Genomic DNA, 56623 nt, shown 5'->3' on the forward strand with positions numbered 1-56623 from the left:
TGCAGCGGGTGGGCCTGCCGGCGGACCGGTTCCCCCTCACGCGCTATCCGCATGAACTGTCGGGCGGCCAGCGGCAGCGGGTGGTGATCGCCATGGCCATCGCCCTGCGCCCCAAGCTGCTGATTGCGGATGAGCCGACCACCGCGCTGGATGTCACCACCCAGGCGCAGATCCTCGACCTGCTGAAGGATCTTGTGCAGGACTATGGCATGGGGCTGCTGATCATCACCCATGATCTGGCCGTCGTTGCGGATCTGGCCGACCGGATCGTCGTCATGCGCCACGGCGAGGTGGTGGAGACCGGCCGCACCAGCTGGCTTTTGCGCAACATGCGCCATCCCTACACGCGGATGCTGTTTGCCGCTTCAAACCATCAGGTGGCGCTGCCGGACCCGCCTGCCCCGGCGCCGCTGCTGGAGGTCAGGAATGCAGTCCGCGACTACAAAACCCCGCGCGAATCGCTGTTTGCCAGGCCCGGCACATTCCGGGCGGTGAACGATGTCTCCTTTACCCTGAACCGGGGGGAGAGGCTGGGGCTGGTGGGTGAGTCGGGCTGCGGAAAATCGACCCTGACACGGGCGATTCTGGGGCTGGAACCATTGCAGGACGGGGAGATTCGCCTTGATGGAGAACTCGTCGCGACTCACCCCGGTCCAACGGTCCGGCGCAAGATGCAGGTGGTGTTCCAGGACCCCTATGGCAGCTTCAACCCGCGCCATAAGGTGGAGCGGCTGATCACCGAACCTTTTTACGCGCTGTCCGATCCGCCGACCGGGGCGGCGCGCGCCGGGCTTATTTCCGAAACCCTCTCCGCCGTCGGGCTAAAGCCTGAAGATGGCGGCAAATACATCCACCAGTTCTCCGGCGGCCAGCGCCAGCGCATCGCCATTGCCCGCGCGCTGATCACACGGCCGGAGCTGATCATCTTTGACGAAGCTGTCTCGGCGCTGGATGTTTCAGTCCGCGCCCGCATCCTCGACCTGCTGGCGGAGCTTTGCGAGGCCTACAGCCTCACCTATCTGTTCATCAGCCACGACCTGAGCGTGGTGCGGACGATCACCGACCGCTGCCTGGTGATGCAGCAGGGAGAGATCGTCGAACAAGGCAGGACCGAGGATGTGTTCTCCAATCCGCAGCATCCCTATACCCGGCAGCTGATTGCCGCAGCCCCGGTGCTGCCGGAGCTGACCGATACCGAAAGGAGCCCGCAGCATGTCTGACCCTCTCTGGTTTGATCCCGCACACTGCCTCATCGGTGGGAAGTGGCGGCCTGCCGCCAGCGGCGGGACCCTGCCGTTGGCAAACCCGTCGGATGGCAGCGAAATCTGCAGGATTGCCCGGGGCAGAGAGGCCGACATAAATGCCGCCGTGCAAGCGGCAGAGGCGGCGCTGGACGGTGAATGGGGCCGCATGACCGCTTTGGAGCGGGGCCGCATCCTGACCCGGATCGGCCGGTTTGTGCTGGAGCGGGTGGAACTGCTGGCCGCGCTGGAGGCGATGGATGTGGGCAAGCCGCTGGCCCAGGCCCGTGCCGATGCGGTGGCATTGGCGCGCTACTGCGAGTTCTACGGCGGCGCGGCGGACAAGGTGACGGGGGAGACCATTCCCTATCTCGACGGCTACACCGTTTATACCCTGCGCGAGCCGCATGGGGTGACCGGCCATATCGTGCCCTGGAATTACCCGATGCAGATCATCGGACGTTCGGTCGGGGCGGCGCTGGCGATGGGCAATGCCTGCGTGCTGAAACCCGCCGAAGAGGCCTGCCTCACGGCGCTGGCTTTTGCTCATATCGCGATGGAGGCCGGGCTGCCCGCCGGGGCGCTGAATGTGGTGCCGGGTCTGGGACGGGACGCCGGCGCAGCGCTGGCGGGGCATCCCGCTGTGCAGCACATCTCCTTTACCGGCTCGGTCAGGACCGGGGCGCTGGTGCAGCAGGCGGCGGGCGCCAATGTGGTTCCGGTGACGCTGGAACTGGGCGGGAAATCCCCGCAGCTGGTGTTTGACGATGCCGATCTGGATGCGGCGCTGCCATTTCTGGTGAACGCGGGCATTCAGAATGCGGGCCAGACCTGTTCGGCCTCCTCCCGCATTCTGGTGCAGCGCGGGGTCTATGACGAGGTGAAGGCGCGGATGGCAGCGGCCTATGGCGCGCTGACCGTGGGGCCGGCAGTCGCGGACTTGCGGCTAGGACCGCTGATCTCTGCCCGGCAAAAGCAGATTGTCGAGGGTTATCTGGAGCAGGGCGCAGACCTGCTGGTGGCGGCGCAAGGCAGCATCGTTCCGCAGGCGCCAAAGACCGGCGCCTATGTGCGCCCCACCCTGTTTGCCGACGTGCCGGAAGACCATGTGCTGGCACGGGAGGAGATCTTTGGCCCGGTTCAGGTGCTGATCCCCTTTGACACGGAGGAAGACGCGCTGCGGATCGCCAACGCGACCGATTACGGGCTGGTCGCCAGCGTCTGGACCCGTGACGGTGCGCGGCAGATGCGGCTGGCGAAACGCCTGCGCGCGGGGCAGGTATTCCTCAACAATTACGGCGCCGGCGGCGGCGTGGAACTGCCTTTCGGCGGGGTCGGAAAATCCGGCCACGGGCGGGAAAAGGGGTTTGAGGCGCTGTACGGATTTTCGCAGCTTAAAACCGTTGCGGCGCATCACGGCTAGGGCCGGCATTCAGGTCAGCAACTATTACCCAATGTTTCGCGCGCGAAACATTGGGGCAGAGGTTCTGCCACTAATTGTACCGCCTTGCCTGAAACCCGCCGCAAGACTGGCAAAGTCTTATCAAACGATTACCGCCTGCCGCTCTTGATCGCCAACGCCGAACACCCGCTTGTAGCGCGCGATTTCTGCCGCCGGTCCCATCGCTTTTTCCGGGTTGTCGGAGAGTTTCACCGTGGGGCGGCCATTGGCGGCAACCGCCTTGCAGACCAGCGAGAACGGCGCCAGCGCGTCGCCGGGGACAAGGCCGCGGAAATCATTGGTCAGCAGCGTCCCCCAGCCGAAGGAGACCTTGGTGCGGGAGGAAAACCGGGCGTGCAGGTCGGCGATCTGCTGCACATCGAGGCCATCCGAGAAAATCACCCGTTTGTCCGCCGGATCCTCGCCCCGCTGCTGCCACCAGTTGATCGCCACCTCCGCGCCCTTGGCCGGGTCGCCGCTGTCGATGCGGATGCCGGTCCAGCCGGCCAGCCAGTCCGGGGCGCGGTCCAGGAAACCTTGGGTGCCATAGGTATCCGGCAGGATGATGCGCAGGTTGCCCTCGTGCTCGTCATGCCAGTCGGACAGCACGTCATAGGGCGCCCGGGCCAGCGCCGCGTCGCTGTCTGCCAGTGCCGAATAGACCATCGGCAGCTCATGCGCGTTGGTGCCGATCGCCTCCACCTCGCGGTGCATGGCGATCAGGCAGTTGGAGGTGCCGGTGAACTTGCCCCCCAGCCCCTCGTGCATCGCCTGCACGCACCAGTCCTGCCACAGGAAGGAATGGCGGCGGCGGGTGCCGAAATCGGCAATCGTCAGCCCGCCGATGCCGCGCAGGCGTTCGATTTTTTCCCAGACCTTGGTCATGGCGCGGGCATAGAGCACCTGAAGTTCAAACCGGCCCATGCTGTTGATCACCGCACGGCTGCGCAGTTCCATCAGCACTGCCAGCGCCGGGATTTCCCACAGCATCACCTCGTGCCATTTGCCCTCGAAGGTCAGCTCATACTGGTCGCCCTTCCGTTCCAGATGGTAGGGCGGCAGGCGCAGCCCCTCGAACCATTCCATGAAATCGGGGCGGAACATCTGCCGCTTGCCATAAAACGTATTGCCGCGCAGCCAGGTGCTTTCGCCGCGGCTGAGCGACAGCGAGCGGATGTGATCCAGCTGCTCGCGCAGCTCGCCCTCGTCGATCAGCCGGGCCAGCGGCACATGGGCGGAGCGATTGATCAGCGAGAATGTCACCGTGGTGTCCGGCTTGTTGCGGAACACTGACTGGCACATCAGAAGCTTGTAGAAGTCGGTATCAATCAGAGACCGGACGATCGGATCGATCTTCCATTTGTGATTGTAAACGCGGGTTGCAATATCCACCGGCAGCCTCGATCATAAGGGTCACTGATTGATAGATTAGCCCGACTGCAGGGGCAAGGAAATCAACCCGCGCGGCGGGCTTGCGCCTGCTGGGCCACCTGGCCCAGCACGTCCAGAAGCGCACTCCGGCTGATCGGCTTGCTCATAAAGTCATCCATGCCGGCATCCAGGCAGGCCTTGCGGTCGGACTCGAATGCGTTGGCGGTCAGGGCCACGATGGCCGGCTGCGGCAGGGCCCCGGCACGGATCGCCCGGGTGGCTTCCAGCCCGTCCATCTGCGGCATCGACATATCCATCAGAATGACATCCGGCGCAAAGTCTTCAAAACGCGCCACGGCCTCGCGGCCATCCTTGGCAAAGGCCAGCGCCACCGGGGTGGATTGCAGGAACTTTTCTATCAGCACCCGGTTCACCGCGTTGTCCTCGGCCACCAGAACCCGCAGCCCCTCCAGTGCCGCGGACCCATCCGGACAGGCCGGTGCAGCGGGCGTTTTTACAGGTTCCGCCAGAGGCGTTTGCAACCCCAGCCGCACCGTGAAACAGGATCCCAGGCCCGGTTCCGACGCGGCCGCGATGCTGCCGTCCATTGCTTCCGCCAAGCGGCGGGAAATGGCCAGCCCAAGCCCGGTGCCGCCAAAGCGGCGGCTGATCGCGGCATCCGCCTGGGAAAACCGCTCAAACACCTTGCCAAGCTTTTCTGCGGCGATGCCAATTCCGGTATCTGCCACCGAGAACACCAGATCGTAGCCGGCCCCCGATGCCGCCGGTTCGGCATCCAGCGTCACCACCACACGGCCCTGTTCCGTGAACTTGATCGCATTGCCGGTGAGGTTCATCAGAATCTGCCGGATCCGCCGGTCATCCCCGCATAGCCGGCAGGGCACGCGGCCCGTGATTTTCAGAACCAGCTCCAGCCCCTTGGCGTCTGCCTGGGCCTGCAGCAGGCGGATCGTTTCTTCAAAGCAGGCGTGCGGATCAAAGTTGACCTGGCTGAGGTTCAGCTCCCCGGCATCCATTTGCGAAAAATCGAGGACATCATTGATCAGCGCCAGCAGGGTATCCGCCGAACTGAGGATGGTGTCGGCGTACAGGGCCTGCTCTTCGGTCAGGCTGCTCTCGCGCAACAGCTGCGCCATGCCGATCACCCCGTTCATCGGGGTGCGGATTTCGTGACTCATCGTGGCCAGGAAGTCGGCCTTGGCGCGGGCGCCTTCCTCGGCAGCGGCACGGGCCTGCTCCAATTGCTGAGCATGCTCCTTGGCCGCGGTGATGTCGCGCTCCACCGCGATCTGGGTTTCCAGATCGCCGGCCGCATTCAGCATCGGCACCTGGTTGGTCTCGATCCAGACCCGCCGCCCGTCCTTGCAGCGGTTGCGGACCTCCACCCGCACAGGCCGCGCATGACGCAGGCTGTCTTGCAGCAGCTGGACCGTCGCAGGATCGGTCTCATCGCATTTCAGCAGATCGCCGGGAAACTGGCCCCGCGCCTCGTCAAAGCTGTAACCGGAGATGCGGGTGAAACTGTCGTTCACCCAGGTGATGCGCCCGTCGCGGTCCATCAGCATCACGCTGTCGTTGGCATTTTTGGCGACCAGCGCCAGGCGCTTGGCCTCCATTTTCTGATCGGAAAGCCGGACATAGGCGGCTTCCAGTTCCTCCTGCTGGAGGGCCTGGGCCAGCAGGACGCTGCGGTTCCGGCTGAAATTGCGCATGACATGGGTCAGAAACCAGATAAACGAGGCAATAAGCGCAAGCAGCCCGGCCAGATGCAGCGAATACACTGGCGCCATGACCGGGGTTTCAACGATCTCCACTGCCAGAAAGACAACCGGCAGCACAGCATAGGTGACAAGTCTGGCAGTGACCGCAAGCGGGTGATACGGCAGCACCAGCCCGGCATTGATCGCCATCCCGGTCAGCAGGCAGATAGTATACAGCGGTTCATAGTGCGCGTGCGACAGCGGTGCCTGCGTTTCGCCCCAGAACGGAACCGACGCCGCCGCGCCAAGCGCCAAGGCGTGCAAAAAGGCGGTCAGCGCTGTCAGCCGCCGCAGCCCCCCTCGCCCATCCCGCGGCGGACCAGATGATCCGCCCGGCGCAGCAGGAGGCAGTCGGCAACATCCCCGGCAACGGCAAGCGCAAAAGCCAGCAATGCGTAAACCGGCGGCACGGCCAGGCCAAGAACGGCGAAGGCAAAGGTCATGAACAGCAGACGGGCCCGGAACGCCCGGACATGGCCGCGGCAATAGCGCAGCAGCAGCTCAAGCGAACCGTATCGCCTGTTGAAGTTGGCCAGCGGTCCATTGCCGGCCCAGTCCGAAGTGTCCATCAATCAGCCTTGGCGTCTGTCCGGGTGCCCGGGCAGCATAGCAACACGTTTGTTAATATTTTTCCACTCCCCTCAAGGCTGCAGGTTCACACCTTCACTCGCCATTCCCTCCAGTGCTGTCTGCAGCGATCCATCCAGATCGATGGCGCGGCAGGCCGCCAGTTCAACCGTGACGGAAAAGCCAAGCCGCGCCGCATCCAGGGCAGTGAAGGCAACGCAAAAATCTGTGGCCAGCCCGGCCAGGGTCAGCGCCGTGATGCCACGGCTGCGCAAGTACCCCTCCAGCCCGGTCGGGGTGGTCTGGTCGTTCTCGAAGAACCCCGAGTAGCTGTCGATTCCCGGCCGGAAGCCCTTGCGGATGATCAGGTCGCCGCCGGTGCGCAGATCCTGGTGAAATTCCGACCCCTTGCTGCCCTGCACGCAGTGATCCGGCCACAGAACCTGTGGGCCATAGGGCATCTCCACCGTGTCGAACGGGGCCTTTCCCGGATGCGACGAGGCAAAGGAGGAATGCCCCGCCGGGTGCCAGTCCTGGGTCAGGATCACGGCGTCGAACCGGTCCATCATCGCATTGATGGGGGCCGTTACCTCGTCCCCGCCGGGCACCGCCAGTGCGCCTCCGGGGCAGAAATCATTCTGCACATCGACAACGATCAGGGCCTCGGTCATCGGCAACTCCTTTGCTGGCTTGCACAATTTGTAGCGATACAGCTGCGTCTTGGGAACTCCTGCTGGCCGACGGCCGCCCGGTGCCGCGGAAAACATATATCCAAAGCCCTTATTTTATTGGCGCCGCGGAGGGGGTTCTTTCTCTTGAAAACCGCGCGCCATGGTTCTAAGGCCGGGGCATGTACACGATTGCTGCCCTCTATCACTTCACCCGTTTCCCCGATCCCGCCGCGATCCGCCCGGCGCTTTTGGAGCTGTGCCAGGCTCAGGACGTCAAAGGCTCGCTGCTGCTGGCGCAGGAAGGGATCAATGGCACCATTGCCGGCCCGCGGGCCGGAATCGATGCGGCGCTGGCGCATATCAGGTCGCTGCCCGGCTGTGCGGATCTGGAGTGGAAAGAAGCCACCGCCGCCGAGCCGCCGTTCGGCAGGATGAAGGTGCGGCTGAAGAAAGAGATCGTGACCATGGGTCAGCCGGACGTGAACCCGCGGGCCTCCGTCGGGCATTACGTCGAGCCGGAGGAGTGGAACGATCTGATCCGGCAGGATGATGTGGTCCTGATCGACACCCGCAATGACTACGAAGTGGCGATCGGCACCTTCGAGGGCGCGATCGACCCCAAGACCGAAAGCTTCCGCGAATTCCCGGCCTGGTGGGAAGAAAACAAGGCGCGTTTTCATAACAAACGCGTGGCCATGTTCTGCACCGGCGGCATCCGCTGCGAGAAATCGACCAATTACCTGCTGGGCCAAGGGGTGGAGGATGTCTACCACCTGAAGGGCGGCATCCTGCGCTATCTGGAGGAAGTGCCGGCGGAGAACAGCACCTGGGACGGCGAATGCTTTGTCTTCGACAACCGGGTGTCGGTCGGCCACGGGCTGGTGGAAGGCCCGCATGAGCTGTGCCACGGCTGCCGCCGCCCGATCCTGCCGGAAGACAAGGCCCGCCCCGGGTTTGAACAGGGCGTGTCCTGCCACCTGTGCATCGATCGGACCTCGGACGAGGACAAGGCACGGTTCCGCGAGCGGCAGAAGCAGATGAAGCTGGCCCGCGCGCGCGGTGCGGATCATCTGGGCAGCATCCCGCTGTAAGCCTGCGGCGCGAAATCAGCCCTTCGAAACGGCCGCGCGGGCGCGGCCGTGCGGTGTGCGGCTGCCCGCCCCGCCAGCGGCGGCCACGCGCCTGCGTGGTCTTTGCCTTCGGCTGCGGCCATGCCAGGCAGCTGGTGGGCGATGCCCTTGTGGCAGTTTATGCAGGTCTTTTCACCGGTGAACAGGAACCGCTCATGGGCATCTGCCGCGCTTGGACTGGCGGGTGATGATCCACCAGGCGCGTTTGATGAAACTCTACATCAGTCAGCCCCGTCCTGTTTCGAATGCACGTAGTCCAGCAGCATGTCGACATCGACAAACTCATTTTCGACCAGCGGCCGCGCATTGGTCTGCACCACATGGCACTGGGTGCAGAAATAGCGCCGCGGGCTGACCGCGCCGAGTGTCCGGCCCTCGCGGTTCATGAAATGGGTGACCGGGATCATCGGCGTATGGCTGTCCTCCCCCGTGGTGCGGCTGTGGCAGGTCAGGCATTTGTTGGAGTTGCGATCGACCTTGTAGTTGTCGGTCTTGTGCGGGATCAGCGGCGGCTAAGCATTCGGCACCACGATGAAGTTGTCGGGATTGCGGGAACCCGGCGGCCCTTCCTGTATCATGTTGGGGGCGGCCTGCATATTGTTGTTCACCTGCCCCCAGCAGCAGTGGATTTTGCCGTCCTTCGGAGCGCGGCTCTGATTCACCGCATGGGAGCCGGCCCAGCCGGGAACGGTGCCTGCAGGAAGTTTCCAGATCTTTTCGGCGGTTGCGCCGTGTTCGGGCATGTTCGCCACCATGTCTGAGCGCTGCCTTGGCGCGTAGAGTAATCCCGTAATCCACCCAGCCGAACGCCAGGTGTTTTCTTCCGGAAAACGTAGTTACCTACCGACTGCAGCCACCGTGGCAACGAGGCTCAATGTGGCCCTCGGCAGTTAAAAATTACAGCAGCGTCAGCGAGAGAAGCCGAGAACGCTGTTCACAGGGAAATACCCGTGCTGATGGTGGTTGGCCCCATCAATGATGGGCATCGGGGCACAACAACTCAAAATTCAGCAGGTAGCAATGCACCGCAGATCTCAAGCGAAGCGTCTGTAGGTGTCCGCTTATTTTTTCGTCTGTGGTGTTACCGGGCAATGACTTGCGCGTACTTTGCGCGCAATTTTTTTCACCACTCCGCGCCATTGCCCTGGAGCCTCCAGAAGTCACCGCCAATGGTGCTGTTCGACCGCAGCACTGCATACTCGCGGTCGAAGCGGTAACATACAAGCCTACAAGCCACGGCTCAATACGCTGAAAGAATGTCAACACCTGAGCCCGCGGTTGAACGCAGTGTCTCCGTCCTCCGTGACACCGTGCACATGAAAGATGGACTTGGCCAAATCCAAACCGCGGTGGAAACTTTCATGGGCTGACTCCTCTCTATCGCAGATTCTGACACCTGCTTTATGGCGCATTGCTACGCCGGGAGCGGGAGTCGTCCACCCCATCTGCTCTCCGCCGTTTTCGTTGTCCTCTCTCTCCCCCCCGCATCGAGCGTTGGAGTTTTGCTGGAACCGTCTTCCGTTGCCCTTCATGGGCAATGGCAAAATTGAGAATAATCAGGGCGCAAGCACGAAGTTCCAAGACCTAACTAAAACACTGACGCGGGGTAATCCTGCCCGACACGGTGCTGGAGAGCATTTTTCTCTACAATCTACTAATAATAAACAATTATTTTAGATTTTGGGCCTCTCGCAGCGCGAAAAACTATGCGCGCCGCGAAGAAATATCCGCTTCCCTACAAGCGATCAGAAATCCAGGTTTTCGACGCTGAGCGCGTTCTTCTGGATAAACTCGCGGCGGGGTTCGACGACATCGCCCATCAGTTTGGTGAACAGGTCATCCGCCTCGACCATATCGTCGATCCGCACCTGCAGCAGGGTGCGGGCATCAGGATCCAGCGTAGTTTCCCACAGCTGGTCCGGGTTCATTTCGCCGAGACCTTTGTAGCGCTGAAGCGAAAGACCCTTTTCGCCTTCCTCCAGGATCGCTTTCAGAAGCTCCAGCGGCCCGTGGATAATCTGGCTGCGGTCGCGGCGGTGCAGCTGGGCAGTGGTGCCGTAGACTTCCTGCAGGCTTTGGGTGAAGCTGCCGGTCTTGCGCGCCTCGCCGGAGCGCAGCATCGGGCCGTCCAGGGTGCGCACTTCCTCGACGCCGCGCAGGATGCGGGCCAGGCGGATGCCGTGATCCTGGGTGATCCGGCCCTGCCAGCCGCGCTCATATTCCAGCGCAATGGCGTCCAGCCGCGCCGCAACCTTGTCGGCGACGCCCTGCAGATCGGAATCCACCGCACCGGGGACAAAGGCGCCTGCCACGGCGGCCTGCTCCAGAATGTGGCGCGGGTAATGGGTCGGGAAGGCATCCAGAACCCGTTTCAGCTGGCGCGCCTCGTCAACCACGCGTTTCAGATCCTGGCCGGTCAGCTCTTCGCCCGTTCCCAGCTTGAGCACCGCGCCCTCGACCCCCTGGTTGACCAGGTAGTCATCCATAGCGGCCTGATCCTTCAGATAGACCTCGGATTTGCCGCGGCTGACCTTATAGAGCGGCGGCTGCGCAATATAGAGGTAGCCGCCTTCGATCAGCTCCGGCATCTGCCGGTAGAAGAAGGTCAGCAGCAGGGTGCGGATATGGGCGCCGTCGACGTCCGCATCGGTCATGATGACAATCTTGTGGTAGCGCAGTTTTTCGATATTGAACTCGTCGCGGCCGATGCCGGTGCCCAGCGCCATCACCAGGTTGCCGATCTCCTGACTGCCCAGCATCCGGTCAAAGCGGGCGCGCTCCACGTTCAGGATCTTGCCTTTCAGCGGCAGGATCGCCTGCGTCTGCCGGTCCCGGCCGGTCTGGGCCGAGCCGCCGGCCGAATCCCCCTCGACGAGGAAGACTTCGGTCTTGGAGGGGTCTTTCTCGGAACAGTCTTTCAGCTTGCCGGCCAGATAATTCACATCCATCGCGGTCTTACGGCGGGTCAGTTCGCGGGCTTTGCGGGCGGCCTCGCGGGCCAGCGCGGCCTCGACGATCTTGCCGACGATCTGCTTGGCCTGGCCGGGGTTTTCCTCAAACCACTCTGACAGTTTTTCCCCGACCAGGCTTTCGACCACCGGGCGCACCTCGGACGACACCAGTTTGTCCTTGGTCTGGCTGGAGAATTTCGGATCCGGCACTTTCACCGACAGCACGCAAGTCAGCCCTTCGCGGGCGTCGTCGCCGGTGAAGCTGACTTTTTCCTTCTTTGCGATGCCCGAGGTCTGCGCGTAATTGTTGATGGTCCGGGTCAGCGCGCCGCGGAAGCCCGCCACATGGGTGCCGCCATCGCGCTGCGGGATGTTGTTGGTGAAGGGCAGCACCGTTTCATGATAGCTGTCATTCCACCACATGGCGATCTCGACGACAATCTCGTCCCGTTCGCCGATGATGTAAACCGGGGTTTCCATCACCGGAGTCTTGTGGCGGTCCAGATATTTGACGAATTCCTTGACCCCGCCCTCATAGAACAGCTCTATCTCCAGCCGCTCGGCCGGGCGCTCGTCAATCAGGATGATCCGCACGCCGGAGTTCAGGAAGGCCAGTTCCCGCAGGCGCTTTTCCAGTGTCTCGAAGATGTACTCGAGGTTGGAAAACGTGTCAGTCGAGGCCAGGAAACGCACCTCGGTGCCGGTCCGGTCGCCGCAATCGCCGACCACTTCCAGATGTTTGGCGGTCTCGCCGCGTTCAAACCGGGCGATATGCTCCTTGCCGTCGCGCCAGATGCGCAGTTCCAGCCAATCGGAGAGTGCGTTCACCACCGAAACACCCACGCCGTGCAGGCCGCCCGAGACCTTGTAGGAGTTGCTGTCGAACTTGCCGCCCGCATGCAGCTGGGTCATGATGACCTCGGCCGCCGAGACGCCTTCCTCCTCGTGGATGCCGACCGGAATGCCGCGGCCGTTGTCGCTGACAGAGACGCTGGAATCGGCGTGGATTTTCACCGTCACGTGGTCGGCGTGGCCCGCCAGCGCCTCGTCGATGCCGTTGTCCACGACTTCATAGACCATGTGGTGCAGGCCCGAGCCATCGTCGGTGTCCCCGATATACATGCCGGGGCGTTTGCGAACCGCCTCCAACCCTTTGAGAACCTTGATGGAATCCGCGCCATATTCTGCGGGGGCCTGCTCGTTTCCGGACATTCGCATCTTCCTGTCTTTGCTTCGGGATTTTATACGAAACCTGGCCGGGATTGTCACGCGCAAGCCCTTTTTTTTCTGGGCAGAATCAGGCCGCCTTGGCCCCCAGCCCGCCAGCCGCCGCAAGCCAGGATTTCACCTTGGTTTCCGGCGCGTCTGTTGCCGGGGCAAAAGTGGTGAAGCGGGTGGGCTTAATGCCCACAAAGCCGAGGATCTGGCGGCTGATGAATGTCTTCACTGCGTTACCGTAGAACAGCCGCAGCAGCAGCGCCGGGGTGTCCGACGTCAGCAGAACCCGGGCCGTCTTTCCTGTCAGCATCGGCGCTGGCAGGCCCATGAAATTGGCGTTGCGGGTGTCAAAGGCCCGCCCGGGCAGCAATGCGCGGTCAAAGACTGCCTTCAGCTTGGCAGGAATCGCACCCCACCACAGGGGCGCGGCCATGACCACATGCTCTGCCCACTCCAGATCCTCCAGAAAGGCTGCCAGATCCGGTTCCAGCGGCTTGGGATCCTTATACCCGCTTTGGCCATAATCCATGTCGAACTGCATCTGCGAGATGTCATGGCTGCGTATTTTATGGCCGTTTTCCTCTGCGGCGGCTTGATAGGCGGCGCACAGCGATTTCGACAGGGATGCTTGGCCGGGGTGGCCGTTCAGGATCAGGATTTTCCGGGCAGACATTTCGGGCTCCACGCATTAAGTTGACCTTGGTCACTTTATTGAATCAAAAGTGACCGCGGTCAATTGCAAAAGTGACCGCGGTCAATAACGAACCCGTGAGGCTCAGACATGACACGCGCACCCCAGAAGCGGCGGCTGGAAACCCGGGCAAAACTGCTAAGTGTGGCGGCAGCCATCGTGCAGGAGCAGGGCTACAGCGGTTTGCGGGTCGAAGATGTGGTTGCCCGGGCCGGCGTCGCCAAGGGCACCCTGTTTTCCCATTTCAAGGACAAGGACGGGCTGCTGGCAGTCCTGATCGGGGAGGAGGTGACGCGGCTGCTCGACGGGATGGAATCCGCCGGGGCCCCTTCGGATATTCCCGGCCTGACCGCCCGCCTCGCACCGCATCTAGACTATGTCGCGCAGGACCGGGTCATTTTCGATCTTCTGCTGCGCTACTCAGGCACCACAGCGGCGGAACCGGATGAGGTGGTTACCGCAAGCTTCACCCGGCAGGTCGCGCTGCTGGCCCGCTGGCTGCAGTACATGCAGGCCGCCGGCAGCATTCGCCAAAGCCCGCCGCCGCAGCTATTGGCAGAAGGCATTCAGGCCTTCCTGAACCATGTGCTGGGCGTCTGGTTCTGCATGGAGCATAACAACGAGGCACCGCCTGCCCGGACGCTGGAGCCTTACCTGAAGGCCTGGCTGCAGCCGCCTGCCTAGAATACCGGAATCAAAAGCCCCACCGCGATCAGCAGGCCGCCGGAGACCAGGTTGATGCGCCGCCGGATCCGCGTCGAGGTCACCGCACGCCGCACCCGGTGCACCATGCCGGCCAATGCAAGATTGCCCGCCAGCGGAACCACGAAAGACAACGTCACGATCGCGGCAACATCCGTCCAGGACGTGGACGTCAGGTCAAAAAAACCGGGCAGAACGCCCATGTAGAACAGAATGGCTTTGGGATTGCCCAGGATCGCCGCTATGCCGGCCATGAACCCCGCCCAAATGCCAGGGCGGGTGAGTGCCCGGTTTTCTTCAACCGCCTCGCCGGCATGGCGGATCAGCAAATAACCCATGCCGAGGAACATAAGGCAGGCCAGCCAGCGCAGCGCGGTCATGATGCCGGTGAATTCCGACACCACCCAGGACATGCCGGCCACGGCGATCAGCGGCCACAGGATGTCGCCGCAAGCCACCCCCGCCGCCAATGGCCAGGCCGCCTGGAACCCGCCCGACACCGAACGTGCCATCAGCGCCAGCCACACCGGGCCGGGAGTCAGGAACAAGATCAGCAGCGCCCCCGCATAGAGGGTCAGATCCCAGGGAGAAACGGTCATTTCTGCAGAACCTCCGAAGTGCCGCCGCTGTCGGACACCTCCAGCACCTGCGCCCGCCCGTCCAATTCGGCAAACAGCTCCGGCCCGGTTCCGGTCATCCAGGCCTGGGTGCCGAGCGTGCAGATCTCGTCATAGAGCGCGGCGCGGCGGGCGGCATCCAGATGCGCGGCGACCTCATCCAGCAGCAGGATCGGCGGCGCGCCTTCCCGCTGCGCCAGCGCCCGCGCGTTGGCCAGGATCAGCGACACCAGCAGCGCCTTCTGCTCGCCGGTTGAGCACTCTTTGGCCGGGATCCCTTTTGCCTGGTAGGTGCCGATCAGATCGGTTCTGTGCGGCCCGACAAGGGTCCGGCCCGCCGCGAGATCCCGGAACCGGCTTTCCTCCAGGGCTTCTTTGAAATCCGCCTCAGACGACGGCATGCTGCCTTCGGACTGCAGCAACTCCAGCTCCGCCGCTGGAAAGGCCGTTTCCGCCTCCGCCTGCGCCAGCTGCAGCAAATCCACTGCCTGCACCCGTGCCGCATGGATCCGGTGCCCGGCGGCGGCCATCCGGTCTTCCAGCACCCGGTACCAGGCGGCGTCGCGCACCTGCTCCTTCAGCAGCCGGTTGCGCTCGCGCATCGCCTTTTCATAGGCCAGCGAGACCTCGGCATGAGACGGCTCGAAACTCAGCGCAATCCGGTCGAGAAAGCGCCGCCGCCCTTCGGCCGCCTCGATCCACAGCCGGTCCATCGCCGGGATCAGCCAGACCACCCGGGCCACCTGCCCCAGCGCAATCTGGCTAGCGGATTTATTGTCGATCTTCACCTGCCGGGCATTGCCGCCCTCGGACCAGGTTTCCACCTCATAGGCCTGCGAGGGCGCCCGCAATTCCCCCTTCAGCTTCCACCCCAGCGCCTCCGGCTGGCGCGCCATCTCCGCCGCGCTGGCCCGGCGCAACCCGCGGCCGGGCGAAAACAGAGACACCGCTTCCAGGATATTGGTCTTGCCCGCGCCGTTGTCCCCGTGAATGGCCACGGGACGCCCGTCCAAACGCAGTTCCGCCCGCAAATGCGAGCGGAAATGGGACAAGGTCAGGGCTGTCAGGGCCAGCACGCGGCGCGCTCCCGTTTCATCTTTCCAAAAATACTCGCGTCCCGCCGCCCGGCAGGGCAGTCAGCACCGTCAGCCGCGTCAGACCCGCATCGGCATCACGACGTAAACGGCGCTTTCGTCGCTGCCTTCGCGCATCAGGGTCGGGTCGCCGGAGGAATTGAACATGAACACGGCGTTTTCCCGGTCCACCTGATTGGCGATCTCCAGCAAGTACTTGGCATTAAATCCGATTTCCAGCCGCTCGTCGTTATAGGCCACTGCCAGCTCTTCTTCCGCGGCACCGCTGTCCGGCGCATTCACCGACAGGATCAGGCGGTCTTCTTCCAGCTGCAGCTTCACCGCGCGGGAGCGTTCGGAGGACACAGTTGCGACCCGGTCCACCGCCTGGGCAAACTCGGCGGCGTCCACTTCCAGACGGCGGGTGTTACCGGCCGGGATCACCCGGGTGTAGTCGGGGAAGGTGCCGTCGATCACCTTGGAGGTCAGGGTGATGTTCGGGGTGGCAAAGCGCACCTTGGTTTCCGAAACCGACACGGCGATGTCCATGTCATCGTCGTCCAGGAGCTTGCGCAGCTCGCCCACGGTCTTGCGCGGCACGATCACGCCCGGCATGTCCTCGGCGCCCAGCGGCAGTTCGGCGTCAATCCGGGCCAGACGGTGACCGTCGGTGGCCACGGCCCGCAGCGCCTTGCCGCCTTCCGTCGCGGTGGAGACATGCAAATAGACACCGTTCAGATAGTACCGGGTCTCCTCGGTTGAGATCGCAAATTTCGACTTGTCGAACAGACGGCGCAGCACCGCGGCCTTGGCGGCGAAGTTCGAGTGGTATTCCGACGAGGCCATCACCGGGAAATCCTCCCGCGGCAGGGTCGCCAGCGAGAAGTTCGACCGGCCCGCCTCCACCGTCAGACGGCCGGTTGCGGCGTCCGCACTCAAGGTGACAAGCGCACCGTCGGGCAGCTTGCGGACAATCTCGTGCAGGGTGGTGGCGGCCACGGTGGTGGCACCGGCGCGCTCCACCTGGGCGGGCGCCTTGTCGACCACTTCGATATCCAGGTCGGTTGCGCGGAACTGGACGCTGTCGCTCTCGGCTTCGATCAGCACATTCGCCAGGATTGGAATGGTATTGCGGCGCTCAACCACAGACTGTGCCTGAGCCACAGCCTTGAGAAGCGTGCCGCGTTCGATGCTGATCTTCATGTCCCAAATCCTCTTCGTCATGCCCGTGTCAGTGGCCGGGACAAGCAACCTACCGGTTTACCCCTGCCGCACAAGGCTTTTATGGATTTCTCCAAGGGTTTCCCGGCGGGGTCAAGAGGCGGCAGGCGGCATTAGGGCCAAACCGTGGAAAACGTTGCCGCAGAACCCGTCGCTGTCCCTGCGGGGACAGGGTTGGATAATCTGGTCGTATCCCCGCGGGGACAGTACCGGAAAACGCCCCGGCGTTGCGGCCGGGGCGTGATACGGGGCGGGCAAAACACTGGAGAGGTGCTTAGGCCTTCACCCGCTCGGATTTCGGATCATACATCGGCTTCAAGGAGGCTTCGGCTTTGACCTTCACACCGCAGACGTCGATCTCGTAAGATGAACCCAGAACATCTGCTGCGCTTTCGCCTTCGCAGGGCACATAGCCCATGCCGATGGCAGCGCCCAGCGTGTGGCCGTAGTTTCCGGAGCTGAGGTAGCCCACATATTTGCCGTCGCGGATGATCGGCTCGTTGTGGAACAACAGCGGCTCGGCGTCAGTCAGCTTGAACTGAACCATGCGGTTCTTGGGACCGGTTTCCTTGCGTGCCAGCACCGCCGCCTTGCCGATGAAATCGTCCTTGCCGGTGGCAACCGCAAAGCCGAGGCCTGCGTCGATGACATTGTCCTCGCAGGTGATGTCATGGCCGAAGTGGCGGAAGCCCTTTTCGATCCGGCAGCTGTCCATCATGTGCATGCCGCAGAGTTTCAGCCCCATGTCCTGGCCGGCTTCCCACAGGGTTTCGAACGCATGGCCGGACATTTCCGCCGGGATATAAATCTCCCAGCCGAGTTCGCCGACATAGGTCACCCGGTGCACACGGGCGAGACCCATGCCCAGCTCGATCTCCTGCGCGGTGCCAAAAGGGTTCACCTCGTTGGAGAAATCGTTGGGCGACACTTTCTGCAGCAGTTTTCGGGCGTTCGGCCCCATTACTGCCAGCACGCCCTCGCCCGCCGTCACATCGGTGAGCACGACGTTGAAATCGCCCTTGTGCCGCATCATCCAGGTCTGGTCGGCCAGACGGGTCACTGCCGGGGTGACCACCAGATAGACGGTCTCCGACAGGCGGGTGACGGTGACGTCAGCCTCGATGCCGCCGCGCGGGTTGAGGAACTGGGTGTAAACGATCTTGCCCGCAGGCACCGAGACATTGGCGCCGCAGATGTAGTTCAGGAAGGCTTCGGCATCCGGGCCTTCGACGCGGATCTTGCCGAAGGAAGACATGTCGTACATGCCGGCGTTTTCACGCAACGCCTTGTGTTCGGCAGCCGAGTTTTCGAACCAGTTCTGCCGCTTCCAGCTGTACTGGTATTCGCGTTCCTGGCCTTCGCCCGCAAACCAGTTGGCGCGTTCCCAGCCGCCGATTTCACCCATCACCGCGCCCTGCTGCAGCAAATGGTGATGGAAGGGAGTGCGGCGCACGCCGCGGGCGGTGGCCTTTTGGCGGTAGGGGAAATGGTCGGCGTACAAGAGGCCCAGGGTCTCTTTCGAACGTTCGAACAGGTAGTGTTTGTTGCCTTGGAACGGGTGCATGCGGGAGATGTCCACATCGCCCAGATCAAACGGTTTCTGGCCGTCTTCCATCCACTGCGCCAGAGCCATGCCAGCGCCGCCGGCCGACTGGATGCCGATCGAGTTGAAGCCCGCAGCAACCCAGAAGTTGTCCATCTCCGGTGCCAGGCCCAGGTGGTAGGCGTCGTCGGGAGTGAAGGATTCAGGCCCGTTGAAGAAGGTATGGATACCGGCCTCGGCCAGCATCGGCATCCGGTTGCAGGCGGCCTCGAGAATGGGCTCGAAGTGGTCGAAATCCTCGGGCAGCTGGTCGAATTCGAATGTGTCGGGGATGCCGTTCATCGCCCAGGGCTTGGCGTTCGGTTCAAAGGCGCCCAGCAGGATCTTTCCGGCGTCTTCCTTGTAGTAGGCGCATTCGTCCGGCACTCGCAGCACCGGCATCTGGGTGAGGCCCGCGATGCCTTCGGTCACGATGTAGAAATGCTCGCAGGCGTGCAGCGGCACGTTGACGCCTGCCATGCGGCCAACCTCTTGTCCCCACATGCCGGCGCAGTTCACCACCATGTCGGCCTCGATATGGCCCTGGGACTGGCCGTCGTCGCTGATCCAATCCACCCCGGTGACGCGGCGGCCGTCCTTGGAGATGCCGGTGACCTTGATGCGTTCCTTGACCAGCGCGCCGCGCTGGCGGGCGCCCTTGGCCAGGGCCAGGGCGATGTTGGCCGGGTCGCCCTGCCCGTCCTTGGGCAACCACACGCCAGCGGTCACGTCGCCGACATTCAGGTGTTCGTAGCGGGCTTTGACTTCCTCGGGCGAGATTTCCTCTACCTCGACGCCGAATGCCCGCGCCATGGCAGCCTGGCGAAAGATCTCTTCCTTGCGTTCTTCGGTCAGGGCAACGGTGATCGAGCCGCAGCGCTTGAAGCCGGTGGCAACGCCGGTTTCCTCTTCCAGCGCGCCGTACAGCTCCTGGCTGTACTTTGCCAGCTTGGTCATGTTGGCAGTGGCGCGCAGCTGGGCGATCAGGCCGGCGGCGTGCCAGGTGGTGCCGGAGGTCAGCTGCTTGCGCTCCAGCAGCACAACATCCTTCCAGCCGAGCTTGGTCAGGTGATAGGCCACCGAGCAGCCGATCACGCCGCCGCCGATAATGACCACGCGGGCCTTGTTGGGAAGATCGCTCATCTCATCGCTCCACAGTCAGTGTTTGCATGTGATTACCATGAGCAGGCGGCGGAAAATGTATCAAAAACGCCAGGCTTCCCCGGCTATTCTCCGGTCTGGAGGATATTCTCCGAACCGTCCTGTCCCAGCCGGCGGCGTTTGCGCAAGGTGAAAGGCGTGATGCCGAAAAAGCTTTTGTAAAGGGAAGAGAACCCGTTCGGGAATCCGCAGGCGAGGCCGATTTCGCGGACGCTCATCGTGGTGTTGAGCAGCAGGTTATTGGCTTTGGAGAGCCGCATTTCACGGTAGAAACCGTTGGGGGTGGTGCCCAGGAAGGTCTTGAACTTGCGTTCAAGGGAGCGGGTCGAGATGCCGAGTTCATCCACGATTTCGCTGATCGGCGCCGGTTCCTCGATATTGTCCTGCATGATGCGGATGCAATGGTCCAGGTCGCTGTCGCCGGTGATCGTCGGTTTGGCGCCGGCAAAGGGCTGCAGTGAGGAGAAATCGCGCACCTGTTCGTGCAGCATGATGTTGCCCACGGTCATCTGCACCGCGGCAGAGGTGAGCCGCCCGACCAGAGCCAGTGCGATGTCGATTGTGGAGCCCATGCCAGCGCAGGTCACCACCAGCCCGTCCTCGCTGGCCAGCGCATGGCTGGAATCGTTCAGCCCCATGCGCTCGCGCAGCAGGGCAGAGTTTTCCCAATGGGTGGTCAGCCGTCCGGCCGTACCGCCCTGGTCGCGGATATAGCGGGCGGCGGCCTCGGCCAGCAGATAGACCTTGATGCCGCGGCAGGTGTAGCTGGAGATCACCCGCCCCAAGCTGAGGCCCGGATGATCCGGATCCGAGTTACCCAGGAAGAAGGCGAAATCCGCGTCCGGTTTTGCTGCAAAGGGTTCGGTATCCAGGCTGAGGCCTGCCCGACAGCCGACCCGGCCGCCCTGCAGCGAGCGCACCGTCCACTTGAACGGCGGCTGTGCCAGCACCCGGTTGGCAATGCGCAGCACTTCGAGAAGCGCCGACATCTCGATCAGCACAAATCCTTCGGTGACGATGATGTCGATATTCCAGACCCGGGCCGGGGCCGGGGCGGCGGGTTTGAGTTTTTCCGGAGTAGCCATGCAGATCCCCCTGCCAGACGATGTCATACGATCCGGTGCCCGGCCGCGCGCAGCCGACGGGCCAGTTCGGAAATATGATGCGGGCCGACTTCGCAGCAGCCGCCCACGATTGCGGCGCCCTGGGCAACCCAGGCCATCGCAAAATCCGCATAGGCCGCCGGCCCCAGATCCTGGCGTTGCTCCAGCGCATCCACGGTGGCGGCGTCCTGCAGGAAACCCTCGGATATCCGGGTGAACCCGTTTGCGAAGGCCCCAAACGGCTTACCGAATCCTCTCACGATATTCAGTCCTTCGCCGATGACCTCGGGCCGGGAACAGTTGAGCAGAACCGCATCGGGCTGGAACTCCTCGATTATCTGGGCAAGCGATGAAAGCGGCTCTCCGGAACGCAGCAGGGTGCCATCCTCGTCCTTGACGGAGGCGGCCAGCCAGACCGGCTTATCCGTGCCCAAACAGCCCATCAGCGCGCCTTTGGCATGCTCTATTGAGGAGACCGTCTCGATCAGGAAGAGGTCGGCTGAAGGCTCCAGCAGCGAGACCAGCTCGGCGTAGATATGTTTCGCTTCGTCCTGCGGCGGACAGATGTCCGGGCGGTAAGAGGCGATCAGCGGGCCAAGCGCTGCAGCGACCCGGCCGGAGCCATGGGTGTTCCGTGCGGCGGCCGCTTGAACAGCTGCCGTTTCCAGTAGTTCTTCGAAGCGGCCTTCCAGCCCGGCGCGCTGCAGCCGGTCGCGCAGAACCGCATAGGTGTTTGTGGTGGCAATCGTGGCGCCTGCGGCGAAGTAATCGGCATGGATGCCGCCGACCACTTCGGGCCTGTCAAGCATCACTGCGGTGGACCATAGGGGGGTTGCCCGGTCGCCGGACCGTTTGACAACCTCCTGCCCGATCGAGCCGTCAAGAAGCGTGATCTCAGCCATACCGGACTGTCCTTTCCGTGGAGCGCCTGCGCCGCCAGGATACATGAAACGATCCGGCGGCGCAGGCTGTCTTTCTTTGCGGCGTCAACCCGGACCGCTACAGCCCGGACTCATGGCCGTTATCAGGCGCGCAGGCGCTCGTTGACCGGATCCCACAGCGGTTCGTCTTTCTGGACCACCGCTCGGCATTTCTGGCCGTAAATTTCGACCTCCAGCTCGGTGCCCGGCACCGCAAGGTCGCTGCGCACCATGCCCAGCGCAATCGAGGCGTTGACCCGGTAGCCCCAGTCGCCCGAGGTGGTCTCGCCCACGATCCCGCCATCTTTCCAGATGCAGGACATATAGGGTGCATCCGCATCGCCAGCCTCGACGATCAGGGTCACAAAGGTCTTTTTCGGACCTTGCTGCTTTTCCCTTTGAATAGCGGCCTTGCCCGGGAAGCCCTGCGGCTTGTCCAGTTTGATAAACCGCTCCAGCCCGCCTTCGAGCAGGGAGAAATCGGTGGACAGATCGCCCTTCCAGCTGCGGTAGCCTTTTTCAATGCGCAGAGAGTTCAGCGCATACATGCCAAACGGTTTGGCGCCGCCTTCGATCAGGGCCGCATAGATCTCTGCCTGATGCTCGTTGGCACAGTGGACTTCCCAGCCCAGTTCGCCGGCATAGGAAACCCGCGCCAGGAAGGCGGGCTTGCCTGCGACGGTGGCTTCCTGGTGGGTCAGCCAGCCCAGGGACAAGTCGGCGTCAGAGAGGCCCGCAAACAGCTCACGCGATTTCGGACCGGTGACAATCATGGTCGCAAAATCGGTGGTGCGATCAGTCAGGGTCAGGCCTGCGGGCAGTGCCTTGCGCAGGATCTCGAAGTCGTGCCACTGGGCCGAGCCTGCGGTGATCATGGTGAAGTGGTCTTCGCCATGGCGGATGCAGGACATCTCGGTCAGGATGCGGCCGCGCTCGTCCGCAATGTAGACCAGGTTCATCCGGCCCGCTTTCGGCAGGCCGCCGGTGACCAGGCCGCGCAGGAATTCCGCGGCGCCTTCACCCTCCAGGTTGAAGCGGGAGAAACCCGGCAGATCCAGCACGCCGACGCTGTCGCGGACCGCCTCGCATTCTTCCTTGATCCGCTGCTGCCACGGGCCGGAGCGGCCCCAGGTATGGGTAGCCTCTTCAGAGGTGTCGTCACCGGGTTTGGCAAACCAGTTGGCGCGTTCCCAGCCGTTATAGGCCCCCATCTGGCCGCCCAGTTCCTTGATCTTGTCATGGACCTGGCTGACCTTCTTGCCGCGCGCGGCCGGCCATTCGTGGTGCGGGAAGTGCATGGCGTATTCGTTGCCGTAGACCTCCATGCCTTTCTTGTCGCAGTAATCCTGGTCGGTGTAGTCGGTGTAGCGGCGCGGATCGACTGCCCACATGTCCCACTCGGTCTGTCCATCGACGATCCATTCCGCCAGCACCTTGCCCGCGCCGCCGCCCTGAGCGATGCCGAAGGTGAATACACAGGCCTCGAACGCATTGTCGACACCCGGCATAGGGCCAATCAGCGGCAGACCGTCGGGGGCATAGGGGATCGGCCCGTTGATCACGCTGGAGACGCCCGAGGCAGCCATCAGCGGCACCCGCTCCATCGCATCGGTCACGATGTCCTCGATCCGGTCCAGATCGTCCGACCACAGCTGGAACGAGAAATCGTCCGGCATCCGGTCGTCGTCGGTCATCCAGTGGCCTTTGCAGTTCGGCTCGTAAGGGCCGAGATTGTAGCCGTTCTTTTCCTGACGCAGATAATAGGACACGTCCACGTCGCGGATCAGCGGCAGTTTTTTGCCGTGTTCCTTGCTCCAGGCTTCCACCTCATCGATCTGCTCGGTCAGCAGATACTGATGGGACATCACCATCATCGGTACGGTGCGGCCGCCAAAGGGTTTGAACCATTCCCCGACACGCTGGGCATAATACCCAGCCGCGTTGACCACGTAATCACACTCGATGTCACCCTTTTCGGTGTGCACGACCCAGGTCTTGTCTTCCTTTTGGGTCACACCGGTGGCCGGGCAAAAGCGAATGATCTTCTGCCCCATGTCGCGCGCGCCCTTGGCCAGCGCCTGGGTCAGCTGCGCCGGGTCGATGTCGCCGTCCGACGGGTCCCACAGAACGCCTTCCAGGTCGTGGGTTTCCAGGAACGGGTAGTTCGCCTTGGCCTGTTCCGGAGTCCACATCTCCATCCCGATGCCCTGGTAGCGGCCCATTGAACAGGCGCGCTCGAACTCCTGGATCCGCTCCTTGGTATGCGCCAGCCGGATCGAGCCGGTCTGGTGGTAGTTCATCGGATAGTCGACCTCTTCGCCAAGTCGCGCATACAGCTCGGTCGAATAGCGCTGCATGTTCATGATCGCCCAGGAGGTCGAGAAGGTCGGCACATTGCCGGCCGCGTGCCAGGTCGAACCGGCGGTCAGCTCGTTCTTTTCCAAGAGCACGCAATCGGTCCAGCCTTTCTTGGCCAGATGATAAAGCGACGAGGCGCCGATGACGCCGCCGCCGATGATGACCACGCGGGCCTTGGTTGGAAAATCAGACATTGTCGCTCCCTAGTCTCAGTCCTTTTGCGGCACGCCGTCCGCAATCTCGTAAAAATCGCCTTTACTGGCGGTGAAGATGTGCTTTTCGATCTTCATCCCCGTGGCGCCGTCGACTGCGCCAAGCGCAAAGCTGGTGGTGTCCTCGTCATGCGCCTTCCAGAACAGGAAGGAGCCGCAGCGCGGGCAGCTGCCGCGTTTGGCCAGCGGGCTGGACGCAAACCAGCTGACAGGGCCGGTGATAGTCAATTCGTCATCCTTGACATAAGCCGAGGACCAGATGCCGCCGGATTGCTTGCGGCACTGGCTGCAATGGCACATCGAGGCGCCTTGCGGCCGGGCCACTGTTTCAAAGCGGATGTCGCCGCAGAGGCAGGATCCCTTGATCATTGAACTTCTCCTAATACACCGGCGGCGCGATCACCCAGACCGCCACGGCAGGCTCGTCATAGGGGTTCGACCACTGATAGGGTTCATGCTTGATCCGGAAGCTGTCGCCAGGACCAACGGTAAAGGCGCGGCCGCCGATCAGCAGATCCAGCTTGCCCGATATCATGTAGCCGACCTCCTGCGTCGGCCTGTGCGCCGGTTTCTGCATCTTTGAGTGCGCGCGGAAGGTGGAATGCACCATCTCGAAATCGTCGGTCAGGTCGGGCGACAGCAGCTCTTCGATCAACCCTTCCTCGCCCGAGCCCATCGGGCGGCGGCTGCCGGCCCGCACCACATAGCCATGCTCCTCGGCCGGCGCCTCGGAATGGGCGAACAGCATCGACATCGGCACGCCCAGCGCCTGCGCCAGCTCGCGCAGATCGGAAATCGAGGGGTCCGACTTGTCCCGCTCAACCTGGCTCAGCCAGCCGACAGACCGGTTCAGCACCGCCGCGAGATCCGCCAGCGTCAGCCCGCGCGCCTTGCGCAATGCCCTGATGTCCGCCCCCAGTGTGGCCGCTGCCAGCGCCTGATCGTTCACCAGCCTTCTCCCCGTCCGTGAAAATTTCCTCTCGTTTTTCACGATGCCCCGGAATCGTGAAATTTCCAAGCATTTTTTCACGCCGCCTGTAACCGGCAAGGAAAAACCCAGCGCCATCAGGCGCCGGGCTGCTTCTTTCTGGTCAAAAACACTCTGGGGTGAGGCCGCAGGCCGAGGGGCAAAGCCCCTGAATGCGCGAATCAGATGCGGCGGAACACCTGCTGCAGGATTGCGGCCAGGTGATCCGCATCTTCCGCCGTGAAAGCGTCCGGCTGGTCGCTGTCGATGTCGAACACCCCGATCAACTCCCCCTGCCCGTTCCAGACCGGCAGCACCAGTTCCGAACGGGTTGAGGAGGCACAGGCGATATGGCCGGGGAACGCCTCCACATCCGCCACCAGCTGCACCTCGCCGGTGCGCGCCGCGGCACCGCAGACACCACGGGAAAACGGGATCTGCAGGCAGCCGTGGCCGCCCTGATACGGGCCTATCTTCAGCAACTCCGGAGCAACAGCGCGGTAGAAGCCGGTCCAGTCGAACCGGTCGTCGGCATGATGCACTTCGCAGGTGACAGTGGCCATCAGAGCGACCTCATCCGTCTCGCCTTCGGTCAGCGACGCGATTGTCTTGGCCAGGGTTTCATAGTCGGCCCGCATGTCCTGTTCTCCTTCAACGCATTGAGGGGGCTCAATGCCCCCTCTTGACCTAACGGTCAATTCACCCCTTGAGTATTTTACAAAGGTGAAGGTCAGACCCGCTCAATTGCAATCGCCGTGCCCTCGCCGCCGCCGATGCAGATGGCGGCCACGCCGCGCTTGAGACCGCGTTTTTCCAATGCGTTCAGCAGGGTCACCATGATCCGCGCGCCGGAGGCCCCGATCGGGTGGCCCAGCGCACAGGCGCCGCCGTTTACATTCACCTTGCCGCGGGAAATGCCCATCTCATGCATGAAGGCCATCGGCACCACAGCAAAAGCTTCGTTCACTTCCCACAGGTCGACGTCTTCAACCTGCCAGCCAATGTTTTTCAGCAGCTTTTGCGCCGCCGGGACCGGTGCGGTGGTGAACAAGCCCGGTGCCTGCGCATGGCTGGCATGGCCGAGGATACGGGCGCGGACCTGCAATCCCTGTGCCGCGGCAGCCTCGGCTGAGGCGAGAACCAGTGCAGCCGCGCCGTCGGAAATGGAGGAGGCATTCGCCGCCGTTACAGTGCCGTCCTTGCGGAACGCCGGTTTCAGGGTCGGGATTTTTTCCGGGCGCGCCGATTTCGGCTGCTCATCCGCGTCGGTCACCACCTCCCCTTTGCGGGTTTTTACGGTAACGGCCGCAATTTCCCCGTCAAATGCGCCGCTGTCCTGGGCTTCCAGCGCGTTGGCGAGCGATTTCAGCGCGTATTCGTCCTGAGCTTCGCGGGTGAACTGGTATTTTTCAGCGCAATCCTCGGCAAAGGTGCCCATCAGGCGGCCCTTGTCGTAGGCATCTTCCAGCCCGTCGAGGAACATGTGGTCGATCACCTGGCCATGGCCGAGACGGGCGCCGCCGCGCATCTTGGGCAGCATATAGGGCGCGTTGGTCATGCTTTCCATGCCGCCGGCCACCATTGTCCCGGCATGGCCCAGCGCGATCTGGTCAAAGGCGATCATCGCCGCCTTCATGCCCGAGCCGCACATTTTGTTAACGGTCGTGGCCGGAACCTCCTCACCCAGGCCCGCGGCGAAACCCGCCTGACGCGCCGGCGCCTGGCCCTGGCCGGCAGGCAGAACGCAGCCCATCAGCACCTCATCGACAGTGGCAGCACCGGCGCCTTCAAGGGCCGCCCGGATGGCCGCGCCGCCCAGCTCCGAAGCCGTCACCCCGTCGTACATTCCCTGGAACCCGCCCATAGGGGTCCGGGCCGCCCCGGCGATAACAACATCTTTCATGCAATTTTCCTCCAATCGTCAAAATAATACCTACAGAATAGTAATCTTTGCGGTCTAGAGTGCTGGCAAATGACGTTACATCCCGGGGGACTGAAATGAGCCTGACCACTACCATGACGGACGATGCACAAATCGTCAAAGTCAATGCCGATCGCATTGATGCCGCCATGGCCATCCAGTTCAAGGAGGACATGCGCGCGGAAACAGAATCCGGTGCCGATCGTGTCATCCTGGATCTCTCCGAAGTGCAGTTTATCGACTCCAGCGGGCTTGGCGCGATCGTCGCCGCGATGAAACAGCTTGGCGGCACCCGGAAACTGGACCTCGCCGGACTGACCCCGATGGTCGAAAAAGTGTTCCGGCTGACCCGCATGGATACGATCTTTGACCTTTATGGTTCGCTTAGCGACGCAATCGCTCCGGCAGAAGCAAGCTCCTGACGACAACTGCGCTGTCAGCGTAAAGCGAGAAATCGATGGTAAAAACCTTTGCCTGCTCGTTCACGGCGACGAACTTGGATGCCCGTTCCGGCATTTCCTCGATTGTGGCCCGGCTTCGGTCCCTGGGAGTACCGGGAGCCCGTGTGGATGAGGTGCAAATTGCTCTGACGGAGGCCGTGAACAACATCGTTGAACACGCCTATGAAAGTGCGTCGCCGGGGAAGGTGCGGATTCGGGGCGAGGTTTATCCTGAACACTTGTGGATCAGCATTCAGGACGCAGGCGCCCCCTATCCTAAAGGTGAGTTGCCGGAGGGCAAACCCGCGGATATCAACGTTCCGGCCGAAAATCTGCCCGAAGGCGGGTTCGGCTGGTTTCTGATCCGCGAATTGGCAAGCCAAGTCCAATATGAGCGTTCGGAAGGAAGCAACAAACTGTCGCTCTGCTTTGAATTCAAAGTGACCAGCCCTTCAGCCGAAGTCTGAACCGGGCTCCGGTTCGCCGGGGACACGGCCGCCGGTTTGCTGCATTTTAACGCAGCGCCATAATCCCGCCGCAAACCCGGCCCACCTCGGCCAGATAGATATGCGACGTCTGAGCTGTAGCTGAAATGAGCTTCCCCCGGTGCCGCGTGTTCTAGCCCCCACCAGTGCGCGGCACCGGGGATAATTCATCTGGCCAGCTTTCCTGCTTCACGATAACGTTCCGTTCCTTCGGACCCGCGGTGGATTTAGGTTGCGTTCCCGCCGCTTGCGCCTAGCCTTTGGCAAGTGACAGCAGGAGCAGGAAAATGCGCGACTTCCATCTTCCGGGGCGATCAGCGGTCTTGGCCCAAAACGGCCTGTGCGCAACCTCGCATCCTCTGGCCGCCAGTGTCGCCATCGACATCCTGAAACGCGGCGGCAATGCAATGGACGCCGCTTTGGCCGGGGCGGTCTTGCTGGGGATCTGCGAACCGCAAATGACGGGAATCGGCGGGGATTGCTTTGTTCTTTATTCCCGCCCGGGACAGGGCATTGAGGCACTGAACGGATCGGGCCGCGCCCCTGCCGGGGCCAGCGCTGCAGCACTCCGGGCAAAGGGGCTGGAAACCGTGCCGCTGGACAGCCCCGATGCGGTGACGATCCCCTGCGCGATTGACGCGTTCTGCCGCCTGGCCGAAAGCGAAGGGCGGCTTGGGATGGATGCACTGCTGCAACCGGCAATCCACTATGCCGAAGAGGGCGTTCCCGTGGCACCGCGCACCGCCTTTGACTGGCAAAACAATGCGAAGGCTTTGCAGGGCGCGGCCCGGCGCCACTATTTAAAAGACGGCCAGCCGTTAAGAACCGGCGATGTGTTCCGCGCGCCCGGACAAGCCGAGGTACTGCGCCGCATCGCGAAGGACGGGCGGGATGCCTTTTATTGCGGGGAAGTGGCCGAAGATATGGCCGCCGCACTGACGGAGCTTGGAGGCGTCCACACGTTGGAGGATTTCGCCGCGGCTGGCAGCTTTGCAACGCAGCCGGTTGACGGCTGCTACAAAGGCCTGAGTCTATCCGAGCATCCGCCCAACGGCCAGGGTGCAACAGCCATTTTGCTGCTGAACATCCTCAAGCATTTCGACATCGCCGGGATGGATCCCTTTGGCGCAGACCGTGCGCATATCGAGGTGGAGGCCGCCAAACTTGCCTATGATGCGCGCAACCGTTTCCTCGCAGATCCCGGCCACACCACCCGGCTGGCGCATATGCTGGCGCCTGAAACGGCTGCCCGGCTTGCCACGCTGATTGACCGCAAGCACGCCCTGCCGGCAGCGCAGCCGCTAACGGAGGCGGTGCACAGGGACACGGTCTATATAACCGTGGTGGACAAGGACCGCATGGCGGTCTCCCTGATTTATTCTATCTTCCACGGCTTCGGCTCTGGCATTGCGTCGGAAAAATTCGGCATCCTGCTGCAGAACCGCGGCGCTGGCTTTACCCTGAAGGCGGGTCACCCGAATGAATTCGGCCCCGGAAAACAGCCGATGCATACGATCATCCCCGCCCTGCTGCAGCAGGACGGGGAGGTGATCATGCCCTTTGGGGTGATGGGCGGCGGTTATCAGCCGACCGGGCACGCCCGGCTGGTCTCAAACCTCGCTGATTTTGGCATGGACCTGCAATCCGCTGTCGATGCGCCCCGCTGCTTTGCCGATGGCAGCGTGCTGAAACTGGAGCGCGGCTATGCTGCTGAGGTTCACCGGAAGCTTGCAGATGCGGGGCACCGTGTGGTGGTGCCGGACACACCGCTGGGCGGCGCGCAGGCAATACGGATGCACGCCTCAGGCGTATTGGAAGGCGCCAGTGATCCGCGCAAGGACGGCTGCGCGCTGGGATATTGATATCCGGGTATTCCTGCCCGCCTGAAACAGCGGAGTTCAGTTCAGCTGATAGTGCAACGCATAGGCACCGCCATCGAAATTGCCAAACATTTCAGGGACATCCGGGTGCCCTACAGGTTCCCCGGAATAGTCCGCAACTAGGTTCTGCTCCGACACGTACGCCACGTAATAGCTTTGGTCGTTTTCCGCCAGCAGGTGGTAGAAAGGCTGGTCCTTTACCGGGCGGTTGTCTTCCGGAATCGCCTCATACCATTCATCGGTATTGGAGAACTCAGGATCAACATCAAAGACCACCCCGCGGAAAGGATGCTTCCGGTGGCGGACGACTTGGCCAAGGTTGTATTTTGCACGTGTTCTCATCATGATCATATTCGCCCCCGTACATTGTAAATAGCGCGCCCATCAAGCAATTGTCCAACTCTTGACGTAAATTTTCAGGGAAACAGACTGTGAACCTCGCTTTGACAGTGCTTGAAATAACCGCCCCGGTGTTCCTGCTGGCCATGGCCGGGTTCATCTGGGTGAAACTGGGGTTTGAGTACCGGACGCAGTTTGTAATCCGGCTGGCGATGACGCTCGCCGTACCCTGCCTGATCTTCACCGCACTGATGAAATCGGAGCTGGACAAGGGGGCGCTCAGCGCATTCATGCTGGCCGCGCTGGCCGGCCATGCGGTGCTGGCCGGCGCAGGCGAAATTGCCTGCCGCATGGCGCATCTGGACCGCCGGACCTATCTGGCGCCCTTCATTTTTGGCAACACCGGCAACCTGGGCATCCCGCTGTCGATGTTTGCCTTTGGCGAGGCCGGGCTTGGCTATGCCGTTGTCATGCTTGCCGTTTCGGCCATCCTATCCTTCACTTACGGCATCTATCTGGTCGCAGGCCGCAGTGCCGGCAGCAAAGTAATCCGCGAGCCGATGGTCTGGGCAACCCTGCTGGGAGGGCTGTTCCTGTGGCAGGGTTGGGAAACACCGCGTTTCCTGACCAATGCGCTGGAGTTGACCGGGCAGATGGCGGTGCCGCTGATGCTGATCACCCTAGGCACAGCGGTCGCACGGCTGACCCCGGGCAAAACCGGAACCGCCGTTGCATTTTCGCTGGTGAAATTCCTGATCAGCGCCACGGCAGGCTGGGCGCTGGCGTTTGCTTTCGGGCTGGATCCGACAGCCTCCGGGGTGCTGATTCTGCAGTTCGCGACACCTGTTGCCGTGACCGCCTATCTGCTGGCAGAGAAATATGAAGCCGATTCCAGCGCTGTGGCCGGGCTTGTGGTGGTTTCAACCCTGATGTCAGCGGCCTTGCTGCCACTGCTTCTGTCGCGGCTTCTGTAAATGTGATTTCCTCGCCTGCCGCAATCCGCTAAACTTGCTGCAGAATAACCCAAAAAAATATGGGCAGAGGCAATGAGCAGACTCTTCAGCGCCCTCGTTCTCCTCATGGCGGTTGCGTCTTGCGGAGGCGGGCACAAAGCGCCGCCGCGCAATCTGGATAATGCGTGCAGCATCATTCAGCAGCGGCCCGAATACCTGAAAGCCTTCCGCGCAACCCAGCGCCGCTGGGGTGTGCCGGTGCATGTGCAGATGGCAACGATCTATCACGAAAGCCGGTTCCGCGGCGATGCCCGCACCCCGCATCAGTATCTGCTGGGCGTGATCCCGGTCGGGCGGCAATCCAGTGCTTACGGCTACAGCCAGGCGCTGGACGGAACCTGGGACGATTACCGGCGCGATACCGGGCGGCGGCGGGCCAAGCGCGACCGGATCAGCGATGCGGCTGATTTCATGGGCTGGTACATGCGCCAGAGCCGCGAAAAGAACGGCATCCAGCTTTATGACGCGCGCAATCAATACCTCGCCTACCACGAAGGGCATTATGGCTATTCGCGCGGCAGCTACCGGTCCAAACCGTGGCTGCAGCGTGTTGCAGGACAAGTCGAATCCCGCGCCCAGACCTATCAGGCCCAGCTCGCGACCTGCCGTAAGTTCCGCTGAGATACCAAAGGGGCGGTCTCCCGCCCGTTCCTGACAGCTGAAATTGAGGTGGCTATGCGCCCCGGGCGCCAGCCCGGCACCGGGCCCAAGGCCGCCAGACGGTTCCGGCAAAGCCGGAGCCGCCGCAGGCGCGGGAGCCGCTGCCCTAGCGGGATCTGCCGCTGTTGGTGAACAGGCTGGAGGACAGTTTTTGACCGGTTTCCATTGCGCCCAGGATCACGGTTGTCTGGCCGCCCGCGCTGTCGTGAATGACCCATTTGCGCAGTTCTACCGGAGCGCTGGTGAACATCATTTCGATACTGCCATAGTCCGGGTGTTCAGGGTCTTGCGCCCGCACGATGGTGGAGGTTCCATCAAAACTATGGCCGACCACCATATTGGCCCGCCCCAAATTCACGTTGCGGTCCAGTATGATCGACAGCGGCGTCCGTTTGAGCGGGTAGGTCTCGGGTGGCTGGTTTGATTTGGGATCGTGGATCACCACCGCGCCGCCGCCGGCAACCACAGTGCCGCCGCCCTTGCCGTCATATTCAAATCGCATCCGGCCCGGGCGGTGCATGTAAAGCTTGCCGGTCGACAGGCTGCCGTCGTCATTGATCTGAGTGAAGGGCGAAGCCGCGGTGGAAATCCCGTTCAGGTAGCTGGAGATCTCATTGAGGCTCAGCTGTTCAGCCGCCCAGGCGGCCGGGGCTGCAAAGGTCAGCGCAAGGGCAAGTACAATCCGTTTCATGGCCTCAACATAGGCACGCTGCGGCAGAAGTGAAGATGCCGGGCCCCTACGGGCCCGGCATCGGCAGATTTTTGTCAGGCTATTGCTCTGGCACCAGAATTTCCCGCTTGCCCACGTGGTTGGCAGCCGAAACGACGCCCTCGTCCTCCATCTGTTCAACCAGCCGTGCGGCCTTGTTGTAACCGATCGCCAGCTTGCGCTGGATGTAGGAGGTGGAGCATTTGCGGTCCTTGATCACGATCGCAACCGCGGTGTCATACAAAGCATCCTCGGTATCTGTGTTGCCGCCGGTGTTCAGCCCCAGAACCGCATCGATGTTATCAGCCTTGTCGTCAGCCGGACCATCCAGAACGCTGCCGACATAGTCCGGCGGGCCGAACTGCTTGAGGTGGTTGACCACTTCCTCGACCTCTTCGTCCGAACAGAACGGGCCGTGGCAGCGGGTGATCTTGGCGCCGCCGGCCATGTACAGCATGTCGCCCATGCCCAAGAGCTGTTCGGCCCCCATTTCGCCCAGAATGGTGCGACTGTCGATCTTGGAGGTGACCTGGAAGGAAATCCGGGTCGGGAAGTTGGCCTTGATGGTGCCGGTGATCACGTCAACCGAGGGGCGCTGGGTCGCCATGATAAGATGGATGCCCGAAGCCCGCGCCATCTGCGCCAGTCGCTGGATACAGGCTTCGATCTCTTTGCCCGCAACCATCATCAGGTCTGCCATCTCGTCAACAATCACAACGATATAGGGCAGCACAACGGGTTGGAACTCTTCAGTCTCGAACACCGGCTCACCAGTGTCATCATCAAAGCCGGTCTGAACGGTACGCGAGAACATCTCGCCCTTGGCCAGCGCTTCCTTCACGCGGCCATTGTAGCCTGCGATGTTGCGCACACCCATCTTGGACATTTTGCGGTAGCGGTCTTCCATCTCGCCCACCACCCATTTCAGGGCCACCACGGCCTTCTTCGGGTCGGTCACAACAGGTGAGAGCAGATGCGGGATGCCGTCATAGACGGAAAGTTCCAGCATCTTGGGGTCGATCATGATCAGGCGGCATTCATCCGGCGTCAGCTTATACAGCAGCGACAGGATCATGGTGTTAATGGCCACCGATTTACCGGAGCCGGTGGTGCCTGCAATCAGCAGGTGGGGCATCTTGGCGAGGTTGGCGACCATGGAATCGCCGCCGATATCCTTGCCCAGCGCCAGCGGCAGCGCGTGGTTGCCGTCGCCGAAATCCCGGGACGACAGGATCTCGCGCAGGACCACCTTTTCGCGTTTCTCATTCGGCAGTTCGATGCCAATCACCGTCCGGCCCGGCACGGTTGATACCCGTGCCGAAAGCGCCGACATCGAGCGGGCGATGTCATCGGATAGCCCAATCACCCGGGATGCCTTGAGGCCCGGAGCCGGTTCCAGCTCATACATTGTGACGACAGGGCCGGGACGAACTGAGGTGATCTCTCCCTTGACGCCATAGTCATCCAGAACGGCCTCCAGCATCCGCGCATTTTCTTCCAGCGCTTCGTCACTCAGGTGGTGACGCTCGACGCCGTTCGGGTTGGTCAGCAGGCTCAGCGGCGGCAGTTCAAAATCGCTGCCACTGTCATCGAATGCCAGGTTGGGCTGAGCTTCGGCCTTGGCACGCGCCGAGGGCTGCACGGTTTTACGGGCCGGCTTTTCAACCACCGCTTTGCGCGGCTCTGCCACCGGCAGGTCCACGGTCAGGCGCGGTCCCGGCGCCGGGTGCGGCTCGGGCGCGGAGGGAACCGGAGCAGGCGGTTCCGCAGCATCCGGCAGAGCCTCGGCCGGCACGTGGTCCGGGGCAATCATACTGTGATCCGGAGCGAAATCTGCAATCTCAACTTCGTCTGGAAGGCCGGGATCCGATGCATCCGGACCATATGCGCCATCAGTGGGAGCCGGCCAGGACAACGAAGGATCTTCCGGCACCGGCGGTACCGGTGCGAACGCAGAGGTCAGCGGCGGCTCTGGCGGCAGGCCGTCGTGGGCCGCGGCAGGGTTGTAGATCAGCGGTGCAGGGCGCTGGCCGCGGCCTTTGGTCAGCGGCAGGGCCGGATCCTGCTCCGGCGGCACATCTGCTGCCCGGCGAATGCGCACGGCGTTGGCGATTTTCTGGGAGATCCGGTCTTCGCCAGCCTCGCCATCTGCCAGGGCTTCGGACTCAGCCTCATCCTGCGTCTCAGCAGAATAAAAGCTTTCAGGTGCCGGTCCGGGCGCAACCCGGCGGATCAGGCCGGGCACACGCGACAGCAGGCCGCCTTTTGCAGGTTCTTCCTGCTCTTCCTGAGAATCGTAAGCGATGTGACTGGCTTCAGAATAGTCCTCGAACATCTCGGGCTCGGGATCTGCAGCCTCGTAAGCAGAACCGTCCGCCTGCTCCGCCCGCCCTTTGCGATAGGTCATCGCAGCCTGCAACCCGCTGGACGCCCCGCGGCCGAGCAACGCGGCCACAGCGCCATAGCCCAGGATCAGACCGATCATCACTTTGTGCAGACCCTTCTTGACCTCGGGCCATGTGAACCCAAGCACCGCGCAGCCAAGCGCCAGCATTCCCGCAGCACTTAACAGCGACATGATTTTGACCATGAAATGCAGGCCCACGGGCAGAAGCGCCAGCAAGGCGCCCAGGAAGGTGTAGCCGACCATACCGCCAAGGCCAAAGTCATAGTTCTGCTGCCAGGTGCTGCCGGCGTTCAGGGTTTCCATGTGCAGCGCCACCACCAACAGCCATGGCACCGACAAAAGCAGCGGCCAGACCACCCGGTCCTCGCCCCGGTGCAGCACGAACCGCAGCCCCCAGGCGGACAGGAACAGAGGCATGGCCCAGCTGGCCTTGCCGAACAGGGTTATCAGGATGAAAGAGACAGAGGCGCCGGGACGGCCCAGCCAATTCTGCACCGGCGCATCCGTGGATACGGTCCAGTTCGGATCGTCCGGCGTATACGAACCCAGCATGGCGGCAACCACCAGCCCCACGAGGATCAATGCAATCCCGATCAGTTCCTTGCCGCGCTTTTCAATGGCTGCCTGCATATTGCTGTCGAGCAGCGGATCGCGGCTGCGTGTTTGAAATGCCATGCCTACCTCAGTTCCGTTTCCTTTGTCCGTGCCCGCTGTTACCCGCAAAGTCACGAACCTGTCCGTTTATTGGTCTTGGCTGCGCGGCCCCCAGCCAGGAGCCGCGCTGCAAAAGTTCAGTACAGGCAGCCGCGCAGAGTGCTCAGCGCCCTGCGGGTGTCCTCGGCGGGGGCGACAAGCGCCACCCGGATGTAGCTTTCGCCGGGGTTCTGTCCGGGCGTACCCTGCGCCAGATAGGCGCCGGGCAGCACCCGCACGCCGGTCTCCTGCCACAGCTTCAGCGCAGCCTGCTCGCCATTCTTTACCGGAAGCCAAAGGAAGAAGCCCGCTTCGGGCGCCATATAGCCGTTGAGGCCGGCAAAGACCTGATCGGCTATCCTGTATTTCTCCTGATATAGCGCGCGGTTTTCCACCACATGCGTCTCATCCGCCCAGACCTTGGCCGCGGCCGCCTGCAGGGGGGCCGGCAGCGGGGCACCGGAATAGGCACGCAGCTGTTTGACCTGTTTGATGGTTTCGGGGCCGCCGGCAATCAAACCAGAGCGCAGCCCCGGAAGGTTTGAGCGTTTAGACAGGGAGTTGAACAAGACCACACGCTCGGGGTCGGCACCCAGCTCCTGGGCCACGGTCAATGCGCCGACGGGGGCTTCATCGCGGTAAATCTCGGAATAGCATTCATCCGCGAAGATACGGAAATCGTACTTCTCGGCCAGCTGGATCAGACGGGTCCAGTAGCCGCGCGACGCGACAGCGCCCTGGGGGTTAGCGGGCGAGCAGATATAGGCCGCTGCGGTGCGGTTCAGCACCTCTTCAGGCAGGTTTTCATAGTCCGGCAGATGGCCGGTGGCGGCGGTTGCGGGCACAAACACCGGCTCTGCCGCCACCGAAATCGTGGCCACCATATAGACCTGGTAGAAGGGGTTCGGGATCAGAACCACCGGCCTTTGCCCGTTCTTTTGCTCCGGGCACAGCGCCATGGCGGCATTGTACAGCCCTTCGCGGGTCCCGTTCAGCGCCATAACTTGCGTCTCCGGGTCCGCGCTCACGCCATAACGGCGGGCAATCCAGCCCGCGATGGCCCCGCGCAGCTCGGGCGTGCCGTCGTTGTTGGGATACTGGTTAAACCCGGCAGCGTTTTCAGTGATGACATCGGTGACCCAGGCCGGAAACGCATGTTTCGGCTCGCCAATGGTCATATGCACCACATCCCCGCCGGGAGTGTGATGGTCCAAAAGCGCCCTCAAGCGCGGAAAAGCATAGGCCGGCAGGTTCGAAAACCGCTCAGGAAAATCCATATCTAATGCCTCAGTCACAGGATCATTGGCGCCCCGTTTGCGCCTCAGGATACAGGTGGCGGGCGGATGCGTCCACCCGGTGAGTGGCCCGCTGGGCCGAATGTGGCTTTCAGGCCAAGGCCATCTCGATCGCGGCCCCGGTGCGCAGCAGGGCTTCCTCGCAGTCCGGCTGGCCGAGCACCTGGAGGCCGCAGCTGGGAGTGCCGGAGGGCAAAGATAGCGCGCACAGCCCCATCAGGTTGCCGATCCGCGTATTGCGCAGTGCCAGCAGGTTTGACTGCACATAGAAGTCATGATCGCTTTGCAGCCTGTCCAAATTTGGCGGCATGATCGGCGATACCGGGCTGAGCACCGCATCAAACCCGGCCGCCGCTTGATCCCAGGCCATCCGGCATTGTTCCAGTTTACCCCATGCCGCGACATAATCCGAACCGCTGAACTGCGCGCCGGAGCGGAAGCGTTCAAGGATTTCCGCATACATCAGGTACGGCGCTGCCTCGATCACGTCTTTCCACAGGCCGTAGGCCTCGGTGGTGTAGAGAATCGGGCTAAGCTCCATCGCCGCCTCAAGCTCCGGCACTTCCAGCGGCATAATCTCCGCTCCGGCCTGCCTTAGCCTGTCCAGTGCTGCACGGTGGGCGGCGGCGATTTGCGGATCCAGATCGTTCTGCGCCACGTTTTGCAGGTCAGCAAAACGGCGCCCTTTGAGCGGCGCAGGATTGCGCAGATCCGGTCCCGCCATTCCCTCCAGCACCCCCAGCAACAGCCCGGCATCCTCCACCGAGCGGGCCAGCGGGCCGATGGTGTCGAACTTCAGGCACAGCGGCACCACACCTTCCTGGGCAATCCGGCCTGAGGTGGTCTTGAGGCCCACCAGATCATTCCAGGCAGACGGTATACGGACCGAGCCGCCCGTATCAGAGCCGATCCCGGCGGCGGCCAGACCAAAGGCAACGGACGCAGCCGCCCCGGAAGACGACCCTCCCGGTGCAGCACACTGATCATTCACGCAGGGCGGCGTTTCCTTGATCGGATTGAAGCCAAGGCCAGAGAACGCCAGTTCGCTCATATGGGTCTTGCCCAGGCAGACCGCCCCCATGAGGGTTGCGTTGCGCAGGACTGCTGCATCCTGGTCCGGCACCCGGCCCTTGAGCAGATCCGACCCGGATTCGGTCGCGGTGCCTGCGCTGTCGAACAGATCCTTCCAACTGAGCGGCACCCCGTCCAGCAACGACCGCCGCAGGCCCAGATCCGCACGCTGCTGCGCAGCCTCGGCTTCTGCCAAGGCGCGATCATGGGTCACTTGGGTAAAGATCCGGTCCTTCAGCGGGTGCGCGTCAATGGCATCCAGATAACAGCGGGTCAGCGCCAGCGGACCGATTTCACCCGCTTTGATCCCCCGCCCCAGATCAGCGGCGGTCATTGTCAGCCAATCTTGCATCAGCCCGTCTCCCCAAATGCAGTTGATGCAAACGGTAGCTGCAGTAAGACACGGGCACAATCCCGTGCTTGGCGGATGGACAATCCCGTCAGCAGGCGCATATTGCGGGGCATGAAAAACACGTCTGATATCCTGATCGTGGGCGGCGGGCTGAACGGCCCCGCGCTGGCCCTGGCCCTTGCGCAGACCGGTCACAGCGTCACTGTGGTCGACGCGCTGACCCCGGACAAGCTTGCTGACGAGGGCTTTGACGGGCGCGGTTATGCATTGGCGCTGGCTTCGCAGCGGCTGCTCCAGCAGACCGGCGTCTGGCAGCATGCCGGGGACAAGGCGCAACCCATGCTGGAGATCAAGGTGACAGACGGTCATGCGGGTCACGGCCCATCTCCGTTTTTCATCCATTTCGATCATGCCGAGCTGGAAGAAGGCCCGATGGGCTATATGATTGAAGACCGTTTCCTGCGCCGGGCCTTCCTGCAGGCAATGGAAGAGGCGCCGGGAATCACCCTGGTGTCCGGGCGCACCGTGGTGGCGCAGACGCCGGACCAGACCGGTGTAACTGTCAGGCTGGACGATGGCGGAGAGCTGCGCGGCCAGGTTCTGGTCGGCTCGGACGGGCGCCGCAGCGGTACTGCGCAGCGGGCAGGCATCAGGCGCACCGGCTGGGATTACGGCCAAACGGCCCTGGTCTGCGCCATCGACCACGAAAAACCGCATCACGGCATCGCCCATCAGTTTTTCATGCCGCCTGGGCCGCTTGCGATCCTGCCGCTGCCGGGCAACCGCTCCTCCATCGTGTGGAGTGAGCGGACGGAGACCGCCAAGGCCATCCACGCGCTGGAGGGCGCCGAATATATTCAGGCACTGCGGCCGCGCTTTGGTGATTTCCTCGGAGAGATTTCACTGGCGGGCAAGCGTTTCACTTACCCGCTGAACCTGACCATCGCCAACAGCTTTATCGGCGACCGCATGGCGCTGGTGGGCGATGCGGCGCATGGGATGCACCCAATCGCTGGCCAAGGGCTGAATGCGGGTTTGCGCGATGTCGGCGCCTTGGCGGAAGTCATCACCGAAGCCACACGGCGGGGCGAAGATATCGGCTCATCCCTAGTGATGGAACGTTACCAGCAATGGCGCCGCTTCGACACCGCCTCGCTGGCCGCGGCCACGGATGTTTTCAACCGACTGTTTTCCAACGATAACCCGCTGCTACGGCTGGGACGGGACATCGGCATGGGAGTGGCAGGGGCGTTTCCCAGCCTGCGCCGCAATTTCCTGCGCGAGGCTGCGGGCCTGACCGGTGATGTGCCCAAGCTGCTGAAGGGGCAGGCAATCTGATTGCCTTGGCGGTGACCAATACGGTGTCACTCCAGCGCGCGGGCCTCGTCCACCAGCATCACCGGGATCCCATTGCGGATCGGAAAGGCAAGGTTGGCCTTGCGTGAAATCAGCTCTTGCGCCGGAGCGTCATACTCCAGCACCGCCTGGGTCAGCGGGCAGACCAATGCTTCCAGCATCCTGCGGTCAAAGGCGGGCGCCTGTGTCTCGGTCATTGCAGGGTTTCCTCCTGAGAGCCGCCGCGCAGGGCGAATTCGATCAAAGTGACAAGCGTTTCCCGCCTTGTGGCAAGGCAGGGCGCCTCGAGCAAGGCCTGTTTCTCCTCAATGTCGAATTCCAGAAGCATCGCCAGGGAATTGATCAGCAGCTCGTCGTCCGCATCTTTCAATGCTTCCCAATCAGTCGACAGGCTCCGGGCAGAAAAGAAACGCTCCAGCAGATCCAGGAAGGAGGGCCGGTCAAGGGTATCATCCGCCTCGGAGCGGCCAAGGTCCCGGTCAAATCCCGTCCAGCTGACATCGCAACGCTGATAGGGGGTAAATCCGTTGGCTTCGCGGGTAATCCGGAACCGGGACACGCCTGAAAGCGTGACCAGGTATCTTCCGTCTTCCGTCTCGGAAAACTGCGTGACGCGTCCGGCACATCCGATCGCGTGCAGTTCTTCCCCCGTCCCTTGCGGACCCGGACAGGGCTGCACCATGCCAATCAGCCGCTGCGGCGTTTTGAGAGTGTCTTCGAGCATCTGCAGGTAGCGGGGCTCGAAGATGTGCAGCGGCAAGCGCGACCGGGGCAGCAAAAGTGCCCCGGGCAATGGAAACACGGCAATCGTGTCCGGCAGATCAGCAGGCTGGATCATGGGACAGAGTGTAGTGCTGCCCCGGTCTTAGGCAAATATCATCGAGCTAAGTTTCCGCCGCCCGTTGAGAACCACCGGGTCGTTGGGTTTGAGCGCATCGAAGATGGTGAAGAGCTGCGCCTTGGCGGCGCCGTCGTTCCACTCGCGGTCACGGCGGAAAAGTTCCAGAAGTTCGTCCACTGCAGCTTCCGCGTCTCCTGCTGCGTGCAGCGCCTGCGCCAGGTCGAACCGCGCCTGCAGGTCATCCGGGCTGGCGGCCACCGCAGCGCTCAGTTCCCCCACCGGGCCTGCGTTCTCTGCCTGCCGCGCCAGGGCGATCTGCGCATGGGCTGCTTCGATCTCTGCTGCCTCCGCGATTTCGGCGGGAGCGCCGTTCAGAACGGCCTCTGCCTGATCCAGATCGCCGAGCGCGATATGCGCGCGTGCCAAACCGCCGTAAGCAGCAGCACTTTTGTCATCTTCCCCCAGAATCGCGGCAAAGGTCTGGGCGGCATCCGCCACGGCGCCTTCAGCCAGCATCTGTTCGGCCGCTTCAAACGCCTCGGCCAGACCGCCGTCGGCTGATCCGCCTCCGGCTTCGATGGCCTTTTTCACAAAAGCTTCGATCTCTGATGCTGGCAGAGCGCCCTGGAACATGTCGACCGGGCGCCCTTCCACAAAGGCGACCACTGTGGGGATCGACTGCAGCGGCAGCCCCTGTTGCGCCAGTGCTTGCGCCAGGCGCTGGTTTTCGTCCACGTTGATCTTGGCCATGGTGGCCGCGCCCTTGGCCTTGGTAACGGCCGCCTCCAGCATCGGGCCCAGGGTCTTGCACGGGCCGCACCAGGGCGCCCAGAAGTCCACGATCACCGGCGCCTGCATCGACGCTTCGACAACGTCCTGCATAAAAGTGGCTTCGGTCACGTCTTTGATCAGATCACCCGCCGGTGCGGTGCTGCCAAGAATTTCGGTCATCAGATTGTTCTCCGCTTGGAACTTGCCCCCTATATGGAATCCTAAGCGCCGGAAACCAAGAGAGGAGTTACAGGTCGCCAGCCGCAGGTTCGATCCCATCGCGTTATCCGGAAAGATGATGCGCATGGATGGCGCCGCCTGGGCGCGGCACTCGAGCCCGTGAAGCGTAGCGATAATAATGACGGTTGCGCCTCTGGTGACAACCGCCATCTGGTCGTTGGCTGGGGTGCGGGGCTGCGGTCACAGATCGAAGGTCGCAAACACCGGCGCATGGTCGCTGGGCTTTTCCCAGCCGCGGGCAGCCCGCAGGATACGGCTGGAGTGGGCCGCGTTCTTGATGTCCGGCGTCGCCCAGACGTGATCGAGACGGCGTCCCTTGTCGGCAGCATCCCAATCCCTGGCCCGGTAGCTCCACCAGCTGTACAGGCGGCCATCGGGAACATCGTTCCGGGTCACATCGGACCATCCGCCCGCGTCCATCACTTGTGCGAAATGCTCCACCTCGACGGGCGTATGGCTGACGACCTTCAGCAGCTTCTTGTGGTCCCAGACATCATCCTCGCGGGGGGCGATATTAAGGTCGCCGACCAGAATGGACTTTTCCGGTTTATCCGACTGGAACCAGTCGCGCATTTCCGTAAGGTAATCAAGTTTCTGGCCGAATTTCACATTCTTTTCCCGGTCCGGCACATCACCGCCCGCCGGTACGTAGAAATTGTGGATCACCACTCCGTTCTCCAGCCGCCCGGCCACATGGCGGGCATGGCCAAGACCTGCGAAATCCTGATCCCCTGCATCCTCGATCGGCAGGCGCGACAGGATCGCCACCCCGTTGTACCCCTTCTGGCCGCGCGCAACCACATGGCCGTAGCCCAAAGCCGCAAAGCCTTCCAACGGAATCTTCTCCACCGGGCTTTTGCACTCCTGCAGGCAGAGCACATCCGGCCCCTCCTCCTGCAACAGCTTCTGCACAATCGGTTCGCGCAGGCGGACCGAATTGATATTCCAGGTGGCAAGAGTAAATGGCATCGCGCGCCTCATGATGAAATCCGGGTTCGCGCGCGATACTGCCTGTCCGGGCAGGGAAGGACCAGAGTGGAAATGTTCAGCGGATGCAAACAACCCAGACAAAAAAGGCCGGGCGTCATGCCCGGCCAAGTCCAACAGGGAGGTGCATATCGTGACCCGGATATGCGCGGGATAGGGCCTGATTCAAAGATGAACCAAAGAGTCTTCTTTGGTCTGACTTAACGCAGAATACATCAGGCGACCAGCCGGTAGCCCCCGGATTCCGTCACCAACAGCCGCGCATTCGACGGATCAGGCTCAATTTTCTGCCGCAGACGATAGATATGGGTTTCCAGCGTATGCGTTGTGACGCCCGCATTGTATCCCCACACCTCATGCAGCAGCACATCACGCGGCACCACTCCATCGCTGGAGCGATAGAGAAACTTGAGGATGTTGGTTTCTTTCTCGGTCAACCGGATCTTGCGTTCATCCTCGGCGATCAAAAGCTTCATCGACGGTTTGAAGGTATACGGCCCCAACGCAAAGACCGCGTCCTCAGATTGTTCGTGCTGGCGCAGCTGAGCGCGGATCCGTGCCAGCAGAACCGGGAACTTGAAGGGTTTGGAGACATAGTCATTGGCGCCGGCATCCAGACCCAGGATGGTGTCTGCATCGCTGTCGTGACCGGTCAGCATCAGCACCGGCGCCTTCACCCCCTGCTTGCGCATCAGGCGGCACAGCTCGCGCCCGTCGGTGTCCGGCAGGCCGACATCCAGGATAATCAGATCATACAGGGCTTCCTTGGCCCGCTCCATCGCGCCCTGACCGTTTTCAGCCTCGAATACATCGAAGTCCTCGGTCATCACCAGCTGCTCGCTCAAGGCCTCTCGCAGGTCTTCATCATCATCAACCAGCAGAATTTTTTTCAGTTGCGCCATCGGCTCGCCCTCCTGTTCACATGACCACACATGCGCATCCCTTGCGCCCTCGGCAAGATTTGCTGCAATACTCTCACGCCGACGTGTCCATGGCAGGGAAATTGTTTCACATCCGTTGCATTTGGGCGTAAAGACAGCGAGCCTTTGTTACAAAATAACACCGGAACCCCGAATGAGCCTGATGCCCACTATGATCGAATTGCTGGCCCGCGCCCGGGTCGATTTGCGCATGGGCCTGCCGGTGGTCCTGACCTGCGGCGATGACGCCGCTCTGGCCATAGCGGTCGAGACGCTGACAAGTGCCCGCCTGGATTCCATGCGCACATTGGGAGACCTGTCACTGGCGGTGACGGCGCGCAGGGCGGAAACACTTAAAGCCCGCGTCTATGATGAAGACGTTGCCCGCGTAACCGTGCCTGAATCCGAAGGCCTGGACTGGATCCAGGCGCTGGCGGATCCGGCAGATGATCTGAACACACCGATGAAGGGCCCGCTGGCAAGCCAGCGCGGCGGCAGCGCAGACCTGCACCGGCTGGCGATTGCGCTGGTGAAATCAGCCCGCCTGCTGCCGGCCGCAGCACTGGTGCCGGTACAGGGTGCAGCCGCCTTTGCCGCGAACCATGGGCTGACTGTCATTTCGCGGACAGCCGCGGCTCCGCTGCTCAGCGAAAGCTCGCCCTTGCACCCTGTTGCTGCGGCGCGCCTGCCGATGGACGCCGCCGAAGCCGGGCGGCTGCACATCTTTCGGCCCGAGGACGGCGCCGAGGAGCATTACGCGGTGGAAATCGGCCGCCCCGACCGCTCCAGACCGGTTCTGGCGCGGCTGCATTCCGCCTGTTTTACCGGCGACGTGCTGGGCTCGCTCAAATGCGATTGCGGCCCGCAGCTGCGCGGTGCGCTGGCCCAGATGGGCGAGGAAGGCGCAGGCGTGCTTCTGTACCTTAACCAGGAAGGCCGCGGCATCGGCCTCGCCAACAAGATGCGGGCCTATTCCCTGCAGGACCAGGGCTTTGACACGGTGGAGGCCAACCACAGGCTTGGGTTCGAGGATGACGAACGCGATTTTCGTCTGGGAGCCGCCATTCTGAAGAAGATGGGCTTTGCCCAGGTGCGGCTGCTGACCAACAATCCGAACAAGATCGCGATGATGGAGAAAACCGGCGTGCACGTCGCGGAACGGGTGGCGTTGAAGGTAGGTGAAAACGCCCACAACCAGCATTACCTGGCCACCAAGGCCCGGAAATCCGGGCACATGCTGTGACATCACCCGCCGATCTGGTCCTGACGCCCCGCGGGATGCGTTTCCTGGGACGGGTGCTGCCTTGCACAATCGGCAAAGGCGGACTGTCCCGGAACAAACGCGAAGGGGATGGTGCGACCCCCGTCGGAGTGCACCGCGTTGCGGGGATGCTTTACCGCCCTGACAGGCTGCCCCGCCCGGCCTTCTGGGCCAAGCCTATTGGGCCGCAGGACTTGTGGTCGGATGATTCGGGGGATGCAAATTACAATCGCCATGTGCGGGCGCCCTATCCGTTCAGCCACGAAAGGCTGCGGCGCAGCGATCCGCTGTATGATCTGGTTTTGGTCACCGATTGGAACTGGCCATCCGCATCTCCGGGAAGCGGTTCTGCAATCTTCATTCACCAATGGCGCCGCCCTGGATACCCCACGGAAGGCTGCATCGCTTTCTCGCGCGCTGATCTTCATTGGCTTGCTGACCGGGTTCAACCTGGAACCCGGATCATTGTACCACCTCTGGCGCAGGCCTGACGCGGCGAACACTTGTAGAAAAGTCCTGACCAAAGATTTCCGAATACTTATCCGCCCTGGTAGGTCCGGGCGCCGAAAATGGCAGATCCGACGCGAACATGGGTGGCGCCAAGCGCAATGGCTTTCTCGAAATCGCCGCTCATTCCCATTGATAGTCCCTTCAGGCCGTTGCGCTCGGCAATCTTGGCCAGCAGCGCGAAATGCAGGCTGGCTTCCTCCTCCACCGGCGGGATGCACATCAGCCCTTTGAGCGGCAGATCAAGCTGGCGGCAGTCTGCGATGAAAGCATCTGCATCGGACGGCATCACGCCTGCTTTTTGCTGCTCCTCGCCAGTATTCACCTGAATGAACAATTCCGGGCACTTGCCCAATTCCTGCGCCAGCCGGGCCAGCGTGCTGGCCAGCTTGGGCCGGTCGACTGAATGGATGCTGTCAAACAACTCCATCGCCTGGCGCGCCTTGTTGGTCTGCAGCGGGCCGATCAAATGCAAATCGATACCGTCAAACCGCTCGGCGAATCCAGGCCATTTTCCAGCGGCCTCCTGCACCTTGTTTTCACCGAAACAGCGATGGCCCTGCTGCAGAACGGCCTCGACCCGTTTGTCCGGCTGCACCTTGGAAACAGCAATCAATTGCACGCAGCCCGGCACGCGGCCGGCCTGGTCTTCAGCTTTGGCGATTCGGGATTTGATCTCTTCAAGCGGCATGGATTAGGCCTCACATCTGTTCGGCCGCAAAAAACACTGTTTGCCGGTAAATGTTAAGAGCCAAAAGAAAAGGGCGGGCCCCCGAAGGAACCCGCCCCGAATTCACGCTAGGCGCGCTTCAGCTTAGAAGCTGAAGTGCAGACCTGCCTGAACCGAGTTTTCGTTGGTGGCAGCTGCGGTGTTCACATAGCCAGCAACAAAAGTCACGCCGCCGCCCAGGTCATACTCGTAGTTGATGCCGAAGGCGGTGCCATCGAGACGAGTCTGGGTTGCCGCAGTCACACCGGTGTCGATGTCGGTGGAGTTCACCCATGCGACGATGGTCGACGCTGCGCCGATTTCAGCTTCACCAGCCAGGGTCACAGCGTCAGCTTCTTCGGTCTGACCGTACGACAGAGTCGCGCCGAACTGGCCAAAGTCTGCGCCCGCAGCAAAGAGGAAAAGGTCATCGCCCGCGCTGAGGGTTGCGCCGTTTTTGACGATAACGCGGCCATTGTCTTCGGACTGGTAAGCACCGGTCACGAAATAGTCACCGAACGAGTAGCTCAGAGCAACTGCGGTGCGCTCCAGACCGTTCGCGGAACCGGGGACAGCGCCGCCATTGGACTGCGAGTACGAGATGTGACCGGAGAAACCGCCAGCGGAGTAGATGGCTTCCAGACCGTTACGGCCAGCGCCCGCAGAGGTGAAGGTATCCCAGTCAAAGCCGTTGCCGATGGCCAGGGAGTTGAAGCCCATGCCGTCGATGCCGGTGCCAACCGAGGTAGTGTTGATGTACAGACCCGGTGCGGAGTCGATCGCGCCCCAGATGTTACCAACGTTCACACGCAGGCCGCCGTATGCGACGTGGAACTGCGGCGCGGAGAAGCCGGCCGTGCCCGCAACACCGTCACGGCTGCGAGCCTGAGCACGGATACGGCCGCCAACGGTCACGCCACCATCGGTTTCGGTCGACACGTCAAAGGTCAGACGGAAACGGCTGGTGATGTTGGTTTCGGAAACACCCGGATTGGTTTCGTTGGCTTCATTCCAGTCCAGACCAAAACGGCCGTAGCCGGAGATTTTGACTTCTGCCGCGGCCATGCCTGCGGTGGCGATCAGCGCGGTAGTCGCGAAGAGAACCTTTTTCATGTTTTTCCCTCGGTTTTCAATTCCACAGCCCAAACCGGGGAATCCGGCGTGGGTATGCCAAGGGGTTTCGCTCTTTCACCCCCGTTTTGGCAAGTGTTGGGAAAGTCAGGCGAAACGATGTGCCGCGGGATGGTGCAGCTTTGCCACAGTCCCGCTTCTGCGGCGCCCGTCCTGACGAACCTTCACCCCTTCCAGGTCCTGAATTCCCCGGAAACGCACATGGAGCAGCCCTATAGACGCTAAGGCCTTGCTCCGCCGGCGCGGCTTGCGTTAGGTGTTCGCGCAGAAAATGGCTCCGGGAGCGGTTATGAAATACGGAAAGACCCTGCGGGTAACAGTGATCGGCGCGATCTGCCTTGGCCTTGCGGCCTGCGGCGGTGGTAACAAGGGCGGAAAACCGCCGGCGAGCACGGCGCGGACAATCAGCCATAAAGAAGAAATCCAGGGCGCCGCGACCAAGTCCTCGGTCTTTGATTTCTTGAATGCAAAGCCGGACCAGACCGTGCAGGTCAACCGCTATCTCTGGACTGCCAGCCTGGATATTCTGAGCTTCCTGCCGGTGCAATCGGTCGATCCATTCACCGGAGTTATCGTCACCGGCTATGGCACCCCGCCTGGCGGCGGCCGCAGCTACCGGGCCACTGTGCATATAAAGGATCCTGCACTGGACGCACGGTCCCTGAATGTTGCGCTGCAGTCCAAGGGCGGCCCGGTCAGCGCCAGCACCTCCCGAGCGGTCGAGGACGCGATTCTGTCCCGCGCCCGGCAGCTGCGGATCGCAGACAAAAAACTCTGATCCGCTGCGCTCTGGAAACACCAGCCAAACCCCATTATCAGAAGCGCCGGGCCACTTGCCCGGCGTTTTTATGCAAAGGACCGCTCTGATGTCGCGTTACTCCGCCACGGAAATCGAAGCAAAATGGCAGGAAGCCTGGGACAAGGCCGGGATCTTTCAGGCCAAGCGTACCGGCGGCAAGCCGAAGTATTATGTGCTGGAGATGTTCCCCTATCCGTCGGGCAAGCTGCACATGGGCCATGTGCGCAACTACACCATGGGCGACGTGATCGCGCGTTACAAGCTGTCGACCGGCCACAACGTGCTGCACCCGATGGGGTTCGACGCCTTTGGCATGCCGGCTGAAAACGCCGCGATGGCGAGCGGCGGCCACCCCAAGGATTGGACTTATTCCAACATCGACACCATGGTCGAACAGATGAAACCGCTGGGTCTGTCGCTGGACTGGAGCCGGATGTTCGCCACTTGCGACCCGGAGTATTACGGCCAGCAGCAGGCGCTGTTCCTTGATTTCCTGGAAAAAGGTCTGGTCTACCGCAAAAACGCCGTGGTCAACTGGGACCCCATCGACATGACCGTGCTGGCCAATGAGCAGGTCGAAAACGGCCGCGGATGGCGTTCCGGGGCGCTGGTGGAACGGCGCGAGCTGACCCAATGGTTCTTCAAGATCTCCGATTTCTCGGAAGAGTTGCTGGCGTCGCTGGACGATCTGGAAAACTGGCCCGCCAAGGTGCGGCTGATGCAGGAGAACTGGATCGGCAAGTCCCGCGGCCTGCAGTTCTCGTTTGAACGCACCGATAACGGTGAGCCGATCGAGGTCTACACCACCCGCCCCGATACGCTGATGGGCGCGTCTTTTGTCGGCATCTCGCCCGACCACCCGATTGCCAAAGCACTGGAAGCCGAATCGGAAGAGGTCGCAGCATTTGTTGCCGAGTGCCGCAAGGGCGGCACTACCGAGGAAGCCATCGAGACGGCCGAGAAGCTGGGCTATGACACCGGTATCCGCGTGAAGCACCCGCTGAACCCCGACTGGGAACTGCCGGTCTGGATCGCCAACTTCATCCTGATGGACTACGGCACCGGCGCGATCTTTGCCTGCCCGGCGCATGACCAGCGCGACCTCGACTTCTGCCGCAAGTATGATCTGCCGGTCACCAATGCCTTCTTTGCGCTGGACGATGACACGCCGGTTGTGAATGAGGCACTGGTGCCACCGAAAACAGAAAAGGTCCGCTGGGTCGATCATTTTGCCGGGCTGACCGGGGCCACTGGCGAGGATGCAATAAACACCACCGTCGATTTTGCGGAAAAGGCCGGCTGGGGCCAGGGCGTCACCAAATACCGTTTGCGCGACTGGGGCCTCAGCCGTCAGCGCTATTGGGGCTGCCCTATCCCTGTGGTTCACTGCGAAGACTGCGGCGTGGTGCCGGAGAAGAAAGAAAACCTGCCGATTGCCCTGCCTTATGACGAGGACGGCAAAGCAATCGACTTCTCGGTGCCGGGCAACCCGCTGGACCGCCACCCTTCCTGGCGCGATTGTGCTTGCCCTTCCTGCGGCAAACCGGCCCTGCGTGAAACCGACACCATGGATACCTTCGTCGATTCGTCCTGGTATTTCGCCCGTTTCACCGCGCCCCGCGCCGAAACCCCGACCGACATGGCCGAGGCCGAATACTGGATGAACGTCGACCAGTATATTGGCGGCATCGAGCATGCGATTCTGCACCTGCTGTACTCGCGCTTTTTTGCCCGCGCGATGCAGATCTGCGGCCACCTGCCGGAAAAATCCATCGAGCCGTTTGATGCGCTGTTCACCCAGGGCATGGTGACCCACGCAATTTACAAGACTACCGGCGGCAACCATCGCCCTGTCTACCACTACCCCGAGGAAGTGGAACTGCGCGACGGCAAGGGCTTCCTGAAGGACGGCACCGAGGTGGAGATCATCCCCTCGGCCAAGATGTCCAAGTCCAAAAACAACGTGGTGGACCCGCTGCACATCATTTCGTCCTTTGGCGCCGATACCGCACGCTGGTTCGTGCTGTCCGATTCGCCGCCCGAACGTGACGTGGAATGGACCGCCTCCGGTGCGGAAGCCGCCTACAAGCACCTGAACCGCGTCTGGAACCTCTGCGACAAGATCGCCGCCATGGACCCCGAAACCACAGGTCAGGGCGACGAGGATCTGCTGCGCGAGATGCACAAGGCGATCCGCGATGTGACCCTTGGCGTGGACTCCTTTGGATTCAACGCTGCAATCGCCAAGCTCTATGCCTTTACCAACACGCTTGCCAAATCCAAGGCCGGCGCCAAGGTGCAAAAGCAGGCAATCATGACGCTGGCGCAGCTGATGTCGCCGATGACCCCGCACCTGGCAGAGGACATCTGGAGTCATCAGGGCGGCGAGGGTCTGGTGGCTACGGCGCCCTGGCCGGTTGCCGATGAGGCGATGCTGGTCGAGGACACTGTCACCCTGCCGATCCAGATCAACGGCAAGCGCCGCGGTGAGATCGAAGTTGCCAAGGATCTGGACAAGGCAGAGGTTGAAAAACGCGCTCTGGCCCATGAAACTGTGCAGAAGGCGCTGAATGGCGCCGCCCCGAAAAAGGTGATCGTTGTGCCGGGCCGGATTGTGAATGTCGTTGCTTAACTGTCGAACCCTGCTGCTGGCCCTGCCCCTGGTGGCGGCGGCCTGCGGCTTTACCCCGGTGCATGCTCCTGGCGGCACCGGGGCAGCTCTTTACGGCCGGATCGCGGTGCAAGCACCGGAGGAGATCAAGGCGGCCAGCGGCACGGACGCCTATTTCCTGGTGCGGAACCTGGAGCAGCGCCTGGGCCGCGGCGGCAGCACCGCCTATAAGCTGGACCTGACGCTGAGCACCCAGGAAGAAGGCCAGGCGATTACTGCAGGCAATGAGATCACCCGTTATTCGGTGATCGGAAGTGCAGGCTATTCGCTTACCCGCCTGTCGGACGGCAACGTGGCATCCAGCGGAACGGTACGAAACTTCACTGGCTATTCCGCGACTGGTTCGACCGTGGAGACGCTGGCAGGCGAGCGCGACGCGCATGAGCGGCTGATGGTGATCCTGGCCGACCAAATCACCGCGCAGATCCTGGCAACCGCGGATCTTTCCGCGCCTGCGGAATGAAGCTCTCCCCGCGTGAAGCTGACGGCTATTTTGCCAAGCCCGATCCGGGCAAAACCGGTATTCTGATCTATGGTGCCGATGCGATGCGCGTGTCGCTGAAACGGCAGCAGGTTCTAGCTGCCCTGCTTGGCCCCGGCGCCGAAGAGGAAATGAGGCTGAACCGGATGCCCGGCAGTGACCTGCGCAAAGACCCGGCGCAGCTGCTGGATGCGGTGAAGGCGGTCGGTTTTTTCCCCGGCGTCCGGGCGGTTTTTGTCGAGGGTGCCAATGACACCGCGACCCCTGCTATAGCGGCCGCACTGGAGGAATGGCAGCCCGGCGACGCGCAGATCGTGGTTACGGCTGGACCGCTCAAAGCAACGTCCAAACTGCGCAAAGCGTTTGAAAGCCACAAAAATGCTTATGCTGTGGGCATCTACGACGACCCGCCCTCGCGCGCCGAGATCGAGCGGATCCTGACTGAGGCCGGTATCCGCGAGGTCCCGGGTGACAGCATGTCGGCGCTGACGGATATCGCCAATGATACCGGTCCCGGCGATTTCTCCCGCATGATCGAAAAGCTGGCGCTATATAAGCACGGCGACAGCAGCCCGCTGTCACTGGACGACATCAGCGCCGTTGCCCCGCAATCGACCGAGGCCGCGCTGGACGACGTTCTGAATGTGGTGGCCGAGGCCCGCAGCGCCGAAATCGGCCCGCTGATCCGCCGCCTGCAAGCCCAAGGCACCAATGCCGTGACGCTTTGCATCGGCGCCACCCGCCATTTCCGCACGCTTTACACCATTGCCGCCGCCCCCGGCGGCCCGGCCCAGGGCATCGGCCAGCTGCGCCCGCCGCTATATGGCAAGCGCCGCGACCGGATGCTGCGCCAAGCGCAGAACTGGGGCGCGAACCGGCTGGAAACCGCGCTGACGATCATTACCGACACAGACCTGGCACTGCGCTCTGCAGGTCAGACCGCCCCGGCGCTGGCGCTGATGGAGCGCGCCCTGATCCGGCTTGCCATGCTGGGCCGTGCGCGCTGATCATCACAGCCCCTCGGCTTGATCCGCTCCCCCGGGCTGCCCATCTTAGCAGGGCACAACAGGAGAGAGACGATGTATACCGTCACCGGCATCCCGCTCACCCGCACCTTCCGGGTGCTTTGGGCGCTTGAAGAGCTTGGGGAACCTTACGAACTGAAACAGCACGGGCCGCGCAGCCCGGAAGTTCAGGCGCTGAATATTTCGGGCAAGGTGCCGGTGCTGCAGGCGGATGGGGAAACCATCACCGATTCGACCGCCATCCTCACTTACCTGGCCGACAAGCATGGCGCGCTGACCGCCCCCGCCGGCACCGTGGCCCGCGCCAAGCAGGACGCCATCACCCATTTATTGCTGGACGAAGTCGATGCCGTGCTCTGGGCCGCAGCCCGCCACAGCTTCATCCTGCCTGAGGAACAGCGGGTGCCGGAAGTGAAAGGCAGCCTGAAATGGGAATTTTCCCACAATCTGGCGCGGCTCGAAGGCAAGATGGCCGGCCCCTTCCTGATGGGAGAGGAGTTCACCATCGCGGATATCATCTGCACCCACTGTCTGAACTGGGCCCGCAGCGCGAAATTCCCTGTCGAAGGCGAAAAGCTGCAGGACTACGGCAAGCGGATGCGGGACCGCGAGGCTTATCAGCGGGTTGCGGCGCTCGCCAAGTAAGCTGCGGCAGCCCGCCCGGCCCAGCGCCCGGTTGCCAGGCAGGCGGTCAGCAGGTAGCCGCCTGTCGGCGCTTCCCAATCCAGCATTTCCCCGGCGCAGAACGTGCCGGGGATCTGTTTCAGCATCAACCCCTCGTCCAGCGCATCCCGGCATACGCCGCCAGCGGTGGAAATCGCTTCGTCCATCGGCCGCAGGCCTGCGTGATTGACTGGCAGCGCTTTGATCAACCGGGCCAGGGCCTGGATATCCTGCGGCAAAGGCCGTCCGAACTCTTGCAGTACTGCTGCCCGGGCAGCTCCCAGCTTCAGCACCTTTCGCAAATGATTAGTATGGCTCGCCTTGCCGCGCGGACGGGACAGGCGGCGGACAATTTCTGCCATGTCCAGATCCGGAAGCAAATCCATCCGCAGCGTCTCTCCCTCCCGCACGGCGGCGCAGACGGAATAGACCCCACCGCCTTCCAGCCCGCGCTCCGATATCACGGCTTCCCCGCGGGAAGACACAGGGCCGGCCTGCAATGCGATTCCCTTGAGCGGCTGCCCGAACTGCAGTGCCATGAAACCGGACCAATCCACCAGGAGCCCTGCATTTGCAGGTTTGAACGGTGCAAATTCTACAGCTTTTTCGAGCAGCAGAGGTACCCAGCCCCCGTCCGAGCCAAGCCGCGCCCAGCTGGCGCCGCCCAGTGCCAGAACCACCGCCCTGGCTTCAATCCGTTTTGCCCCGTCCGGGGTTTCAAAAGCAAGCACGCTGCCCTCCCAGCCAGTCCAGCGCCAGCGCGTGCGGACATGTGCGCCGAAGCCATCAAGGCGTGCAAGCCAGGCGCGCAGCAGCGGTGAAGCTTTCATGACCACCGGAAACACCCGGCCCGTTGAGCCGGTGAACAGCTCGCTCCCCAATCCCCGCGCCCAATCCTGAACGGCCTGTGCATCACAGAGGCGGATCATTGGCATCAGCCAGTCTGCGGCCTCTCCATAGCGGGCAATCAACTGCTCAAACGGATCGTCCTTGGTCAGATTCAATCCGGATTTGCCCGCCATCAGGAACTTGCGGGCCGCCGACGGCTTGGCCTCGGCCACCAGCACGCGGTACCCGGCGCGGCCCAGCTCCTCGGCGGCCATAAGCCCTGCAGGCCCGGCTCCGACCACCACTGCATCCCAAGTTTCCGTCATGCCACCCCCTTGCCAGCGCCCGTTTCCAGCGCCCGGCGACAGCGCTTCACTTCACTGCACGGGGCCCATGCAGCCCGTGTATATTCATTCCATTCCGCCCGCAAAGCGGCCAGTCACTCCCGGGCTATACACGTCCCGTCAACCCTGAGTGAACAAATGGTAACCCGGGTGGGCTACGGCGCGCAGGCTGGTAATCGGAGCGTCGCCGATCCAGGTTGTGCGTTCCATGACAAACAGCGCATTGCCGACGTCACTCTGGAGTATTTCGCTGTCGCGTTTGGTTCCGCGGCGCGCATACAGGCGTAAATCGCACCTGCTGTAGGGACGGTTGCGGACAAGCCATTCGTTTGCGCTTTCGCGGGTCAGGTCCACATCCTTTATCTCCGGCACGGTTTCCACGCAGATCCAACAGTCTTCGAAGACATAGGGGCGGCTGTCGGCAAGATGCAATGCTTCGACTCGCAGCATCGGGCGGGCTTCATGCAGGCCGAAATTGGCCAGTATGGCCGGGTGGAATGGCTGCCTCGACTGTCGGATCAACTGGTAGCGGTACACGCTGCCTTTCTGCTCGGCCTCAAGCCTTGTGATTGGAATACTTAGGGTTGTGCGGGTCACAGGATCGCGCTGCAACGTTGTGCCGCCCTTGCGGCGCCGCTGCACCAGCCCGTTTTGGGCCAGATCTTGCATTGCCCGGTGAACGGTGGAGCGGGCGCAGCCGAATCGGGCGGCGAATTCCTCATCCTGCGGCAGCTTGTCTCCCGGCCCGTAGGTGGAGTTCAGAATCATCTCCCGGATGCTATCGCGGATAGTTACCCAGGAATGCCGTCGCTTGTCCGTCAATATTCATTCCCCCAGATCAAACGGGAAAACAATTGCCGCCGCTCCATATTGCAGTCTGCGCAGAAAGGCGAAATTGATCCGCGCAACTGTGATTGACATTAATATGTATCCACATATTAATGTAAAGCGCCTACAAAACATAGCGAAGTCTGCGCTGCCGGCATCCGCCCATCGCAGATGCACCGACAGACGGAGGAATGAAAACATGGAAAGACGCGCGTTTTTGAAAACCGGCGCATTGGGCGCAGCAGCAGCAACGCTGGCCAGCCCCGCCATTGCCCAGGGCAAAATGCAATGGAAGATGGTTACCGCCTGGCCGAAAAACCTGCCTGGCCCCGGTGTAGCGGCACAGATGCTGGCCGACCGGATCACCACCCTTTCGGGCGGCAGAATCGAGGTAAAGCTTTTTGCCGCCGGTGAACTGGTTCCGGGCCGGGGTGCGTTTGACGCGGTTTCCGAAGGCACAGCCGAGCTGTACCACGCCGTGCCGGCATATTGGGGGTCGAAATCCAAAGGTATCCTGCTGTTCGGCTCGCAGCCTTTCGGCCTCCGCGCGGACGAGCAATTCGGCTGGATGTACCACGGCGGCGGCCAGGCTCTTTATGACGAGATGTACGGCCGTTTCGGCATCAAACCCTTCCTGTGCGGCAATTCCGGGCCGCAGTGGGGCGGCTGGTTCAAGTCCGAGATCAACTCTGCCGAGGACCTGAAAGGGCTGAAGTTCCGAACAACAGGTCTGGCATCGGAGATGGCATCGAAACTGGGCATGGCGGCGGAAGCCACCAGCGGCCCGGCGATGTTCCAAGGGCTGCAGACCGGGGCGCTGGACGCGGGCGAATTCATCGGGCCGTGGACCGACAGCGCGCTGGGATATTACCAGGTGGCTAAGAATTACTACTGGCCCGGCGTGGGCGAACCATCCTCGGCCGAGGAGTGCGGTGTCAACGCCGCCGTGTTTGCTGAGCTTCCAGAAGATCTGCAGCAGGTGGTGACGATGGCCTGCGAAAGCCTCTACAACCCGGTGTGGACCGAATACACCACAAAGCACGCGCTGGCGTTGAAGACGATGGTCGACGAGCATGGGGTGCAAGTGAAGATGTTCCCCGAAGACGTTATCACCGCCATGGGCACCGCCGCCAAGGAAGTGCTTGCCGAGCTGCAGGAAGATGAAGACGAACTGGTCCGCCGCATCACCGAAAGCTTCATCGCCTACCGCGACAGCGTCGGCGGTTACATGACCTACGCCGACAATGGCCAGATGAATGCCCGCGCCTCGGTGATGGGCTACTGATCTGCAAAACACCTGCCGGCGCCTGAGGAAACCAGGCGCCGGCTTTTTGATGGGGAGAGAGCAGCATGTTACGGGTTGCGGATACGCTGGACGTCATCAACCAGGGGCTGGCGCATGTGATACGCTGGCTGGCGCTGATCATGGTGCTGGTGCAGTTTGCCATTGTGGTCGGGCGCTATGTTTTCGGGGTGAATTCGATCGCCGCTCAGGAAAGCGTGCTGTACATGCATTCCACCCTGTTCATGCTGGCCGCGGGTTACACGCTGCTGGTAGACAAGCACGTCCGCGTCGACGTGTTCTATGCGGCGGCGGCGGCGCGCACGAAACGGCGCATCGACATTTTCGGCCACCTGTTCCTGCTGCTGCCGTCGATGGCAGCGCTGATCTATTGGTCCTGGCCCTCGGTGCGCAATTCCTGGGCCATCTTAGAGGGCCCGATTGCCGTTGGCGGCATCGAAGCCGTGTTCCTGCTGAAATCGCTGATCCCCGCCTTCTGCGTGCTGGTCATGCTGCAATCTGTTTCCCTTCTGATCCGCCTGTTTTCGGAGCGAGCCCCCCAATGACCGAATATCTTGACCTGATCATGTTCGCGGCCCTGATGGCAGCGATCCTCATGGGGTTTCCGGTGGCCTTCTCGATCGCGGGCATCGCCATCCTGTTTGCCTATCTCGGCTGGGTTCTGGGAGTGATGGATGTCACCCTGCTGGGCGCGCTCGGCCAGCGCGCCTTCGGC

General features: G+C 62.3%; 54 protein-coding genes (1 of these 54 cut by a window edge). 20 read left to right on the forward strand and 34 right to left on the reverse strand.

Annotated elements, in window-relative coordinates:
• Together VOI29_RS00250 and VOI29_RS00255 are read left to right on the forward strand one after the other, a co-directional pair.
• A partial coding sequence (locus VOI29_RS00250) for an ABC transporter ATP-binding protein (RefSeq protein WP_323775457.1) occupies positions 1-1220 on the forward strand: 1220 nt, incomplete at its 5' end.
• Positions 1213-2664: an aldehyde dehydrogenase family protein gene (locus VOI29_RS00255; RefSeq protein WP_323775458.1), complete on the forward strand. Its 1452-nt coding sequence runs from the start codon at positions 1213-1215 to the stop codon at positions 2662-2664. The genes VOI29_RS00250 and VOI29_RS00255, both read left to right, overlap by 8 nt.
• Positions 2665-2784: 120 nt before the next feature.
• On the opposite strand, the gene pncB is transcribed toward VOI29_RS00255, so the two are convergent.
• The 4 genes from pncB to pncA form a co-directional block, all read right to left on the reverse strand.
• On the reverse strand, positions 2785-4074 hold the full coding sequence (gene pncB / locus VOI29_RS00260) for a nicotinate phosphoribosyltransferase (protein ID WP_323775459.1): 1290 nt from the start codon (positions 4072-4074) through the stop codon (positions 2785-2787).
• A 62-nt stretch (positions 4075-4136) separates the two neighbouring features.
• A complete protein-coding gene (locus tag VOI29_RS00265) occupies positions 4137-6089 on the reverse strand; it encodes a PAS domain-containing hybrid sensor histidine kinase/response regulator (protein ID WP_323775460.1) in 1953 nt (650 codons plus the stop codon).
• 26 nt (positions 6090-6115) lie between these two features.
• Complete coding sequence (locus VOI29_RS00270) at positions 6116-6403, reverse strand: hypothetical protein (RefSeq protein WP_323775461.1); 288 nt, start codon at positions 6401-6403, stop codon at positions 6116-6118.
• 72 nt (positions 6404-6475) lie between these two features.
• Entirely contained in the window at positions 6476-7072 is a 597-nt protein-coding gene (pncA, locus tag VOI29_RS00275) for a bifunctional nicotinamidase/pyrazinamidase (protein WP_323775462.1), read from the reverse strand.
• Between the two features lie 179 nt (positions 7073-7251).
• Here pncA and VOI29_RS00280 point away from each other — a divergent pair, with 179 nt between their 5' ends.
• Complete coding sequence (locus VOI29_RS00280) at positions 7252-8163, forward strand: rhodanese-related sulfurtransferase (RefSeq protein ID WP_323775463.1); 912 nt, start codon at positions 7252-7254, stop codon at positions 8161-8163.
• Here VOI29_RS00280 and VOI29_RS00285 read toward each other — a convergent pair.
• From VOI29_RS00285 to VOI29_RS00305, 5 genes are all read right to left on the reverse strand, one after another.
• Positions 8139-8348: a NapC/NirT family cytochrome c gene (locus VOI29_RS00285; RefSeq protein WP_323775507.1), complete on the reverse strand. Its 210-nt coding sequence runs from the start codon at positions 8346-8348 to the stop codon at positions 8139-8141. The two genes, VOI29_RS00280 and VOI29_RS00285, sit on opposite strands and share 25 nt — an antisense overlap.
• A gap of 75 nt (positions 8349-8423) precedes the next feature.
• Positions 8424-8708 carry a nitrate reductase cytochrome c-type subunit gene (locus VOI29_RS00290; protein WP_323775508.1) on the reverse strand — a complete coding sequence of 95 codons (285 nt, stop codon included), beginning with the start codon at positions 8706-8708 and terminating at the stop codon, positions 8424-8426.
• A 6-nt stretch (positions 8709-8714) separates the two neighbouring features.
• The gene (locus VOI29_RS00295) at positions 8715-8957 is read right to left on the reverse strand and encodes a hypothetical protein (RefSeq protein ID WP_323775464.1); all 243 of its coding nucleotides are present in this window, start codon (positions 8955-8957) and stop codon (positions 8715-8717) included.
• A gap of 990 nt (positions 8958-9947) precedes the next feature.
• Positions 9948-12365: a DNA topoisomerase (ATP-hydrolyzing) subunit B gene (gyrB, locus tag VOI29_RS00300; protein WP_323775465.1), complete on the reverse strand. Its 2418-nt coding sequence runs from the start codon at positions 12363-12365 to the stop codon at positions 9948-9950.
• Between the two features lie 85 nt (positions 12366-12450).
• Entirely contained in the window at positions 12451-13044 is a 594-nt protein-coding gene (locus VOI29_RS00305) for an NAD(P)H-dependent oxidoreductase (RefSeq protein ID WP_323775466.1), read from the reverse strand.
• Between the two features lie 108 nt (positions 13045-13152).
• On the opposite strand from VOI29_RS00305, the gene VOI29_RS00310 reads away from it, so the two are divergent.
• Positions 13153-13746: a TetR/AcrR family transcriptional regulator gene (locus VOI29_RS00310; protein WP_323775467.1), complete on the forward strand. Its 594-nt coding sequence runs from the start codon at positions 13153-13155 to the stop codon at positions 13744-13746.
• Here VOI29_RS00310 and VOI29_RS00315 read toward each other — a convergent pair.
• The 11 genes from VOI29_RS00315 to VOI29_RS00365 all read right to left on the reverse strand — a co-directional run bounded on the left by VOI29_RS00315 (position 13743) and on the right by VOI29_RS00365 (position 26881).
• Positions 13743-14363 carry a LysE family translocator gene (locus VOI29_RS00315; RefSeq protein ID WP_323775468.1) on the reverse strand — a complete coding sequence of 207 codons (621 nt, stop codon included), beginning with the start codon at positions 14361-14363 and terminating at the stop codon, positions 13743-13745. The two genes, VOI29_RS00310 and VOI29_RS00315, sit on opposite strands and share 4 nt — an antisense overlap.
• The gene (gene recF, locus VOI29_RS00320) at positions 14360-15457 is read right to left on the reverse strand and encodes a DNA replication/repair protein RecF (RefSeq protein ID WP_323775469.1); all 1098 of its coding nucleotides are present in this window, start codon (positions 15455-15457) and stop codon (positions 14360-14362) included. Before recF ends, VOI29_RS00315 begins: the two co-directional genes overlap by 4 nt.
• Positions 15458-15535: 78 nt before the next feature.
• Positions 15536-16657: a DNA polymerase III subunit beta gene (gene dnaN, locus VOI29_RS00325; protein ID WP_323775509.1), complete on the reverse strand. Its 1122-nt coding sequence runs from the start codon at positions 16655-16657 to the stop codon at positions 15536-15538.
• A 292-nt stretch (positions 16658-16949) separates the two neighbouring features.
• Entirely contained in the window at positions 16950-19400 is a 2451-nt protein-coding gene (locus VOI29_RS00330) for an FAD-dependent oxidoreductase (protein WP_323775470.1), read from the reverse strand.
• Positions 19401-19483: 83 nt separating this feature from the next.
• Positions 19484-20503, reverse strand: a complete 1020-nt coding sequence (locus tag VOI29_RS00335; RefSeq protein WP_323775472.1) for a GlxA family transcriptional regulator — start codon at positions 20501-20503, stop codon at positions 19484-19486.
• 23 nt (positions 20504-20526) lie between these two features.
• Positions 20527-21423, reverse strand: coding sequence for a homocysteine S-methyltransferase family protein (locus VOI29_RS00340; RefSeq protein WP_323775473.1), 897 nt, complete (start codon positions 21421-21423; stop codon positions 20527-20529).
• A gap of 122 nt (positions 21424-21545) precedes the next feature.
• Positions 21546-23993 carry an FAD-dependent oxidoreductase gene (locus VOI29_RS00345; protein ID WP_323775474.1) on the reverse strand — a complete coding sequence of 816 codons (2448 nt, stop codon included), beginning with the start codon at positions 23991-23993 and terminating at the stop codon, positions 21546-21548.
• 15 nt (positions 23994-24008) lie between these two features.
• Complete coding sequence (locus tag VOI29_RS00350) at positions 24009-24380, reverse strand: GFA family protein (RefSeq protein ID WP_323775475.1); 372 nt, start codon at positions 24378-24380, stop codon at positions 24009-24011.
• Between the two features lie 10 nt (positions 24381-24390).
• Positions 24391-24960 (reverse strand): XRE family transcriptional regulator, encoded by a 570-nt coding sequence (locus tag VOI29_RS00355; RefSeq protein WP_323775476.1) that lies wholly within the window; start codon positions 24958-24960, stop codon positions 24391-24393.
• A gap of 200 nt (positions 24961-25160) precedes the next feature.
• Complete coding sequence (locus VOI29_RS00360) at positions 25161-25616, reverse strand: GAF domain-containing protein (protein ID WP_323775477.1); 456 nt, start codon at positions 25614-25616, stop codon at positions 25161-25163.
• Between the two features lie 92 nt (positions 25617-25708).
• Positions 25709-26881, reverse strand: a complete 1173-nt coding sequence (locus tag VOI29_RS00365; RefSeq protein WP_323775478.1) for an acetyl-CoA C-acyltransferase — start codon at positions 26879-26881, stop codon at positions 25709-25711.
• Positions 26882-26976: 95 nt separating this feature from the next.
• Here VOI29_RS00365 and VOI29_RS00370 point away from each other — a divergent pair, with 95 nt between their 5' ends.
• From VOI29_RS00370 to VOI29_RS00380, 3 genes are all read left to right on the forward strand, one after another.
• Complete coding sequence (locus VOI29_RS00370; protein WP_323775479.1) at positions 26977-27321, forward strand: STAS domain-containing protein; 345 nt, start codon at positions 26977-26979, stop codon at positions 27319-27321.
• 35 nt (positions 27322-27356) lie between these two features.
• Positions 27357-27806 (forward strand): ATP-binding protein, encoded by a 450-nt coding sequence (locus tag VOI29_RS00375; protein WP_323775480.1) that lies wholly within the window; start codon positions 27357-27359, stop codon positions 27804-27806.
• Positions 27807-28111: 305 nt separating this feature from the next.
• Positions 28112-29686: a gamma-glutamyltransferase family protein gene (locus tag VOI29_RS00380; RefSeq protein WP_323775481.1), complete on the forward strand. Its 1575-nt coding sequence runs from the start codon at positions 28112-28114 to the stop codon at positions 29684-29686.
• A 36-nt stretch (positions 29687-29722) separates the two neighbouring features.
• Here the strand turns inward: VOI29_RS00380 and hspQ are convergent, their stop codons facing one another.
• The gene (hspQ, locus tag VOI29_RS00385; protein WP_323775482.1) at positions 29723-30049 is read right to left on the reverse strand and encodes a heat shock protein HspQ; all 327 of its coding nucleotides are present in this window, start codon (positions 30047-30049) and stop codon (positions 29723-29725) included.
• An 86-nt stretch (positions 30050-30135) separates the two neighbouring features.
• Here hspQ and VOI29_RS00390 point away from each other — a divergent pair, with 86 nt between their 5' ends.
• Both VOI29_RS00390 and VOI29_RS00395 read left to right on the forward strand, forming a co-directional pair.
• Complete coding sequence (locus tag VOI29_RS00390) at positions 30136-31017, forward strand: AEC family transporter (RefSeq protein ID WP_323775483.1); 882 nt, start codon at positions 30136-30138, stop codon at positions 31015-31017.
• A 72-nt stretch (positions 31018-31089) separates the two neighbouring features.
• Positions 31090-31677 (forward strand): lytic transglycosylase, encoded by a 588-nt coding sequence (locus VOI29_RS00395; RefSeq protein WP_323775484.1) that lies wholly within the window; start codon positions 31090-31092, stop codon positions 31675-31677.
• 145 nt (positions 31678-31822) lie between these two features.
• Here VOI29_RS00395 and VOI29_RS00400 read toward each other — a convergent pair whose 3' ends face one another.
• From VOI29_RS00400 to VOI29_RS00415, 4 genes are all read right to left on the reverse strand, one after another.
• Positions 31823-32407 carry an outer membrane lipoprotein carrier protein LolA gene (locus tag VOI29_RS00400; RefSeq protein ID WP_323775485.1) on the reverse strand — a complete coding sequence of 195 codons (585 nt, stop codon included), beginning with the start codon at positions 32405-32407 and terminating at the stop codon, positions 31823-31825.
• A 79-nt stretch (positions 32408-32486) separates the two neighbouring features.
• Positions 32487-35507, reverse strand: coding sequence for a DNA translocase FtsK (locus VOI29_RS00405; protein ID WP_323775486.1), 3021 nt, complete (start codon positions 35505-35507; stop codon positions 32487-32489).
• 116 nt (positions 35508-35623) lie between these two features.
• On the reverse strand, positions 35624-36802 hold the full coding sequence (locus tag VOI29_RS00410) for an aminotransferase class I/II-fold pyridoxal phosphate-dependent enzyme (protein WP_323775487.1): 1179 nt from the start codon (positions 36800-36802) through the stop codon (positions 35624-35626).
• Positions 36803-36911: 109 nt separating this feature from the next.
• Positions 36912-38243: an amidase gene (locus VOI29_RS00415; RefSeq protein WP_323775488.1), complete on the reverse strand. Its 1332-nt coding sequence runs from the start codon at positions 38241-38243 to the stop codon at positions 36912-36914.
• A 111-nt stretch (positions 38244-38354) separates the two neighbouring features.
• Between VOI29_RS00415 and VOI29_RS00420 the strand changes: the two genes are divergently transcribed.
• The gene (locus VOI29_RS00420; protein WP_323775489.1) at positions 38355-39581 is read left to right on the forward strand and encodes an FAD-dependent monooxygenase; all 1227 of its coding nucleotides are present in this window, start codon (positions 38355-38357) and stop codon (positions 39579-39581) included.
• Between the two features lie 26 nt (positions 39582-39607).
• Here the strand turns inward: VOI29_RS00420 and VOI29_RS00425 are convergent, their stop codons facing one another.
• From VOI29_RS00425 to VOI29_RS00445, 5 genes are all read right to left on the reverse strand, one after another.
• Entirely contained in the window at positions 39608-39796 is a 189-nt protein-coding gene (locus VOI29_RS00425; RefSeq protein ID WP_024091971.1) for a Trm112 family protein, read from the reverse strand.
• The gene (locus VOI29_RS00430) at positions 39793-40437 is read right to left on the reverse strand and encodes an LON peptidase substrate-binding domain-containing protein (protein ID WP_323775490.1); all 645 of its coding nucleotides are present in this window, start codon (positions 40435-40437) and stop codon (positions 39793-39795) included. The genes VOI29_RS00425 and VOI29_RS00430 overlap by 4 nt, the downstream gene beginning before the upstream one ends.
• A 27-nt stretch (positions 40438-40464) precedes the next feature.
• On the reverse strand, positions 40465-41391 hold the full coding sequence (locus VOI29_RS00435) for a tetratricopeptide repeat protein (RefSeq protein ID WP_323775491.1): 927 nt from the start codon (positions 41389-41391) through the stop codon (positions 40465-40467).
• 240 nt (positions 41392-41631) lie between these two features.
• Positions 41632-42420, reverse strand: coding sequence for an exodeoxyribonuclease III (locus VOI29_RS00440; protein ID WP_323775492.1), 789 nt, complete (start codon positions 42418-42420; stop codon positions 41632-41634).
• A 233-nt stretch (positions 42421-42653) separates the two neighbouring features.
• Entirely contained in the window at positions 42654-43340 is a 687-nt protein-coding gene (locus VOI29_RS00445) for a response regulator transcription factor (protein ID WP_323775493.1), read from the reverse strand.
• Positions 43341-43512: 172 nt separating this feature from the next.
• Here VOI29_RS00445 and ribA point away from each other — a divergent pair, with 172 nt between their 5' ends.
• Positions 43513-44601, forward strand: a complete 1089-nt coding sequence (ribA, locus tag VOI29_RS00450; protein WP_323775494.1) for a GTP cyclohydrolase II — start codon at positions 43513-43515, stop codon at positions 44599-44601.
• 35 nt (positions 44602-44636) lie between these two features.
• Positions 44637-45110 (forward strand): L,D-transpeptidase family protein, encoded by a 474-nt coding sequence (locus VOI29_RS00455; protein ID WP_323775510.1) that lies wholly within the window; start codon positions 44637-44639, stop codon positions 45108-45110.
• 47 nt (positions 45111-45157) lie between these two features.
• Here VOI29_RS00455 and VOI29_RS00460 read toward each other — a convergent pair whose 3' ends face one another.
• Positions 45158-45817: a YggS family pyridoxal phosphate-dependent enzyme gene (locus tag VOI29_RS00460; protein ID WP_323775495.1), complete on the reverse strand. Its 660-nt coding sequence runs from the start codon at positions 45815-45817 to the stop codon at positions 45158-45160.
• A 123-nt stretch (positions 45818-45940) separates the two neighbouring features.
• The gene (locus tag VOI29_RS00465) at positions 45941-46948 is read right to left on the reverse strand and encodes a porin (RefSeq protein ID WP_323775496.1); all 1008 of its coding nucleotides are present in this window, start codon (positions 46946-46948) and stop codon (positions 45941-45943) included.
• A gap of 307 nt (positions 46949-47255) precedes the next feature.
• Here VOI29_RS00465 and VOI29_RS00470 point away from each other — a divergent pair, with 307 nt between their 5' ends.
• From VOI29_RS00470 to VOI29_RS00490, 5 genes are all read left to right on the forward strand, one after another.
• Positions 47256-47744 carry a DUF3576 domain-containing protein gene (locus tag VOI29_RS00470; protein WP_323775497.1) on the forward strand — a complete coding sequence of 163 codons (489 nt, stop codon included), beginning with the start codon at positions 47256-47258 and terminating at the stop codon, positions 47742-47744.
• A gap of 88 nt (positions 47745-47832) precedes the next feature.
• The gene (gene leuS / locus VOI29_RS00475) at positions 47833-50397 is read left to right on the forward strand and encodes a leucine--tRNA ligase (protein WP_323775498.1); all 2565 of its coding nucleotides are present in this window, start codon (positions 47833-47835) and stop codon (positions 50395-50397) included.
• Positions 50384-50899 (forward strand): LPS assembly lipoprotein LptE, encoded by a 516-nt coding sequence (lptE, locus tag VOI29_RS00480; protein ID WP_323775499.1) that lies wholly within the window; start codon positions 50384-50386, stop codon positions 50897-50899. The genes leuS and lptE overlap by 14 nt, the downstream gene beginning before the upstream one ends.
• Positions 50896-51924 carry a DNA polymerase III subunit delta gene (holA, locus tag VOI29_RS00485; protein ID WP_323775500.1) on the forward strand — a complete coding sequence of 343 codons (1029 nt, stop codon included), beginning with the start codon at positions 50896-50898 and terminating at the stop codon, positions 51922-51924. The genes lptE and holA overlap by 4 nt, the downstream gene beginning before the upstream one ends.
• Before the next feature lie 72 nt (positions 51925-51996).
• Positions 51997-52587, forward strand: a complete 591-nt coding sequence (locus VOI29_RS00490) for a glutathione S-transferase family protein (protein ID WP_323775501.1) — start codon at positions 51997-51999, stop codon at positions 52585-52587.
• On the opposite strand, the gene VOI29_RS00495 is transcribed toward VOI29_RS00490, so the two are convergent.
• Both VOI29_RS00495 and VOI29_RS00500 read right to left on the reverse strand, forming a co-directional pair.
• Positions 52560-53759, reverse strand: a complete 1200-nt coding sequence (locus tag VOI29_RS00495) for a TIGR03862 family flavoprotein (RefSeq protein ID WP_323775502.1) — start codon at positions 53757-53759, stop codon at positions 52560-52562. The genes VOI29_RS00490 and VOI29_RS00495 overlap by 28 nt on opposite strands.
• Positions 53760-53897: 138 nt before the next feature.
• Positions 53898-54599 carry a GntR family transcriptional regulator gene (locus VOI29_RS00500; protein WP_323775503.1) on the reverse strand — a complete coding sequence of 234 codons (702 nt, stop codon included), beginning with the start codon at positions 54597-54599 and terminating at the stop codon, positions 53898-53900.
• Positions 54600-54804: 205 nt separating this feature from the next.
• Here VOI29_RS00500 and VOI29_RS00505 point away from each other — a divergent pair, with 205 nt between their 5' ends.
• The 3 genes from VOI29_RS00505 to VOI29_RS00515 all read left to right on the forward strand — a co-directional run.
• Complete coding sequence (locus VOI29_RS00505; protein ID WP_323775504.1) at positions 54805-55890, forward strand: TRAP transporter substrate-binding protein; 1086 nt, start codon at positions 54805-54807, stop codon at positions 55888-55890.
• Positions 55891-55955: 65 nt separating this feature from the next.
• Positions 55956-56453 (forward strand): TRAP transporter small permease subunit, encoded by a 498-nt coding sequence (locus VOI29_RS00510; RefSeq protein WP_323775505.1) that lies wholly within the window; start codon positions 55956-55958, stop codon positions 56451-56453.
• Positions 56450-56623: part of a TRAP transporter large permease subunit coding region (locus VOI29_RS00515; protein ID WP_323775506.1), annotated on the forward strand (this coding region is incomplete at its 3' end). The annotated region continues 707 nt past the right edge of the window; the window shows 174 of its 881 annotated nt. The genes VOI29_RS00510 and VOI29_RS00515, both read left to right, overlap by 4 nt.

The sequence above is a fragment of the Leisingera sp. genome, assembly GCF_034669605.1.
Lineage (GTDB): Bacteria > Pseudomonadota > Alphaproteobacteria > Rhodobacterales > Rhodobacteraceae > Leisingera.

What these genes read in the sequence shown, in the direction of transcription:
- VOI29_RS00395 (WP_323775484.1), top strand. Translation starts at nt 31,090, where the DNA reads ATGAGCAGACTCTTCAGCGCCCTCGTTCTCCTCATGGCGGTTGCGTCT.
- VOI29_RS00415 (WP_323775488.1), bottom strand. Translation starts at nt 38,243, where the DNA reads ATGCAAGATTGGCTGACAATGACCGCCGCTGATCTGGGGCGGGGGATC.
- VOI29_RS00430 (WP_323775490.1), bottom strand. Translation starts at nt 40,437, where the DNA reads ATGATCCAGCCTGCTGATCTGCCGGACACGATTGCCGTGTTTCCATTG.
- VOI29_RS00510 (WP_323775505.1), top strand. Translation starts at nt 55,956, where the DNA reads ATGTTACGGGTTGCGGATACGCTGGACGTCATCAACCAGGGGCTGGCG.
- VOI29_RS00305 (WP_323775466.1), bottom strand. Translation starts at nt 13,044, where the DNA reads ATGTCTGCCCGGAAAATCCTGATCCTGAACGGCCACCCCGGCCAAGCA.
- hspQ (WP_323775482.1), bottom strand. Translation starts at nt 30,049, where the DNA reads ATGATGAGAACACGTGCAAAATACAACCTTGGCCAAGTCGTCCGCCAC.
- VOI29_RS00280 (WP_323775463.1), top strand. Translation starts at nt 7,252, where the DNA reads ATGTACACGATTGCTGCCCTCTATCACTTCACCCGTTTCCCCGATCCC.
- VOI29_RS00270 (WP_323775461.1), bottom strand. Translation starts at nt 6,403, where the DNA reads ATGGACACTTCGGACTGGGCCGGCAATGGACCGCTGGCCAACTTCAAC.
- VOI29_RS00365 (WP_323775478.1), bottom strand. Translation starts at nt 26,881, where the DNA reads ATGAAAGATGTTGTTATCGCCGGGGCGGCCCGGACCCCTATGGGCGGG.
- VOI29_RS00435 (WP_323775491.1), bottom strand. Translation starts at nt 41,391, where the DNA reads ATGACCGAAATTCTTGGCAGCACCGCACCGGCGGGTGATCTGATCAAA.
- VOI29_RS00360 (WP_323775477.1), bottom strand. Translation starts at nt 25,616, where the DNA reads ATGCGGGCCGACTATGAAACCCTGGCCAAGACAATCGCGTCGCTGACC.
- VOI29_RS00410 (WP_323775487.1), bottom strand. Translation starts at nt 36,802, where the DNA reads ATGGATTTTCCTGAGCGGTTTTCGAACCTGCCGGCCTATGCTTTTCCG.
- VOI29_RS00335 (WP_323775472.1), bottom strand. Translation starts at nt 20,503, where the DNA reads ATGGCTACTCCGGAAAAACTCAAACCCGCCGCCCCGGCCCCGGCCCGG.
- VOI29_RS00400 (WP_323775485.1), bottom strand. Translation starts at nt 32,407, where the DNA reads ATGAAACGGATTGTACTTGCCCTTGCGCTGACCTTTGCAGCCCCGGCC.
- ribA (WP_323775494.1), top strand. Translation starts at nt 43,513, where the DNA reads ATGAGCCTGATGCCCACTATGATCGAATTGCTGGCCCGCGCCCGGGTC.
- leuS (WP_323775498.1), top strand. Translation starts at nt 47,833, where the DNA reads ATGTCGCGTTACTCCGCCACGGAAATCGAAGCAAAATGGCAGGAAGCC.
- VOI29_RS00465 (WP_323775496.1), bottom strand. Translation starts at nt 46,948, where the DNA reads ATGAAAAAGGTTCTCTTCGCGACTACCGCGCTGATCGCCACCGCAGGC.
- VOI29_RS00445 (WP_323775493.1), bottom strand. Translation starts at nt 43,340, where the DNA reads ATGGCGCAACTGAAAAAAATTCTGCTGGTTGATGATGATGAAGACCTG.
- VOI29_RS00425 (WP_024091971.1), bottom strand. Translation starts at nt 39,796, where the DNA reads ATGACCGAGACACAGGCGCCCGCCTTTGACCGCAGGATGCTGGAAGCA.
- VOI29_RS00375 (WP_323775480.1), top strand. Translation starts at nt 27,357, where the DNA reads ATGGTAAAAACCTTTGCCTGCTCGTTCACGGCGACGAACTTGGATGCC.
- VOI29_RS00255 (WP_323775458.1), top strand. Translation starts at nt 1,213, where the DNA reads ATGTCTGACCCTCTCTGGTTTGATCCCGCACACTGCCTCATCGGTGGG.
- VOI29_RS00340 (WP_323775473.1), bottom strand. Translation starts at nt 21,423, where the DNA reads ATGGCTGAGATCACGCTTCTTGACGGCTCGATCGGGCAGGAGGTTGTC.
- dnaN (WP_323775509.1), bottom strand. Translation starts at nt 16,657, where the DNA reads ATGAAGATCAGCATCGAACGCGGCACGCTTCTCAAGGCTGTGGCTCAG.
- pncA (WP_323775462.1), bottom strand. Translation starts at nt 7,072, where the DNA reads ATGACCGAGGCCCTGATCGTTGTCGATGTGCAGAATGATTTCTGCCCC.
- VOI29_RS00460 (WP_323775495.1), bottom strand. Translation starts at nt 45,817, where the DNA reads ATGCCGCTTGAAGAGATCAAATCCCGAATCGCCAAAGCTGAAGACCAG.
- VOI29_RS00440 (WP_323775492.1), bottom strand. Translation starts at nt 42,420, where the DNA reads ATGCCATTTACTCTTGCCACCTGGAATATCAATTCGGTCCGCCTGCGC.
- VOI29_RS00345 (WP_323775474.1), bottom strand. Translation starts at nt 23,993, where the DNA reads ATGTCTGATTTTCCAACCAAGGCCCGCGTGGTCATCATCGGCGGCGGC.
- VOI29_RS00330 (WP_323775470.1), bottom strand. Translation starts at nt 19,400, where the DNA reads ATGAGCGATCTTCCCAACAAGGCCCGCGTGGTCATTATCGGCGGCGGC.
- holA (WP_323775500.1), top strand. Translation starts at nt 50,896, where the DNA reads ATGAAGCTCTCCCCGCGTGAAGCTGACGGCTATTTTGCCAAGCCCGAT.
- VOI29_RS00310 (WP_323775467.1), top strand. Translation starts at nt 13,153, where the DNA reads ATGACACGCGCACCCCAGAAGCGGCGGCTGGAAACCCGGGCAAAACTG.
- VOI29_RS00315 (WP_323775468.1), bottom strand. Translation starts at nt 14,363, where the DNA reads ATGACCGTTTCTCCCTGGGATCTGACCCTCTATGCGGGGGCGCTGCTG.
- VOI29_RS00380 (WP_323775481.1), top strand. Translation starts at nt 28,112, where the DNA reads ATGCGCGACTTCCATCTTCCGGGGCGATCAGCGGTCTTGGCCCAAAAC.
- VOI29_RS00405 (WP_323775486.1), bottom strand. Translation starts at nt 35,507, where the DNA reads ATGGCATTTCAAACACGCAGCCGCGATCCGCTGCTCGACAGCAATATG.
- VOI29_RS00370 (WP_323775479.1), top strand. Translation starts at nt 26,977, where the DNA reads ATGAGCCTGACCACTACCATGACGGACGATGCACAAATCGTCAAAGTC.
- VOI29_RS00470 (WP_323775497.1), top strand. Translation starts at nt 47,256, where the DNA reads ATGAAATACGGAAAGACCCTGCGGGTAACAGTGATCGGCGCGATCTGC.
- gyrB (WP_323775465.1), bottom strand. Translation starts at nt 12,365, where the DNA reads ATGTCCGGAAACGAGCAGGCCCCCGCAGAATATGGCGCGGATTCCATC.
- VOI29_RS00295 (WP_323775464.1), bottom strand. Translation starts at nt 8,957, where the DNA reads ATGGTGGCGAACATGCCCGAACACGGCGCAACCGCCGAAAAGATCTGG.
- VOI29_RS00350 (WP_323775475.1), bottom strand. Translation starts at nt 24,380, where the DNA reads ATGATCAAGGGATCCTGCCTCTGCGGCGACATCCGCTTTGAAACAGTG.
- VOI29_RS00505 (WP_323775504.1), top strand. Translation starts at nt 54,805, where the DNA reads ATGGAAAGACGCGCGTTTTTGAAAACCGGCGCATTGGGCGCAGCAGCA.
- VOI29_RS00420 (WP_323775489.1), top strand. Translation starts at nt 38,355, where the DNA reads ATGAAAAACACGTCTGATATCCTGATCGTGGGCGGCGGGCTGAACGGC.
- VOI29_RS00490 (WP_323775501.1), top strand. Translation starts at nt 51,997, where the DNA reads ATGTATACCGTCACCGGCATCCCGCTCACCCGCACCTTCCGGGTGCTT.
- VOI29_RS00495 (WP_323775502.1), bottom strand. Translation starts at nt 53,759, where the DNA reads ATGACGGAAACTTGGGATGCAGTGGTGGTCGGAGCCGGGCCTGCAGGG.
- lptE (WP_323775499.1), top strand. Translation starts at nt 50,384, where the DNA reads ATGTCGTTGCTTAACTGTCGAACCCTGCTGCTGGCCCTGCCCCTGGTG.
- VOI29_RS00455 (WP_323775510.1), top strand. Translation starts at nt 44,637, where the DNA reads ATGCGTTTCCTGGGACGGGTGCTGCCTTGCACAATCGGCAAAGGCGGA.